Annotated in this window: 50 protein-coding genes (2 of these 50 running past the window's edge); 24 read left to right on the forward strand and 26 right to left on the reverse strand. The window is 64.9% G+C overall.

Annotated features, from left to right (window positions below; genetic code table 11):
* Together dgoD and WMC41_RS16900 are read right to left on the reverse strand one after the other, a co-directional pair.
* On the reverse strand, nucleotides 1-955 hold the 5' portion of the coding sequence (gene dgoD, locus WMC41_RS16895; protein ID WP_432344973.1) for a galactonate dehydratase. The gene continues 194 nt to the left of window position 1, outside the view; only the first 955 of its 1149 coding nucleotides appear in the window; its start codon is at nucleotides 953-955; the stop codon falls past the left edge of the window.
* 61 nt (nucleotides 956-1016) lie between these two features.
* Nucleotides 1017-1784, reverse strand: coding sequence for a FadR/GntR family transcriptional regulator (locus WMC41_RS16900; protein ID WP_432344976.1), 768 nt, complete (start codon nucleotides 1782-1784; stop codon nucleotides 1017-1019).
* A 143-nt stretch (nucleotides 1785-1927) separates the two neighbouring features.
* Here WMC41_RS16900 and WMC41_RS16905 point away from each other — a divergent pair, with 143 nt between their 5' ends.
* Entirely contained in the window at nucleotides 1928-3457 is a 1530-nt protein-coding gene (locus WMC41_RS16905) for a UxaA family hydrolase (RefSeq protein ID WP_432344979.1), read from the forward strand.
* Between the two features lie 3 nt (nucleotides 3458-3460).
* On the opposite strand, the gene WMC41_RS16910 is transcribed toward WMC41_RS16905, so the two are convergent.
* Both WMC41_RS16910 and WMC41_RS16915 read right to left on the reverse strand, forming a co-directional pair.
* Complete coding sequence (locus WMC41_RS16910; protein WP_432344982.1) at nucleotides 3461-3811, reverse strand: VOC family protein; 351 nt, start codon at nucleotides 3809-3811, stop codon at nucleotides 3461-3463.
* A 10-nt stretch (nucleotides 3812-3821) separates the two neighbouring features.
* Nucleotides 3822-4859 carry a GntR family transcriptional regulator gene (locus WMC41_RS16915; RefSeq protein ID WP_432344985.1) on the reverse strand — a complete coding sequence of 346 codons (1038 nt, stop codon included), beginning with the start codon at nucleotides 4857-4859 and terminating at the stop codon, nucleotides 3822-3824.
* Nucleotides 4860-5062: 203 nt separating this feature from the next.
* Between WMC41_RS16915 and ilvD the strand changes: the two genes are divergently transcribed.
* Nucleotides 5063-6898 carry a dihydroxy-acid dehydratase gene (ilvD, locus tag WMC41_RS16920; protein ID WP_272806550.1) on the forward strand — a complete coding sequence of 612 codons (1836 nt, stop codon included), beginning with the start codon at nucleotides 5063-5065 and terminating at the stop codon, nucleotides 6896-6898.
* Nucleotides 6899-6941: 43 nt separating this feature from the next.
* Here ilvD and WMC41_RS16925 read toward each other — a convergent pair whose 3' ends face one another.
* Nucleotides 6942-7346: a GFA family protein gene (locus WMC41_RS16925; RefSeq protein ID WP_432344989.1), complete on the reverse strand. Its 405-nt coding sequence runs from the start codon at nucleotides 7344-7346 to the stop codon at nucleotides 6942-6944.
* 86 nt (nucleotides 7347-7432) lie between these two features.
* On the opposite strand from WMC41_RS16925, the gene WMC41_RS16930 reads away from it, so the two are divergent.
* The 14 genes from WMC41_RS16930 (at nucleotide 7433) to WMC41_RS16995 (ending at nucleotide 29443) form a co-directional block, all read left to right on the forward strand.
* Nucleotides 7433-7894, forward strand: a complete 462-nt coding sequence (locus WMC41_RS16930) for a MarR family winged helix-turn-helix transcriptional regulator (protein ID WP_244768262.1) — start codon at nucleotides 7433-7435, stop codon at nucleotides 7892-7894.
* An 81-nt stretch (nucleotides 7895-7975) separates the two neighbouring features.
* Entirely contained in the window at nucleotides 7976-8710 is a 735-nt protein-coding gene (locus WMC41_RS16935) for a DUF899 domain-containing protein (RefSeq protein WP_272806552.1), read from the forward strand.
* 44 nt (nucleotides 8711-8754) lie between these two features.
* The gene (locus WMC41_RS16940) at nucleotides 8755-9528 is read left to right on the forward strand and encodes a VOC family protein (RefSeq protein WP_432344993.1); all 774 of its coding nucleotides are present in this window, start codon (nucleotides 8755-8757) and stop codon (nucleotides 9526-9528) included.
* Nucleotides 9529-9657: 129 nt separating this feature from the next.
* On the forward strand, nucleotides 9658-12975 hold the full coding sequence (locus WMC41_RS16945; RefSeq protein WP_432344996.1) for a DUF2126 domain-containing protein: 3318 nt from the start codon (nucleotides 9658-9660) through the stop codon (nucleotides 12973-12975).
* A 21-nt stretch (nucleotides 12976-12996) separates the two neighbouring features.
* Nucleotides 12997-15393, forward strand: coding sequence for a circularly permuted type 2 ATP-grasp protein (locus WMC41_RS16950; protein ID WP_280531078.1), 2397 nt, complete (start codon nucleotides 12997-12999; stop codon nucleotides 15391-15393).
* Between the two features lie 22 nt (nucleotides 15394-15415).
* Nucleotides 15416-16303 (forward strand): transglutaminase family protein, encoded by an 888-nt coding sequence (locus WMC41_RS16955; protein WP_432344999.1) that lies wholly within the window; start codon nucleotides 15416-15418, stop codon nucleotides 16301-16303.
* A 141-nt stretch (nucleotides 16304-16444) separates the two neighbouring features.
* Nucleotides 16445-17656, forward strand: coding sequence for a vWA domain-containing protein (locus WMC41_RS16960; protein ID WP_432345002.1), 1212 nt, complete (start codon nucleotides 16445-16447; stop codon nucleotides 17654-17656).
* A gap of 203 nt (nucleotides 17657-17859) precedes the next feature.
* Nucleotides 17860-20319 (forward strand): glycogen/starch/alpha-glucan phosphorylase, encoded by a 2460-nt coding sequence (locus WMC41_RS16965; RefSeq protein WP_244768256.1) that lies wholly within the window; start codon nucleotides 17860-17862, stop codon nucleotides 20317-20319.
* Nucleotides 20319-22532, forward strand: a complete 2214-nt coding sequence (gene glgB / locus WMC41_RS16970) for a 1,4-alpha-glucan branching protein GlgB (protein WP_432345004.1) — start codon at nucleotides 20319-20321, stop codon at nucleotides 22530-22532. Before WMC41_RS16965 ends, glgB begins: the two co-directional genes overlap by 1 nt.
* Nucleotides 22533-22554: 22 nt before the next feature.
* Nucleotides 22555-23817 (forward strand): glucose-1-phosphate adenylyltransferase, encoded by a 1263-nt coding sequence (glgC, locus tag WMC41_RS16975; protein ID WP_432345006.1) that lies wholly within the window; start codon nucleotides 22555-22557, stop codon nucleotides 23815-23817.
* A gap of 8 nt (nucleotides 23818-23825) precedes the next feature.
* On the forward strand, nucleotides 23826-25274 hold the full coding sequence (gene glgA / locus WMC41_RS16980) for a glycogen synthase GlgA (RefSeq protein ID WP_432345008.1): 1449 nt from the start codon (nucleotides 23826-23828) through the stop codon (nucleotides 25272-25274).
* Between the two features lie 13 nt (nucleotides 25275-25287).
* Nucleotides 25288-26919 (forward strand): alpha-D-glucose phosphate-specific phosphoglucomutase, encoded by a 1632-nt coding sequence (locus WMC41_RS16985; protein WP_432345010.1) that lies wholly within the window; start codon nucleotides 25288-25290, stop codon nucleotides 26917-26919.
* Between the two features lie 7 nt (nucleotides 26920-26926).
* Entirely contained in the window at nucleotides 26927-28894 is a 1968-nt protein-coding gene (glgX, locus tag WMC41_RS16990; protein ID WP_432345012.1) for a glycogen debranching protein GlgX, read from the forward strand.
* 63 nt (nucleotides 28895-28957) lie between these two features.
* Nucleotides 28958-29443: a MaoC family dehydratase gene (locus WMC41_RS16995; RefSeq protein ID WP_244768250.1), complete on the forward strand. Its 486-nt coding sequence runs from the start codon at nucleotides 28958-28960 to the stop codon at nucleotides 29441-29443.
* 160 nt (nucleotides 29444-29603) lie between these two features.
* On the opposite strand, the gene WMC41_RS17000 is transcribed toward WMC41_RS16995, so the two are convergent.
* The 5 genes from WMC41_RS17000 to WMC41_RS17020 are packed head-to-tail and all read right to left on the reverse strand — an operon-like array spanning nucleotide 29604 to nucleotide 35145.
* Nucleotides 29604-30152, reverse strand: coding sequence for a sarcosine oxidase subunit gamma (locus WMC41_RS17000; RefSeq protein ID WP_432345015.1), 549 nt, complete (start codon nucleotides 30150-30152; stop codon nucleotides 29604-29606).
* Nucleotides 30145-33138, reverse strand: a complete 2994-nt coding sequence (locus WMC41_RS17005) for a sarcosine oxidase subunit alpha (RefSeq protein WP_432345018.1) — start codon at nucleotides 33136-33138, stop codon at nucleotides 30145-30147. The genes WMC41_RS17000 and WMC41_RS17005 overlap by 8 nt, the downstream gene beginning before the upstream one ends.
* Nucleotides 33135-33479, reverse strand: a complete 345-nt coding sequence (locus WMC41_RS17010) for a sarcosine oxidase subunit delta (protein ID WP_244768247.1) — start codon at nucleotides 33477-33479, stop codon at nucleotides 33135-33137. The genes WMC41_RS17005 and WMC41_RS17010 overlap by 4 nt, the downstream gene beginning before the upstream one ends.
* Nucleotides 33480-33493: 14 nt before the next feature.
* Nucleotides 33494-33892, reverse strand: a complete 399-nt coding sequence (locus WMC41_RS17015) for a hypothetical protein (protein WP_244768246.1) — start codon at nucleotides 33890-33892, stop codon at nucleotides 33494-33496.
* Nucleotides 33892-35145 carry a sarcosine oxidase subunit beta family protein gene (locus WMC41_RS17020; protein WP_432345022.1) on the reverse strand — a complete coding sequence of 418 codons (1254 nt, stop codon included), beginning with the start codon at nucleotides 35143-35145 and terminating at the stop codon, nucleotides 33892-33894. The genes WMC41_RS17015 and WMC41_RS17020 overlap by 1 nt, the downstream gene beginning before the upstream one ends.
* A gap of 329 nt (nucleotides 35146-35474) precedes the next feature.
* Between WMC41_RS17020 and rpsU the strand changes: the two genes are divergently transcribed.
* A complete protein-coding gene (gene rpsU / locus WMC41_RS17025) occupies nucleotides 35475-35702 on the forward strand; it encodes a 30S ribosomal protein S21 (RefSeq protein WP_119256642.1) in 228 nt (75 codons plus the stop codon).
* 320 nt (nucleotides 35703-36022) lie between these two features.
* The gene (locus WMC41_RS17030) at nucleotides 36023-36916 is read left to right on the forward strand and encodes a tetratricopeptide repeat protein (protein WP_432345025.1); all 894 of its coding nucleotides are present in this window, start codon (nucleotides 36023-36025) and stop codon (nucleotides 36914-36916) included.
* Nucleotides 36917-36986: 70 nt separating this feature from the next.
* On the opposite strand, the gene WMC41_RS17035 is transcribed toward WMC41_RS17030, so the two are convergent.
* The 6 genes from WMC41_RS17035 to WMC41_RS17060 all read right to left on the reverse strand — a co-directional run bounded on the left by WMC41_RS17035 (nucleotide 36987) and on the right by WMC41_RS17060 (nucleotide 43764).
* Nucleotides 36987-38384, reverse strand: coding sequence for an NAD(P)(+) transhydrogenase (Re/Si-specific) subunit beta (locus WMC41_RS17035; RefSeq protein WP_432345028.1), 1398 nt, complete (start codon nucleotides 38382-38384; stop codon nucleotides 36987-36989).
* A gap of 10 nt (nucleotides 38385-38394) precedes the next feature.
* Nucleotides 38395-38805 carry an NAD(P) transhydrogenase subunit alpha gene (locus WMC41_RS17040; protein WP_272806564.1) on the reverse strand — a complete coding sequence of 137 codons (411 nt, stop codon included), beginning with the start codon at nucleotides 38803-38805 and terminating at the stop codon, nucleotides 38395-38397.
* Nucleotides 38805-39959, reverse strand: coding sequence for a Re/Si-specific NAD(P)(+) transhydrogenase subunit alpha (locus WMC41_RS17045; RefSeq protein ID WP_432345031.1), 1155 nt, complete (start codon nucleotides 39957-39959; stop codon nucleotides 38805-38807). The genes WMC41_RS17040 and WMC41_RS17045 overlap by 1 nt, the downstream gene beginning before the upstream one ends.
* An 86-nt stretch (nucleotides 39960-40045) precedes the next feature.
* Nucleotides 40046-40270: an aa3-type cytochrome c oxidase subunit IV gene (locus WMC41_RS17050; RefSeq protein ID WP_244768242.1), complete on the reverse strand. Its 225-nt coding sequence runs from the start codon at nucleotides 40268-40270 to the stop codon at nucleotides 40046-40048.
* Between the two features lie 228 nt (nucleotides 40271-40498).
* Nucleotides 40499-41272: an N-acyl amino acid synthase FeeM domain-containing protein gene (locus WMC41_RS17055; protein ID WP_244768241.1), complete on the reverse strand. Its 774-nt coding sequence runs from the start codon at nucleotides 41270-41272 to the stop codon at nucleotides 40499-40501.
* Between the two features lie 182 nt (nucleotides 41273-41454).
* Nucleotides 41455-43764 carry a putative bifunctional diguanylate cyclase/phosphodiesterase gene (locus tag WMC41_RS17060; RefSeq protein WP_288079780.1) on the reverse strand — a complete coding sequence of 770 codons (2310 nt, stop codon included), beginning with the start codon at nucleotides 43762-43764 and terminating at the stop codon, nucleotides 41455-41457.
* 454 nt (nucleotides 43765-44218) lie between these two features.
* On the opposite strand from WMC41_RS17060, the gene WMC41_RS17065 reads away from it, so the two are divergent.
* On the forward strand, nucleotides 44219-44998 hold the full coding sequence (locus WMC41_RS17065) for a gamma-glutamyl-gamma-aminobutyrate hydrolase family protein (RefSeq protein ID WP_432345035.1): 780 nt from the start codon (nucleotides 44219-44221) through the stop codon (nucleotides 44996-44998).
* Nucleotides 44999-45002: 4 nt separating this feature from the next.
* On the opposite strand, the gene WMC41_RS17070 is transcribed toward WMC41_RS17065, so the two are convergent.
* The 4 genes from WMC41_RS17070 to WMC41_RS17085 form a co-directional block, all read right to left on the reverse strand.
* Nucleotides 45003-45410 (reverse strand): hypothetical protein, encoded by a 408-nt coding sequence (locus tag WMC41_RS17070; protein ID WP_244768238.1) that lies wholly within the window; start codon nucleotides 45408-45410, stop codon nucleotides 45003-45005.
* Between the two features lie 61 nt (nucleotides 45411-45471).
* A complete protein-coding gene (locus tag WMC41_RS17075; RefSeq protein ID WP_432345038.1) occupies nucleotides 45472-46461 on the reverse strand; it encodes a 2-hydroxyacid dehydrogenase in 990 nt (329 codons plus the stop codon).
* Nucleotides 46462-46489: 28 nt separating this feature from the next.
* Entirely contained in the window at nucleotides 46490-47518 is a 1029-nt protein-coding gene (locus tag WMC41_RS17080) for a LacI family DNA-binding transcriptional regulator (protein ID WP_244768237.1), read from the reverse strand.
* A gap of 58 nt (nucleotides 47519-47576) precedes the next feature.
* Nucleotides 47577-48104, reverse strand: coding sequence for a MarR family winged helix-turn-helix transcriptional regulator (locus WMC41_RS17085; protein ID WP_244768236.1), 528 nt, complete (start codon nucleotides 48102-48104; stop codon nucleotides 47577-47579).
* Nucleotides 48105-48209: 105 nt separating this feature from the next.
* Here WMC41_RS17085 and WMC41_RS17090 point away from each other — a divergent pair, with 105 nt between their 5' ends.
* From WMC41_RS17090 to WMC41_RS17105, 4 genes are all read left to right on the forward strand, one after another.
* Nucleotides 48210-49001 (forward strand): creatininase family protein, encoded by a 792-nt coding sequence (locus WMC41_RS17090; RefSeq protein ID WP_432345042.1) that lies wholly within the window; start codon nucleotides 48210-48212, stop codon nucleotides 48999-49001.
* Nucleotides 49002-49136: 135 nt separating this feature from the next.
* The gene (locus tag WMC41_RS17095) at nucleotides 49137-50261 is read left to right on the forward strand and encodes a CobW family GTP-binding protein (RefSeq protein ID WP_288079777.1); all 1125 of its coding nucleotides are present in this window, start codon (nucleotides 49137-49139) and stop codon (nucleotides 50259-50261) included.
* A 58-nt stretch (nucleotides 50262-50319) separates the two neighbouring features.
* Nucleotides 50320-51309 carry a WD40 repeat domain-containing protein gene (locus WMC41_RS17100; protein ID WP_432345045.1) on the forward strand — a complete coding sequence of 330 codons (990 nt, stop codon included), beginning with the start codon at nucleotides 50320-50322 and terminating at the stop codon, nucleotides 51307-51309.
* Between the two features lie 194 nt (nucleotides 51310-51503).
* The gene (locus WMC41_RS17105; RefSeq protein ID WP_244768232.1) at nucleotides 51504-52238 is read left to right on the forward strand and encodes a class I SAM-dependent methyltransferase; all 735 of its coding nucleotides are present in this window, start codon (nucleotides 51504-51506) and stop codon (nucleotides 52236-52238) included.
* 78 nt (nucleotides 52239-52316) lie between these two features.
* Here the strand turns inward: WMC41_RS17105 and WMC41_RS17110 are convergent, their stop codons facing one another.
* Nucleotides 52317-52601: a hypothetical protein gene (locus tag WMC41_RS17110; protein WP_272806572.1), complete on the reverse strand. Its 285-nt coding sequence runs from the start codon at nucleotides 52599-52601 to the stop codon at nucleotides 52317-52319.
* Between the two features lie 249 nt (nucleotides 52602-52850).
* Here WMC41_RS17110 and WMC41_RS17115 point away from each other — a divergent pair, with 249 nt between their 5' ends.
* Entirely contained in the window at nucleotides 52851-54017 is a 1167-nt protein-coding gene (locus tag WMC41_RS17115; RefSeq protein ID WP_432345049.1) for a hypothetical protein, read from the forward strand.
* A gap of 77 nt (nucleotides 54018-54094) precedes the next feature.
* Here the strand turns inward: WMC41_RS17115 and WMC41_RS17120 are convergent, their stop codons facing one another.
* The 5 genes from WMC41_RS17120 to WMC41_RS17140 all read right to left on the reverse strand — a co-directional run.
* Complete coding sequence (locus WMC41_RS17120; protein WP_272806574.1) at nucleotides 54095-54541, reverse strand: glyoxalase superfamily protein; 447 nt, start codon at nucleotides 54539-54541, stop codon at nucleotides 54095-54097.
* Between the two features lie 270 nt (nucleotides 54542-54811).
* Complete coding sequence (locus WMC41_RS17125; RefSeq protein ID WP_432345052.1) at nucleotides 54812-55837, reverse strand: serine hydrolase domain-containing protein; 1026 nt, start codon at nucleotides 55835-55837, stop codon at nucleotides 54812-54814.
* 114 nt (nucleotides 55838-55951) lie between these two features.
* A complete protein-coding gene (locus WMC41_RS17130; RefSeq protein WP_432345054.1) occupies nucleotides 55952-56638 on the reverse strand; it encodes an OmpW/AlkL family protein in 687 nt (228 codons plus the stop codon).
* Between the two features lie 182 nt (nucleotides 56639-56820).
* Nucleotides 56821-57618, reverse strand: a complete 798-nt coding sequence (locus WMC41_RS17135) for an IS3 family transposase (RefSeq protein WP_432343311.1) — start codon at nucleotides 57616-57618, stop codon at nucleotides 56821-56823.
* Nucleotides 57615-57671: the 3' portion of a transposase gene (locus WMC41_RS17140; RefSeq protein ID WP_432343309.1), read on the reverse strand. It continues 306 nt past the right edge of the window; 57 of the gene's 363 nt are visible here — the last part of the coding sequence; its start codon lies beyond the right edge, outside the window; its stop codon occupies nucleotides 57615-57617. The genes WMC41_RS17135 and WMC41_RS17140 overlap by 4 nt, the downstream gene beginning before the upstream one ends.

Here is a 57671-nt window from a genome sequence, read left to right on the forward strand (position 1 = left end):
TGTTGTAGTGGATGCCGAGGCTCTGCTCCTGGATGAAGGCATTGTGCGACACCGCGTCCACCTGCAGGCAGGCCGCAAGCGCGATCGGACCCAGCGGGCAATGCGGCGCCAGCGCCACGTCATAGGCCTCCGCCATCGCCGCGATCTTGCGGCATTCCGTGATGCCGCCCGCATGCGAAAGGTCCGGCTGGAGAATGTCGACATAACCGTCCGACAGCACCGACTTGAAGTCCCAGCGCGAATAGAGCCGCTCGCCGAGCGCGATCGGCGTCGCGCAATGGTTGGCGATCTCCTTCAACGCCTCGCGGTTCTCCGACAGCACCGGCTCCTCGATGAACATCAGGTTGTAGGGCTGGAGCTCCTTCGCCAGGACCTTGGCCATCGGCCGGTGCACGCGGCCGTGGAAGTCGACGCCGATGCCGACATGCGGGCCGATCGCCTCGCGGATGACGGCGACGGTCTCCACCGCCTTCTCCACCTTGTCCCAGCTGTCGACGATCTGCATCTCCTCGCAGCCGTTGAGCTTGATCGCCTTGAAGCCGCGGGAAACGACTTCGCGGGCATTGTTGGCGACGTCGGAGGGCCGGTCGCCGCCGATCCAGGAATAGACCTTGATCCTGTCGCGCACCTGGCCGCCGAGCAGGGCATGGACGGGCTGGCCATAGGCCTTGCCCTTGATGTCCCAGAGCGCCTGGTCGATGCCGGCGAGCGCCGACATGTGCACGGCGCCGCCGCGATAGAAGCCGGCGCGGTACATAACCTGCCAATGATCCTCGATCAAAAGCGGATCCTTGCCGACGAGATAGTCCGCAAGCTCGTGCACGGCCGCCTCCACCGTCAGCGCGCGGCCCTCCACCACCGGCTCGCCCCAGCCGACGATGCACTCGTCCGTCTCAACCTTCAGAAACAGCCAGCGCGGCGGAACAATATAGGTCGTGAGCTTCGTGATCTTCATGGAGTCTCCATCCCTCGTCAGTTCGTCTTCAAGCCACGGGATCTTGCGCCCGCGTCGTTCGTCATGGCGTGCCGGTGCGACTCATCAGGCCGGAAAGATCGCGCGCGGCGAGATCGAGGATGCGGCGCGAGCAGGCTTCCGCCCGCGCGCCATCCCGCAGGCGCAGCGCATCGACCAGAGCCCGGTGCACGCCGAGCGCTTCATCACGCTTGTCCGCCGCCTGGTTGGAGGCGTGCAGCGCATAGGAAAGGGCTGCATGGATGATCGAGGAAAGCTGATGGAAGACCTGGTTGTGGCTGGCCTTCAGCAAGGTCTCGTGGAAGCGCGTGTCGGCGGCGGTGAAGGCCTCGAGGTCGCCCTCGGCATCGCCCATGTCGTCGCAGGCGCGTTCGAGATCGGCGATCTCCTGCGCCGTCGCGCGCGCGGCGGCAAGGAAGGCAGCGGCGGGCTCGACGGTGCGGCGCGCTTCGAGGATGGAGCCGAGAAGGTCGGCCGACAGCACGTCCGGCCCCATCCATTCGAGGATCTGCGCATCGAGCACGTTCCATTCCGAGCGATCGCAGACGAGCGTGCCGACCCGCGGCCGGCCGCGCACGAGCCCCTTGGTCTCCAGCACCTTCAGCGATTCGCGGATGACCGTGCGGCTGACGCCGTAGGCAGCGCACAGATCGCTTTCGCGCGGCAGCACCGCACCGGGCGCAAAACGCCCGCTGCAGATGTCGCCGCCGATCGCCGCGGTCACATTGTGACGCACCCGCGGTCGGCGCGACAACGGCCGATGCGCCTGCCTTGTTGCCTTGTCCGCCACGCTTCCTCCCCTGCTTCGCATAAATGATCATACAATTACTGATCAATCATACGACAAATTGATGGCGAGAGCCATGGCCACCCTTCACGAGGCGCAGGCCAATTCACAATATTGACTTTTGCAGACAAAGTGCACAATGCGCCGGTCCCAACGAAGGAGCCGCCATGCTCGCCGACCTCCCCCCCGTGCTCGTCCTCAACGCGAAAGACAATGTCGGGGTCGTTCCCGCCAATGTCGATGCCGGCCGCCTGCTGGTGAATGGCATCGCCGCCGAAGAGCGCATTCCGCGCGGGCACAAGGTGGCGATCGCGCCCATCGCGGAAAACGAGCCGGTGCGGAAATACGGCCAGATCATCGGCTATGCGACGCGGGCGATCCGCCCCGGCGAGCATGTCCACCTGCAGAACCTCGCCATTCTCGACGTGGCGCTGCAACACGAATTCTGCGTCGACAACGCCCCGCCGGAGATGGTGCCGGAGGCCGAGCGCCGCACCTTCGAGGGCTACGACCGCGGCAACGGCCGCATCGGCACCCGCAACTATATCGGCATCCTCTCCACCGTGAACTGTTCCGCCACGGTCTCGCGCTATGTCGCGGAGCATTATGCCCGCAGGTTCCGCAAGACCGGCCACGAGAATATCGACGGCGTGGTGGCGCTGACCTATGGCGGGGGCTGCGCGCTGAACCTGAAATCCGAGGGCGGGCGCATCCTCACCCGCACCTTCAAGGGCTATGCCCGCAACCCGAATTTCGGCGGCATCCTGATGATTGGCCTCGGCTGCGAGACCTTTCAGTACGGCCCGCTCGTCGAGGAGGCCGGGCTGGAGGAAGGAAAGACCTTCCGCACCATGATGATCCAGAACCATGGCGGCACGCGCAAGACCATCGAGGCGGCCTGCGCGATGATCGACGACATGCTGCCGGATGTCGGCCGCATCCGCCGCACGCCGCAACCGCTGTCGGGCATCAAGCTGGCGCTGGAATGCGGCGGCTCGGACGGCTATTCCGGCATTTCCGCCAATCCCGCCCTCGGCATCGCCTCGGACCTTCTGGTGCAGGAAGGCGCAACGACGGTGCTGTCCGAAACGCCGGAAATCTACGGCGCCGAACATCTCCTCACCCGCCGCGCCGCCCGGCCGGAGGTCGCGGAAAAGCTGCTCGCCCGCATTGACTGGTGGCGGGACTATACCGCGAGGAACGATGCCGAACTCAACAACAACCCCTCGCACGGCAACAAGGCCGGGGGGCTCACGACGATCCTGGAAAAATCGCTCGGCGCGGTCGCCAAGGGCGGCTCCATGCCGCTCAACGCCGTCTATGAATATGCCGAAGAGGTGACGGAGCCCGGCTTCGTCTTCATGGACACGCCCGGCTACGACCCGGCCGCCGTGACCGGCCAGATTGCCGGCGGCTGCAACCTTGTCGCCTTCACCACCGGCCGCGGCTCGGTCTCCGGCTACAAGCCGGCGCCCTGCATCAAGATCGCCACCAACACGCCGATGTACGAGCACATCAAGGAGGACATGGACATCAACTGCGGCACGATCGTCGACGGCACCGAGACGATCGAGGAGGCCGGCCGGCGCATCTTCGACTTCGTCATCGAAACCGCCTCCGGCCGGAAGACGGCGAGCGAGGCCTTCGACTACGGCGACAACGAGTTCGTGCCCTGGCAGGTCGGCGCCATCACCTGAGCGTCAGACATGCATGAGGATGTTGACGAGCGTCCCCGCGGGATCGCGCACGAAGAAGCGCCGCACGCCCCAAGGCTCGTCCACCGGTCCGTATTCGACACGATAGCCGCCCCTCACCACGGCGGCGTGGACTGCCTCCACATCATCCACCTCGATCGACAGGCCCGGCACCGGTGTTCCCCCGCCGCCTTGCGAGGCGAAACTCACCTGCAATGGCATGGTGCCATCCGTGCCGTAGGTGGCGATCCACCCATGGTCCATCAGCAGATCCAGCCCCAATATGTCCTTGTAAAAGCTGGCGACAGCGACCGGATCGGCCGTCTCGACATTCGCGACGATGCGCTTGACCTTCATCGTTTCCTCCTCAGCGGGCGACGGGCATCGCATAGGCCGGCATGTCCGGCCGGTGCGCCGCGCGCAGCTCCGCGACGCGGCCGATCACCTTGGGCAGCGAAACCGTGATGTGATGACGAAGGGTTTCGGCCGCGCGTGCCCGGTCGTCCACGTCGAGCGCGCGGAACACCGCCAGGTGCTCGGCAATGAAGGGCTCGTCGGCGGGCATGCGGTGCGAAACGCCGATAATGTGCTTGCTTACATTCAGCATGAAGCGGGCGCGGCGCAGCGCGATCAGCAGTTCGCGGTTCGGGCAGTAGCCGAGGCAGGTGATGTGCAGGTCGGTTTCAAGGCCGTCCATCGCCTCGACGGAGAGAGCCGGATAGGCGGCCAGCGCCTCTTCCAGCCGTAGCGTCATGGCATGGCGCTCGGCCGGCGGGATGAAGGGCGCGGCCTGGCTCAGCGCCAGCGGCTCCAGCGCGACGCGGATATCGTGCAGGTCGCGCATGCGCTGTTCGTCGAGCGGCACCAGCGTCCAGCGCATGCGCTCGTCCTTTTCCACGATGCCGAGCGCTTCCAGGCGCGTCAGCGCATCGCGCGCCACCTGCCGGCCGACGCCGCGCGCACGCGCCAGTTCCACCTCGTTGATCCGGTGGCGGCCGAAGACGGAGAGATGCACCATCTCCCGCTCCAGGCTCTCGTAGATCGCCTCCCAGGCCGGCGCCTTGCGCAGGGCCGGCGCCTCCTCGTCGAGGCCGAGCATCTCGGCCGTCAGCACCACCCGCTTCGGCCCGCCGCGCCCCTGCCCCACCAGGAAACCGCGCCCGTCGAAACGCCGGATCTGCCCCGCCGCCTCGAGCAGCGCGAAAGCCTGGCGGACCGGCGTGCGGGTGGAGGAGAAGAGGGTTGCGACCGGCCCTTCCAGGAGCAGGGCGCCTTTCGGCAGCCGTCCGGAGGCGATCGCCTCCGCCAGCACCTCGCGGATGCGCAGATAGAGCGGGCTCTTGTCGAGCCCCCCTTCGGCGCTTTCCGCGCCCGTTTCCGCCAAAGCCTGGCCTGTGCCGATCATGGCGCGGACCTTCGCATGAATGCACCGTGCCGACAACGGTCATGTCCGCCGCGGACCGCGGCAAGGAAATTGCGTCGCACCGGCAAAAAATCTCCATTCCTTTCGTGACGCGCGGGGTGTTTTGCGCTAGGGAACCCTGCTGAGGCTCGCAATGCGGCCCGAAAAAGCCCATATGTCAGCCGCGTCCACTCGAGGAATTGACCATGCCCGCATATCGCTCCCGAACCACCACCCACGGCCGAAACATGGCCGGTGCCCGCGGCCTCTGGCGCGCGACCGGCATGAAGGACACGGACTTCGGCAAGCCGATCATCGCGGTGGTGAACTCCTTCACCCAGTTCGTGCCCGGCCATGTGCACCTGAAGGACCTCGGCCAGCTCGTCGCCCGCGAGATCGAGAAGGCCGGCGGCGTCGCCAAGGAATTCAACACGATCGCCGTCGACGACGGCATCGCCATGGGCCATGACGGCATGCTCTATTCGCTGCCGAGCCGCGAGATCATCGCCGACTCGGTCGAGTACATGGTCAATGCGCACTGCGCCGACGCCATGGTCTGCATCTCGAACTGCGACAAGATCACGCCCGGCATGCTGAACGCCGCCATGCGCCTCAACATCCCCGCCGTCTTCGTTTCCGGTGGCCCGATGGAAGCCGGCAAGGTCGTCCTCCACGGCAAGACCCATGCGCTCGACCTCGTCGACGCCATGGTCGCCGCCGCCGACGACAAGATCTCCGACGAGGACGTCAAGGTCATCGAGCGCTCCGCCTGCCCGACCTGCGGCTCCTGCTCCGGCATGTTCACCGCCAATTCGATGAACTGTCTGACCGAAGCCCTCGGCCTGTCGCTGCCGGGCAATGGCTCCACGCTCGCGACCCATGCCGACCGCAGGCGCCTCTTCGTCGAGGCCGGCCACCTCATCGTCGATCTCGCCCGCCGCTACTACGAGCAGGAAGACGACAGCATCCTGCCGCGCTCGGTCGCCAACAAGAAGGCCTTCGAGAACGCCATGTCGCTCGACATCGCCATGGGCGGCTCGACCAACACGGTGCTGCATATCCTTGCGGCCGCCTATGAGGGCGGCATCGATTTCGATCTCGACGACATCGACGAACTGTCGCGCCGGGTGCCCTGCCTCTCCAAGGTCGCGCCGGCCAAGGCCGACGTGCACATGGAGGACGTGCACCGCGCCGGCGGCATCATGCGCATCCTCGGCGAGCTCGACCGCGGCGGCCTCATCCACCGCGACACGCCGACCGTGCATGCCGAAACGCTGGGCGACGCCATCGACCGCTGGGACATCACCCGCACCAGCAGCGAGACCGTGCGCACCTTCTTCCGCGCCGCGCCCGGCGGCATCCCAACCCAGGTCGCCTTCAGCCAGGAAGCACGCTGGGACGAGCTGGACACCGACGGCGAGAAAGGCGTCATCCGCTCCGTCGAGCATCCGTTCTCGAAGGATGGCGGCCTGGCCGTGCTCTCCGGCAACATCGCGCTCGACGGCTGCATCGTGAAGACGGCCGGCGTCGATGAATCGATCCTGAAGTTCTCCGGCCCCGCCGTCGTCTTCGAAAGCCAGGATGCGGCGGTGAAGGGCATTCTCGGCGGCGAGGTGAAGGCCGGCGACGTGGTCGTCATCCGCTACGAAGGCCCGAAGGGCGGCCCGGGCATGCAGGAAATGCTCTATCCGACGAGCTACCTGAAGTCGAAGGGCCTCGGCAAGGCCTGCGCGCTGATCACCGACGGGCGTTTTTCCGGCGGCACGTCCGGCCTTTCCATCGGCCATGCCTCGCCCGAAGCGGCGCAGGGCGGCGCGATCGGCCTCGTGCGTCAGGGCGACCTCATCGAGATCGACATCCCCAACCGCACGATCAACCTCGCCGTCCCGGAAGCGGAGCTCGCAGCGCGCCGCGCCGAGCAGGACAAACTCGGCTGGAAGCCGGCCGCCCCGCGCAGGCGCAACGTCACGACGGCACTGAAGGCCTATGCCGCCTTCGCCGCCAGTGCCGACAAGGGCGCCGTGCGCATCCTGCCGGAGTAAGAAGTTCGCCGGGCGCTGGACGTATCCGGCGCCCGGCCGATTCTCAAAGGTGGCGCGTCTCGGCCGGCGTGTTCCACCAGGCGTTGTTCCGCCCGTCAAAATACTGGACCGGCAGTTCCGCCAGTTCGCCCTGCTCGATGTCGTCCAGGCAGGCGACGTTTATCGAGACATAGGCCCCGCCGATCGCCTCGATATAGCCATGCCCGAAGGGCGAGACGCCGCAGGTCTTGCAGAAGCGGTGGCGCCCGCTCATCGTGCCGAACTGGTAGTCGCCAAGATCCGCCTCCTCGCATTGCAGGCGGAAGGCGTCCGGCTTGATCTGCGCGCCCCAATAGCGCTTCTTCGAGCAGATCGAGCAATTGCACCGACCCGTGCCGGCGGAGAGATCGATATCGGCCTCGTAGCGGATCTTTCCGCAGTGGCAGCTTCCCTTGTAGGTCCTCAACATGATGCTCTCCTCGCTTGCGCCAATGGCGTCTAAATGACAATATGCTGTCAAAGTCACTTTTCGCAGAATGACAGCATGTTGTCAATATGAGCTCCGACCGCACCCCCGCCGGCAATGCCTTCGCCGCCTTCGCCATCTCGGTCCTGCGCCTTGCCGGGCATTTGCAAACCGCTGGCGATGCGCTGGCCAAACCGGCCGGCCAGACGAGCGCCCGCTGGCAGGTGCTTGCCGCCGCCGACCATGCGCCGATGTCCGTCGCCGATGCCGGACGGGCGCTTGGCATGACACGGCAGGGCGTGCAGCGCGTCGCCGATCTCCTCGAAAGGGACGGTCTGATCGTCTATGCCGAAAACCCTGCCCACCAGCGCGCCAAGCTGATGGTTCTGACGGATGGCGGCAAGGCGGTGCTTGCCGCCATCCGGGCACGCCAGGCGGTGTGGGCGGATGCACTCGGCGAGGCGCTCGGCGAAAAGGGGCTGCTCCAGGCAACCGAAACCGTCATCGCCGCGTTACAGGCTGTCGAGAAACAGTCCATCCCGGAGCGGTGAAGGCGGCACGCGCTTTGACATGGGCAAGAAATGTTGATACCAACTCATTTGTCGAAAGCCCGCGAAAGAGGAGTTCCGAGCATGAGACCGAACCACGAGGTCGTATCCCGAAAGGAATGGCTGACTGCCCGCAAAGCGCTGCTGGCGCTTGAAAAGGAGGAGACGAAGCTGCGCGACAAGGTGCGCGCCGAACGCCTCGCGCTGCCCTGGGTCAAAGTCGACAAGACCTATACCTTCGACACGCCCGATGGCGAGAAGACGTTGGCCGACCTGTTCGATGGCCGCAGCCAGCTCATCGTCTACCACTTCATGTATGGTCCCGACTGGGATGCCGGATGCCCCGGCTGCTCCTTCATGGCGGACCATGTCGATGGCATGCTGCCGCATCTCAACAACCACGACGTCACGATGATCGCCGTCTCCCGCGCTCCGCTGGAGAAGCTTGAGGCCTACAGGAAGCGCATGGGCTGGAAATTCCCCTGGGTATCCGCCTATGGCAGCGATTTCAATTTCGACTATCATGTCTCCTTCACGAAGGAGGAGCTGGCAAGCGGCAAGGTCATCTACAATTACCGCGAGACGGACGCGGCCGATGCACATGACGAGCTTCCCGGCCTCAGCGCCTTCTTCAAGGACGGGGACGGCACCGTCTACCACACCTATTCCGACTATGCCCGCGGCGGCGAGGAGGCGCTCGGCACGCTCATGATCCTCGACCGTGCACCGAAGGGCCGCAACGAGACCGGCACGCTCAGCTTCGTCAAGCGCAAGGACGAATATGCAGGGGCGCAGAAGACATCATCCTGCTGCGACTGAACCCGCCGACCGAGAGAAGGCCAACCGAAAGAAGGGACCACCGCATGCACAAGGACTATGGCACGTTCTGCTGGTACGAGCTGATGACGCCGGATGTTCCGGCCGCCGAACGGTTCTACGCGTCGGTCGTCGGCTGGTCGATGCGCGATTCCGGCATGGAGGGCATGGACTACATCCTCGCCTATGCCGGCGAAAGCCAGGTGGCCGGCCTGATGACGCTGCCGGCGGAAGCAGAAGGCATGCCGCCGATGTGGATGGGCTACATCTTCACCGACCGGATCGAGGAGACGCTGCGGGACATCGAGGCCAATGGCGGGAAAATCTGTCGCCAGCCGCAGGACATCCCCGGCATCGGCCGCTTCGCCGCCGCGAGCGACCCGCACGGCGCCGTCTTCTCGCTCTTCTCCACCGAGGATGAAGGCCCCGACCGGCCCGCGATGATGACACCCGGCCACATCGGCTGGAACGAGCTGATGGCCGGCGATCTCGACAGCGCGTGGGACTTTTATGCCAGAACCTTCCGCTGGACGAAGGATACGGCCGTCGACATGTCAGACGCCGGCCTGGGCACCTACCAGACATTCGCCGTGCGCGGCGGCGACGCGATCGGCGGCATGATGACCAATCCTCCCGGCTCGCCCATGCCCTTCTGGGGCTATTATTTCGTCGTCAAAGGCCTCGATGCTGCCGGAAAGCGCGTGACGGACGGCGGCGGCCAGATCGTCATGGGCCCGATGGAGGTGCCCGGCGGCGCCTGGATCCTCAATTGCGTCGACCCTCAGGGCGCCTTTTTCTCGCTGGTCGCCATGGCGCGTTGATCGACGCAAGGCCGGGGTGCGCAGGTCCGCGCGCACCCCGTGCCATTCCCGCTTGCAATCTCTCTTCGCATTGCACAAACTCCCGTCGATGGCGGCAGAAGACCGTCACCGAGGGGAACAAGAGAGCGCATGTCGATCAAGGCCGGTATCTACCACCTCACCCATTACAAATACGACAACCCGGTCCGTCTCGGACCCCAGATCATCCGGCTGAAGCCGGCGGCGCATTCCAAGACCAAGGTCATCAGCCATTCGCTGAAGGTCTCGCCGGAAAACCACTTCGTGAACCTCCAGCAGGATCCCTACGGCAACTACCTCGCCCGCTACGTCTTCCCCGATCCGGTCACGGAACTGAAGATCGAGGTCGATCTCGTCGCCGACATGACGGTCTACAATCCGTTCGACTTCTTCGTGGAGGAGGAGGCGGAACACTGGCCCTTCGACTATCCGGAGGACCTGCGGGAAGACCTGAAGATCTACCGAACGCCCGAGCCGATGGGGCCTGCGCTGCAGGCCTTCATGGCGGGCGTCGACCGCTCGCGCCAGCGCACGGTGGACATGGTCGTCGGCCTCAACGCGCGCCTCCAGCAGCAGGTGGGCTACGTCATCCGCATGGAGCCGGGCGTGCAGACGCCGGAGGAGACGCTGACGACCGCAAGGGGCTCCTGCCGTGATTCGAGCTGGCTGCTCGTGCAGATCCTGCGCAATCTCGGCTTTGCCGCCCGCTTCGTCTCCGGCTATCTCATCCAGCTGACCCCGGACCTGAAGGCGCTCGACGGCCCCTCCGGCACCGAGGTCGATTTCACGGACCTGCATGCCTGGTGCGAGGTCTATATTCCCGGCGCCGGCTGGATCGGCCTCGACCCGACCTCGGGCCTTTTGACCGGCGAAAGCCACATCCCCCTCGCCGCGACCCCGCACTACCGCAACGCCGCCCCCATTTCCGGCGGCTATTTCGGCGTGGCGAACACCGAGTTCGACTTCGCCATGACGGTGGATCGCGTCGCCGAGCATCCGCGCATCACCAAACCCTTTTCCGACGAGAGCTGGGAGGCGCTGAACGCGCTCGGCCACGAGGTGGATTCGGTCCTCGCCGCAAACGACGTCCGCCTCACCATGGGCGGCGAGCCGACCTTCGTCTCCATCGACGATTTCGAATCCGACGAATGGAACACCGCCGCCGTCGGCCCGACCAAGCGGGAGAAGGCCGACCAGCTGATCCGTCGCCTGCGGGAGCGCTTCGCCCCCGGCGGCTTCCTGCATTACGGCCAGGGCAAATGGTATCCCGGCGAGAGCCTGCCGCGCTGGACCTTCTCGCTCTACTGGCGGCGCGACGGCAAGCCGATCTGGCAGAACCCGGAGCTGATCGCCGAGGAAGGTGGCGATTCGGGCGTCGGGGAAGCCGATGCAAAGGCCGTGCTCATCGGCATCGCCGAGGAGCTCGGCATCGAGCCGGACATGGTGCAGCCGGCCTATGAAGACCCCGCCGAATGGATCATCAAGGAAGGCAATCTTCCCGAAAATGTCGATCCGTCGAACTCGAAGCTCGAAGATCCGGAAGAGCGCAGCCGCATCGCCCGCGTCTTCGAACGCGGCCTCACCACGCCGACCGGCCATATCCTGCCGGTCCAGGCGTGGAACGCCCGCGCGGGCGACCGGCGCTGGATCAGCGAAAGATGGCGCACGCGCCGCGGCAAGATCTTTCTCGTGCCCGGCGACAGCCCCGTCGGCTACCGCCTGCCGCTCGGCGCCCTGCCCTATCTTTCGCCCTCCAGCTACCCCTACATCAACCCGGCCGACCCTTCCGAAGACAAACCGCCGCTGCCGGATTATTCCAAACCCGGCCGCACGATGGCCGCGGCCTCGTTCCAGGCAAGCGAGGCCGGGCAGGACCGCATCGAGCAGGTCCGCAGCGAAATCGTCGGCGCGGTGCGCACGGCGATGAGCGTCGAGGCGCGCGACGGCCGGCTCTCGATCTTCATGCCGCCCGTCGAGCGGCTCGAGGACTATCTCGATCTCGTGACCGCCGCCGAGCGGGCTGCCGACCGGCTCGGCCTGCCCGTCCATATCGAAGGCTACGCCCCGCCGCAGGATGAGCGCCTCAACGTCATTCGCGTCGCGCCCGATCCCGGCGTCATCGAGGTCAACATCCATCCCGCCTCCGGCTGGCAGGACTGCGTCGACATCACCAGCGCCGTCTACGAGGAGGCGCGCCAGTCCCGCCTCGGCGCCGACAAATTCATGATCGACGGCCGCCACACCGGCACCGGCGGCGGCAACCATGTGGTCGTCGGCGGCAGGAACCCGAACAACAGCCCGTTCCTGCGCCGCCCGGACCTCCTGAAGAGCCTCGTGCTGCACTGGCAGCGCCATCCCTCGCTCTCCTACCTGTTCTCGGGCCTCTTCATCGGCCCGACCAGCCAGGCCCCGCGCATCGACGAGGCCCGGCACGATTCGCTCTATGAGCTGGAGATCGCGCTCGCGCAGGTGCCTGCGCCGGGCGAGGGCGTTCCCCCGCTGCCCTGGCTCGTCGACAGGTTGTTCCGCAACCTCCTGACCGACGTCACGGGCAACACGCATCGCTCGGAGATCTGCATCGACAAGCTGTTCTCGCCGGACGGACCGACCGGCCGGCTCGGCCTCGTCGAATTCCGCGGCTTCGAAATGCCGCCGAACGCCCGCATGAGCCTTGCCCAGCAATTGCTGATCCGCGCGCTCATCGCCAGGTTCTGGCTGAACCCGGCCAAGGGGAGCTTCGTGCGCTGGGGCACCACGCTGCACGACCGCTTCATGCTGCCGCATTACGTCTGGCAGGATTTTCTCGACGTCATCGCCGACCTCAAGGCGAATGGCTTCGACCTCAGGCCCGAATGGTTTTCCGCCCAGCTCGAATTCCGCTTCCCCTTCTGCGGCGAGGTCGAGTACGAAGGCGCGAACCTTGAGGTGCGCCAGGCGCTGGAACCCTGGCATGTCATGGGCGAGCAGGGCGCGATCGGCGGCACCGTGCGCTATGTCGATTCGTCCGTCGAACGGCTGCAGGTAAAGCTGGAGACCACCAATCCGGAGCGCTACACCGTTGCCTGCAACGGCCGGCCCTTGCCGCTGAAGCAGACCGGCACGAAGGGCGTTTCCGTCGCGGGCGTGCGCTACAAGGCCTGGCAGCCGGCCTCGGGCCTGCATCCGGTGCTGCCCGTCAACACACCGCTTACTTTCGACATTTATGATACATGGTCGCGGCGGGCGATCGGGGGATGCATTTACCACGTTGCCCATCCGGGTGGACGCAACTATGACACCTTCCCGGTCAACGGCAACGAGGCCGAGGCGCGCCGGCTGGCGCGGTTCGAGCCCTGGGGGCACAGGACGGGCGGCTATACGCTGTGGCCGGAAACACCGTCGGCGGATTTCCCGCTGACGCTGGATCTGCGCCGGCCGCCCGGCATCTGACCTCCGTTAGGAGTGAATGGATTGAAAACCACGAGTGCGGAGGCGGAACGCAGGACGGCCGAGGCGGCGCGCATCTATGCCCCGTTTCCTGGCGTGGCCGACGAGATGGTCGGCACCGAGGGCGTGGTCCGCCCCGTCTGGCGGCATTTCCTGAACGCGCTCGGACGCATGGACGAGGCCGACCTTGCCGGCCGTTTCGCCCGTGCCGACCGCTACCTGCGCGATGCCGGCGTCTTCTACCGCGCCTATGGCAAGGAGGCGGGCAGCGACCGTGCCTGGCCGCTCTCGCACATTCCGGTGCTGATCGACGAAGCCGAGTGGGAAACCCTCTCGCGCGGCCTCATCCAGCGCGCCGAGCTGCTGGAAGCCGTCGTCGCCGACATCTATGGCAAGAACGAGCTCGTCGCGAACGGCCTGCTGCCTCCCGCGCTTGTCGCCTCCAACAGCGAGTTCCTGCGCCCGCTCGTCGGCGTGCATCCCGCCGGCCGGCATTTCCTGCATTTCGTCTCCTTCGAGATCGGCCGCGGGCCCGACGGCAACTGGTGGGTGCTTTCCGACCGCACGCAGGCCCCCTCCGGCGCCGGCTTCGCGCTGGAGAACCGCGTGGCGACGACCCGCGCCTTCTCCGACGTCTATGCGGAAACCCATGTCCACCGCCTCGCCGGTTTCTTCGGCGCCTTCCGCACCACGCTGCAGGCCAACAAATCGGCCGAGGACCGCATCGCCGTCCTGACGCCGGGCCTTGCCAACGAGACCTATTTCGAACACGCCTACATCGCCCGCTATCTCGGTTTCATGCTGCTGGAGGGCGAGGACCTGACGGTCGTCGGCGGCAGGGTCATGGTGCGCACCGTCGCGGGCCTCAAGCCCATCGGCGTGCTGTGGCGACGGCTCGACGCCGCCTTCGCCGATCCGCTGGAACTGAACCAGAACTCGCATATCGGCACGCCCGGCATGGTCGAGGCGCTGCGCGCCGGCTCCGTCACCTTCGTCAACGCGCTCGGCGCCGGCATCGTCGAGACCCGTGCCTTCCTCGCCTTCCTGCCGAACATCTGTCGCCAGCTGCTCGGCGAGGACCAACTCCTGCCGTCCGTGGCCACCTGGTGGTGCGGCCAGAAGGACGAGCGGGAACACGTCGCGGCCCATATCGAGCGCATGGTCATCGGCCCCGCCTATTCGACCCGCCCCTTCTTCGACGACAACGAACAGTCCGTGCTCGGCTCGACGCTGCGCGACACTGCCAAGCAATCGATTGCCGAGTGGCTGGCGAGCGATGGCGCAAAGCTGGTCGGCCAGGAGGCCGTCACGCTCTCCACCACGCCCGCCTTCGTCGACGGCAAGCTCGTGCCGCGGCCGATGTCGCTGCGCGTCTTCGCCGCCCGCACGCGCGACGGCTGGCAGATCATGCCCGGCGGCTTCGCTCGCATCGGCGCCGGCGACAATGTGGCGGCCATCGCCATGCAGAAAGGCGGCTCGGCCGCCGATGTCTGGATCGTCAGCCAGAAGCCCGTCGAGCGCACCTCGCTGCTGCCCGCCGAAGAGGTCTTCATCCGCAACATGCCCGGCAGCCTGCCGAGCCGCGCGGCCGACAACCTCTTCTGGCTCGGCCGCTACATCGAGCGGGCGGAAGGGGCCTTGCGCATCCTGCGCGCCTGGCACGGCCGCTACGCCGAATATGCCAATCCCGAGCAGCCGCTGCTGAAGGACGTCACCGACTATCTGGAAGCGCTCGACATCGACACGTCGGAGGCCGTGCCGACGAGCCTCATCCGCAACATCGACAGCGCAGTCTTCTCCGCCAGCAATATCCGCGACCGCTTCTCGCCGGATGGCTGGCTGGCGCTGAACGACCTGTCGAAGACAGCCCGCCGTTTCCATGTCAATGTCCAGGCCGGCGACGACGCGACGCGCGCCATGACCGTCCTGTTGCGCAAGCTCGCGGGCTTCGCCGGTCTCGTGCACGAAAACATGTACCGCTTCACCGGCTGGCGTTTCCTCTCCATCGGCCGCTATCTCGAACGCGGCCTGCACATGACGCGCCTGCTCGGCCACATGTCCGGCGAGGATGCGCCCGATGGCGCGCTCGACATGCTGCTGGAGATCGGCGACAGCGTCATGACCCACCGCCGCCGCTATAATGTCGCGACCGCGCGCCTCACCGTCACGGACCTCCTCGCGCTCGACCCGCTCAACCCGCGCTCGATCCTCTACCAGCTGAACGAGATCAAGAACGAAGTCGAGCAGCTGCCGAACGCCTATGCCAACGGCCAGATGTCGCCCTTCTACCGCGAGGCGATGCGGCTGCATGCGGGGCTCGCGGTGATGACGCCGGAAACGATGACGGACGCGGTCTACAAGCGCTTCGAGACGGAACTCGAGAAGCTGTCCGACATTCTTGCGCAAACCTATCTGAGCTGAGCGAGGGGGAGGCGCCGAAACCATGCTCTACGACGTCAACCTCCATATCAGCTACCTCTACGACACGCCGGTTTCCGGCGGGCGGCATATCGTGCGCGTGCTGCCGCTGTCGATCGGCGGGCGCCAGCGGCTGATTGCCGGCACGGTCGGCGTCACGCCGGGTCCCGGTGAGCGGGTCGACCACACCGACTTCTTCGAAAACCCGATGAGCGCCATCCTCTTCCGCAACGCGCATGAGCGGCTCGACATCCGCATGCAGGCGCGCGTGCATGTCGACATGCCGGAGCCGGCCGCCGACTTCTCCCCGCGCGTCGCGGACCTGCCGGAGGATATCGCGAACTACTGGTCGCTCGATGCCGGCTCGCCGCACCACTATACAGGGCCGAGCCCGCGGCTAAAGGATTGCCCTGAAATCACCGAATACGCCCGGTCCATCGTCAAGCCGGACATGACGATCCGGGCCATCGCGACGGCCATCTGCGCGCGCATCCACAAGGACTTCACCTACGACCCGAAGGCCACCAATGTCGACACGACCCCGCGCGAGGCCTTCAAGCTGAAACGCGGCGTCTGCCAGGATTTCAGCCATGTGATGATCGTGGCGCTGCGCAGCCTCGGCATCCCCGCCGGCTATGTCAGCGGATTCCTTCGCACCATTCCGCCGCCGGGCAAGGAACGGCTGGAGGGGGCGGACGCCATGCATGCCTGGGTGCGCTACTGGTGCGGCCGGGTGAACGGCTGGATGGAACTCGACCCGACCAACAACATCCCCGCCGGCACCGACCATATCGTCGTCGCCTGTGGCCGCGACTATGCCGACGTCGCCCCCGTCATCGGCGTCCTGAAGGGCTACGGCCAGCACAAGACGAACCAGGCCGTCGACGTCATCCCGGTGCGCCAGACGGCATGAAATCCCGTTTGGAAACAGTCGGAAAGGCCGGATTTTCGGGGTCCGCGCAATTTTACGAAAACTATACCACGCGCCCGAACCGTTAAATAACACTTCGCTGCTAGCGTCGCCCCACATTATGAAGATGGTGGGTGAACTCTCATGACGAAGAACACGGAAAGAAAGACCTGGATCTCCCGCCTCCGGCGTGACCGCGGCGGCAATTTCGGCATGATGACGGCGCTCGTCTTCCCGGTCATGCTGGCAGCCGGCGGTGTCGCCATGGACCTGACCAGCATGGTGCTGGCGAAGGCCGAACTGCAGGACGCGACCGATGCGGCGGCACTTGCCGCCGCCTCCGCCATGGCCAATGACGGCATGCTGGCCTCGGACGCCAAGCTCCTGGCCTTGTCGTTCATCAAAACGCAAATGGCGGGCGGCGCCGCCGTGGACGGTAGCGAAAAGGATCCGTCCGGGGACGATGACGCTGCCGATATCGGCGCCAACAGCGAAGTGCTCATAACCGAAGAAGCGACAGCGGGAACCGGCAAGTCCTTCAAGATCGAAGTGACGTCCAGCCGAAAGATTTACTTCACACCCTTTACCCGGCTGCTCGGCCAGGAATCAGCGACGCTGACGACAAAGAGCTTCGCCGAGAGCGCGACCGAATCCAAGAACGCGCTTTCGATGTATCTCGTCCTGGACAAATCCGGCTCGATGCTCGCGAACACCACGGAGAAGAACACCTCCGTCAACAGCTGCTATCAATATGACGACACTGGACGGTTGATAAAGAACAACCCGATCAGCCCCTGCTACATCAAGAAGATCGAAGCATTGAAGCTGGCGGCGGCAAGCCTCTTCACCCAGCTCAATGCTGCCGACCCGAATACGAAGTTCGTGCGAACAGGAACGGTGTCGTACAATATTGAAATGTCGACGGCCTACAACCTCGCCTGGGGCACGACGGCATCGCTCACCCAGGTCAACGCCCTCTCCGCCGGCGGCGGGACGAGTTCCAGCGACGCCATGGCCGCAGCCTACAACAAGCTCAACGCATCGACTGAAAACACCGAGCACAAGAAGAAAAACGGCCAGGTACCGACCAAGTACATCATCCTGATGACGGATGGTAACAACAACTACACCGCCGATGACACCACGACGAAGCAAACCTGCACCAAGGCGAAAGCCGCCGGAATGGTCGTTTATGGCGTGGCCTTCATGGCGCCGACCCGCGGCCAGCAGCTGCTGCAGGCCTGCGTGAGCTCGCCGGAGAACTACTTCGCCGCAGAGCGCATGGACGAGCTGGTCGCTGCGTTCAAGGCCATCGGCGAACGCGCATCGGCAGTTGTGTCCCGCTTGACCCGTTAAGCACAAAAGCCCTCCCGACAACGAACCCGCTGTGCCGGCACAGCGGGTTTTTTAGCATATTCAACGTGTTTCAGGCATGTCGAAAATGCATGCGGCCCTTCTTGAAAAGCATGTTGCAAGCGCTTCGGATAGATGCATAAATTGATTTAAACGCGACTTTCGCGAGAACAGACGCACAGAATGCGAGGGGGCAAAGTTCGCCGATGATGAACCGGGTTACCAACAACGATCTCGCCCCGGCCCTCCGATCGTCGGATCGCGAACAGCTCGCGACGGAACTCCTGGAGCGCCTCAAATACCGTATCGGCAAGGACCCGAAAGTCGCCAAGCCGCATGACTGGCTGACGGCGGCCATCCTCGTCGCGCGTGACCGCATCACCGACAAGTGGATGGATTCCACCCGCCGGACCTATTCGACGGGTGCGAAGCGGGTCTACTACCTCTCGCTCGAATTCCTCATCGGCCGCCTGATGCGCGACGCCATGACGAATATCGGCATCATGGACGAGATGCGCCACGCGCTCGCCTCGCTCGGCGTCGATCTCGACATCATCGCCGAGCTGGAGCCGGATGCCGCCCTCGGCAATGGCGGCCTCGGGCGCCTTGCCGCCTGTTTCATGGAGAGCATGGCGACCGTCGATGTGCCGGCCTATGGCTACGGCATCCGCTACGTGCACGGTCTCTTCCGCCAGCAGATGGCGGACGGCTGGCAGGTGGAACTGCCGGAAACCTGGCTCGCCCACGGCAATCCCTGGGAATTCGAGCGGCGCGAGAGCTCCTACGAGATCGGCTTCGGTGGCTCCGTCGAGACGATCAATATCGGCGAGGACAAGCAGCGCTTCGTCTGGAAGCCGGCCGAGCGCGTCATCGCGACGGCCTATGACACGCCGGCCGTCGGCTGGCGGGCCAAGCGCGTCAACACGCTGCGCCTGTGGGCCGCCAACCCGATCGATCCGATCCTGCTCGACGCCTTCAATGCCGGCGACCATATCGGCGCGCTGCGCGAGAGCAACAAGGCGGAAAGCCTGACGCGCGTCCTCTATCCGGCCGACGCCACCTCCGCCGGCCAGGAGCTTCGCCTCAGGCAGGAGTTCTTCTTCTGCTCCGCCTCGCTGCAGGACATCCTGCGCCGTCACCTGCAGCAATATCCGGATTTCTCCTCGCTGCCGGATGCCGTGGCGATCCAGCTCAACGATACGCACCCGGCCATTTCCGTAGCCGAACTGGTGCGCCTGCTCACCGACGTGCACGGCATCGCGTTCGACGTCGCCTGGGACATCGCCCACCGCACCTTCTCCTACACCAACCACACGCTGCTGCCGGAAGCGCTGGAAAGCTGGCCCGTGCCTCTGCTCGAGCGGCTGCTGCCGCGCCACATGCAGATCGTCTACGCGATCAACGCCAAGATCCTCGTCGAGGCGCGCAAGGAGAAGGGTTTCGAGGACCAGCGCATCCGCAACATCTCGCTGATCGAGGAATCGGGCGAGCGGCGCGTGCGCATGGGCAACCTCGCCTTCGTCGGCTCGCACTCGATCAACGGCGTCTCGGCGCTGCATACCGAATTGATGAAGGAAACGGTCTTCGCCGACCTGCACAATCTCTATCCGGACCGCATCAACAACAAGACCAACGGCATTACGCCGCGCCGCTGGCTGATGCAGTGCAATCCGGGTCTCTTCAACCTGATCCGCGAAGCGATCGGCGATGCCTTCATGGACGACGCCGAAGCGCTGAAGGCACTCGACGCCTTTGCCGACAACCGGGATTTCCAGGAGCGTTTCGCCGCGATCAAGCGGGAGAACAAGAACCGCCTCGCCAATCTCGTCGGCAGCCGCATGGGCGTCAGGATCGACCCCGCCGCGATGTTCGACATCCAGATCAAGCGCATCCACGAATACAAGCGCCAGCTGCTCAACATCATCGAGGCCGTGGCGCTCTACGACCAGATCCGCTCGCATCCCGAACTCGACTGGGTCCCCCGCGTAAAACTCTTCGCGGGCAAGGCGGCACCGAGCTACCACAATGCCAAGCTGATCATCAAGCTCGCCAACGACGTGGCCAAGGTGATCAACAACGATCCGGCCGTGCGCGGCCTGCTCAAGGTCGTCTTCGTGCCGAACTACAATGTCTCGCTCGCCGAGATCATGGTGCCTGCCGCCGACCTCTCGGAACAGATTTCCACCGCCGGCATGGAAGCGTCCGGAACCGGCAACATGAAGTTCGCGTTGAACGGGGCGCTGACGATCGGCACGCTCGACGGGGCCAATGTCGAGATGCGCGACCATGTGGGCGAGGAGAACATCGTGATCTTCGGCATGACGGCGGAGGAAGTGGCGAAGGTCAGGGCCGAAGGGCACAATCCGCGCGCCATCATCGAGCAGTCGAAGGAGCTGTCGCAGGCGCTCGCCGCGATCTCCTCGGGCGTCTTCTCGCCCGATGACCGCAACCGTTTCGCCGGTCTCGTCGACGGTCTCTACAATCACGACTGGTTCATGGTGGCGGCCGATTTCGACGCCTACGCCAAGGCCCAGCGCGATGTCGACGCCATATGGACCGACAAGGCATCCTGGTACTCCAAGACCATCCGCAACACGGCCCGCATGGGCTGGTTCTCGTCCGACCGCACCATCCGCCAATACGCCAAGGAAATCTGGAGAGCTTGATGACCGCATCGCCAAAAACAGGCACGACGGGTGGGCCGTCAGAGCTTCTGGCGAAGGCGGACATCGACGCGATCTTGGAGAGCCGGCACTGGGACCCGTTCGCCGTGCTCGGCCTGCATGCGGCCGGCGAGGGCTATGTCGCCCGCTGCTTCCTGCCCGGCGCGGCTGAGGTGACCGCCGAGACACTCTCCGGCAAGGAGATCGGCGAGCTGACGCAGGTCGATCCGGCCGGCATCTTCGCCGGCGAGGTCTCCGTCAAGAAGCTCCAGCCGATCCGCTACCGCGCCAGAAATGACGGCGGCGAGTGGGTGGTGATCGACCCCTATTCCTTCGGCCCGGTGCTCGGCCCGATGGACGACTACTACATCCGCGAGGGTTCGCACCTTCGCCTCTTCGACAAGCTCGGCGCCCATCCGATGACGCTCGACGGCATCGAGGGGTTCCACTTCGCCGTCTGGGCGCCGAATGCCAAGCGGGTCTCCATCGTCGGCAATTTCAACAATTGGGACGGCCGGCTGAATGCGATGCGGCTGCGCCGCGACACCGGCATCTGGGAAATCTTCCTGCCCGGCATCACCATCGGCCATGCCTACAAATACGAGATCGTCGGCATCAACGGCGAGGTCCTGCCGCTGAAGGCCGACCCCTTTGCCCGCCGCTCGGAGCTGCGCCCCGCCAACGCCTCCATGACGACAGGGCCGATCGACCAGACCTGGGAAGACGCGGCGCACCTTGCGCACTGGGCCGCAGCCGACGCCCGCCGCCAGCCGATCTCGATCTACGAGGTGCATGCCGGCTCCTGGCAGAAGAACGACAATGGCGACTTCCTCACCTGGGACGAGCTGGCGAGCCGTCTGATCCCCTATTGCGTCGACATGGGCTTCACCCATATCGAGTTCCTGCCGATCACCGAATACCCCTTCGACCCCTCCTGGGGCTACCAGACGACCGGCCTCTATTCGCCGACCGCCCGCTTCGGCGAGCCGGAAGGTTTTGCCCGCTTCGTCAACGGCTGCCACAAGGTGGGCATCGGCGTCATCCTCGACTGGGTGCCGGCGCATTTTCCGATCGATGCGCACGGCCTGCGCCATTTCGACGGCACCGCGCTCTACGAGCACGAGGATCCGCGGCAAGGCTTTCACCCGGACTGGAACACCGCGATCTACAATTTCGGCCGCGCCGAGGTTCTGGCCTACCTCATCAACAACGCGCTCTACTGGGCGGAGAAGTTCCATCTCGACGGCCTGCGCGTCGACGCGGTCGCCTCGATGCTCTATCTCGACTATTCGCGCAAGCACGGCGAGTGGGTGCCGAACGAATATGGCGGCAACGAGAACCTGGAGGCCGTGCGCTTCCTGCAATCGATGAACAGCCATGTCTATGCCGCCCATCCCGGCATCCTGACCATCGCGGAGGAATCGACCTCCTGGCCGAAGGTTTCGGCGCCGGTGCATGACGGCGGCCTCGGCTTCGGCTTCAAGTGGAACATGGGCTTCATGCACGACACGCTGCAATACCTGTCGCGCGAGCCGGTGCACCGCAAGTTCCACCACAACGACATGACCTTCGGCCTCATCTATGCCTTCACGGAGAACTTCGTTCTGCCGCTCAGCCATGACGAGGTCGTGCATGGCAAGGGCTCGCTGATCGCCAAGATGGCGGGCGACGACTGGCAGAAATTCGCGAACCTGCGCGCCTATTACGGCTTCATGTGGGGCTATCCCGGCAAGAAGCTGCTCTTCATGGGCCAGGAATTCGCGCAATGGCAGGAATGGAGCGAGGCGCGCGCCCTCGACTGGAACCTGCTCGAATATCCGCTGCACGAGGGCATGCGCCGGCTGGTGCGGGATCTCAACGGCACCTACCGCCGCAAGGCGGCGCTGCATGCGCGCGACTGCGAGGGCGACGGCTTCGAATGGCTGATCGCCGACGACCGGGAGAATTCTGTCTTCGCCTGGCTGCGCAAGGCACCGGGCGAGAAGCCGATCGCCGTCGTCACCAACTTCACCCCCGTCTACCGCGAGAACTACGGCGTCCCGCTGCCGGTGGAGGGCCGCTGGCGGGAAATCCTCAACACCGACGCCGAGATCTACGGCGGCAGCGGCAAGGGCAATGGCGGCGCGGTGCAGGCCAAGAAAAACGCAAATGGAAGAATAGCAGCCACGATCACCCTGCCGCCCCTGGCGACGCTGATGCTCGAGCTGGACGCATAATTTCGACTGTCGGGAGGACACTATGGAGCAAAAGCGGATTCAACCCCTCGCCCGTGACGCGATGGCCTATGTTCTGGCGGGGGGCCGCGGCAGCCGCCTCAAGGAACTGACCGACCGGCGCGCCAAGCCCGCCGTCTATTTCGGCGGCAAGGCGCGCATCATCGATTTCGCCCTCTCCAATGCGCTGAATTCCGGCATCCGCCGCATCGGCGTCGCCACCCAGTACAAGGCGCATTCGCTGATCCGCCACCTGCAGCGCGGCTGGAACTTCTTCCGGCCCGAGCGCAACGAGAGCTTCGACATCCTGCCCGCCAGCCAGCGCGTGTCCGAAACGCAGTGGTACGAGGGCACCGCCGACGCCGTCTACCAGAACATCGACATCATCGAGGACTACGGCGTCGAATACATGGTCATCCTCGCCGGCGACCATATCTACAAGATGGACTACGAGCTGATGCTCCAGCAGCACCTCGATTCCGGCGCGCAGGTCACCATCGGCTGCCTGGAAGTGCCGCGCATGGAGGCGACCGGCTTCGGCGTCATGCATGTCGACGACAAGGACCAGATCATCGCCTTCGTGGAAAAGCCGGCCGACCCGCCGGCCATTCCCGGCAATCCCGACATGGCGCTCGCCTCCATGGGCATCTATGTCTTCCACACCAAGTTCCTGATGGACCTCCTGCGCCGCGATGCCGCCGACCCGACGTCGAGCCGCGACTTCGGCAAGGACATCATCCCCTATATCGTCGAGCACGGCAAAGCCGTCGCCCATCGCTTCACCGCCTCCTGCGTGCGTTCGGATTTCGAGCGCGAGGCCTACTGGCGCGACGTCGGCACGGTCGATGCCTATTGGCAGGCCAATATCGACCTCACCGACATCACCCCGGAACTCGACATCTACGACGGGTCCTGGCCGATCTGGACCTTCGCCGAGATCAAGCCGCCGGCAAAGTTCGTGCATGACGACGAGAACCGCCGCGGCTCGGCGATCTCCTCGCTCGTCTCGGGCGATTGCATCATCTCCGGCTCGACGCTGCACCGCAGCCTCCTCTTCACCGGCGTGCGCGCCAACTCCTATTCCCGCCTCGAAGGCGCCGTCGTGCTGCCCAACGTCCTGATCGGCCGCCATGCGAACCTCCGGAACGTCGTCATCGACCGGGGCGTCGTCATTCCGGAAGGCCTCGTCGTCGGCGAGGATCCGGTGCTCGATGCCAAGCGCTTCCGCCGGTCGGAGGGCGGCGTCTGCCTCATCACCCAACCCATGATCGACAAGCTGGAGCTCTAGTCGTCCTCATGAACATCCTTTCGGTGGCATCCGAAGTATTCCCGCTGATCAAGACGGGAGGCCTCGCCGACGTCGCCGGCGCATTGCCGATCGCACTCGCCGGGCATGGAATGCACATGCGCACGCTCATGCCCGGTTATCCCGCGGTCATGCAGCGGCTGGGAAGCGTCGAGGTGGTCGCCACCTTCGACGACCTTCTCGGCGAACCCGCACGCATCCTCGCCACCCGGCACGAGGACCTCGACATCCTCGTGCTCGATGCGCCCGGCTTCTTCGACCGGCCGGGCGGGCCCTATACGGATGCCACGGGCAAGGATTTCATCGACAACTGGCAGCGCTTTGCCGCGCTGTCCTTCGCGGGCGCCGAAATCGCCCGCGGCCTGCTGGCGGACTGGCGGCCGGACATCGTGCATGCCCATGACTGGCAGGCGGCGATGACCGCGGTCTACATGCGCTATACCGGCCTGCAGCACATTCCCACCGTGGTCACCGTGCACAACCTCGCCTTCCAGGGCCAGTTCGGTGCCGACATCTTCCCGGCCCTCGGCCTGCCGCCGGAAGCCTTCACCGTCGACGGGCTCGAATATTACGGCGACGTCGGCTTCCTCAAGGGCGGGCTGCGCACCGCCTGGTCGATCACCACGGTCAGCCCGACCTATGCCCATGAGATCATGACAGCGGACTACGGCATGGGTCTCGAGGGCCTGATCAATGCCCGCGCCAGCGACCTCGTCGGCATCGTCAACGGCATCGACACCGCCGTCTGGAACCCCGAGACAGACACGAACATCGCCCGCCCCTATGCCGCCGGCTCGCTGAAGCAGCGCGCGGTCAACCGGCGGGCGCTCGCCGAGCGCTTCAATCTCGAACAGGACGACGGCCCGGTCTTCTGCGTCATCAGCCGCCTCACCTGGCAGAAGGGCATCGACCTCATCGCCGAGGTCGCCGACTGGATCGTCGACCAGGGCGGCAAGCTCGCCGTGCTCGGCTCCGGCGACCAGGGCCTGGAAGGCGCGCTGCTCGCCGCGGCCTCCCGCCATCGCGGCCGGATCGGCATCGTCATCGGCTACAACGAGCCGCTGTCGCATCTCATGCAGGCCGGCGCCGACGCCATCCTCATCCCTTCCCGCTTCGAGCCCTGCGGCCTCACCCAGCTCTATGGCCTGCGCTACGGCTGCATCCCCATCGTCGCGCGCACCGGCGGCCTCGCAGACACCGTCATCGACGCCAACGAGGCCGCCCTTTCCGCCCGCGTCGCCACGGGCTTCCAGTTCACGCCGATCAATGCCGAGGGCCTGCGCCAGGCGCTGCGCCGCGTCTTCAAGGCCTGGCGCGAGCCGAAAATCTGGGCCCGTATCCAGAACCAAGGCATGAAGTCGGACGTTTCCTGGGAAAACAGCGCCGCGCGCTATGCCGACCTCTATTCCAGCCTGCTTTCGCGAGCCAACCCTTCCTGACGAGTATGAGCCGATGACCATCAAGACCGTATCGACCACGCCCTATTCCGACCAGAAACCCGGCACCTCGGGCCTGCGCAAGAAGGTCCCCGTCTTCCAGCAGACGAACTATGCGGAGAACTTCATCCAGTCGATCTTCGATTCCCTGGAGGGGTTTGCCGGCGAGACCCTGGTGATCGGCGGTGACGGCCGCTACTACAACCGCGAGGTCATCCAGCTCGCCATCAAGATGGCGGCGGCCAATGGCTTCGGCCGCATGCTCGTCGGCCGTGGCGGCATCCTTTCGACGCCCGCCGCCTCCAACGTCATCCGCAAGTACAAGGCCTTCGGCGGCATCGTGCTGTCGGCCAGCCACAATCCCGGCGGCCCAACCGAGGACTTTGGCATCAAGTACAATATCGGCAATGGCGGCCCGGCGCCCGAAAAGATCACCGATGCGATCTTCGCCCGCACGAAATCCATCGACAGCTACAAGATCGCCGACGTCGCGGACGTGAACCTCGATCTTGAAGGCACGCACGAGATCGAGGGCATGACCATCACCGTCATCGATCCCGTCTCCGACTATGCCGAGCTGATGGAGCAGCTTTTCGACTTCGCCGCCATCCGCGCCCTGCTTTCCGGCGGTTTCCGCATCGTCTTCGACGCGATGAGCGCCGTCACCGGGCCCTATGCCAAGGAGATCCTGGAAAACCGCCTCGGCGCCACCAAGGGCTCGGTGCTGAACTTCATGCCGCTGCCGGATTTCGGCGGCCACCATCCGGACCCCAACCTCGTGCACGCCCGCGCCCTCTACGAGACGATGATGGCCGACGATGCGCCGGATTTCGGCGCGGCCTCCGACGGCGACGGCGACCGCAACCTCATCATCGGCAAGGGCATCTTCGTCACCCCCTCCGACAGCCTCGCGCTGCTCGCCGCCAATGCCCATCTCGCCCCCGGCTATGCCAAGGGCCTTGCCGGCATCGCCCGCTCCATGCCGACCTCCGGCGCGGCCGACCGCGTCGCGGAAAAGCTCGGCATCGGCATCTACGAAACACCGACCGGCTGGAAGTTCTTCGGCAACCTGCTCGACGCCGGCCTTGCGACGATCTGCGGCGAGGAAAGCGCCGGCACCGGCTCCAACCATGTGCGCGAGAAGGACGGCCTCTGGGCCGTGCTGCTCTGGCTCAACATCCTCGCGGTGCGCAAGGAGAGCGTTCTCGACATCGTGAAGCAGCACTGGGCGAGCTATGGGCGCAACTACTATTCCCGCCACGACTACGAGGAAGTCGATACCGAGGCCGCCAACGGCCTCATGGCGAACCTTCGCGACCAGCTCGCTACGCTGCCCGGCAAGACCTTCGGCGCCCTCACCGTCGCGACGGCCGACGATTTCGCCTACAACGACCCGGTCGACCAGTCCGTCAGCAAGAACCAGGGCATCCGCATCCTCTTCGAAGGCGGCTCGCGCGTCGTCTTCCGCCTCTCCGGCACCGGCACGTCGGGCGCGACGCTGCGCGTCTATATCGAGCGCTTCGAACCCGACGCCGCGCGCCACGACGTCGACACGCAGGAGGCCCTTGCCGACCTTATCGCCGTTGCCGACACGATCGCCGGCATCAGGAGCCGCACCGGCCGCGATGCGCCGACCGTGATCACCTGAGATGGCGATGACCGCCCCCTCCTTCGCGCCGGGCGCCACGCTCTCCGGGGACGGGGTGGAGTTCGCGGTCTATTCGCACGACGCCGCCCGCGTCGAGCTTTGCCTGTTCGACAATGACGGCGACAGGGAGCTCGCCCGCCTGGCCATGGGACGGGACGAGAACGGCTTCCACCGCGTCTTCGTGGAAGGCGCGACCGCCGGCACGCGCTACGGCTTTCGCGCCGACGGCCTCTATTCGCCCGACCACGGCCTGTGGTTCGACCCGTCGAAACTGCTCGTCGACCCCTATGCCAGGGAGATCGACCGCCGCTTCGTCCATGACGGCCGGCTCGCCCGCTTCGGCGTGGAGACGGCGCAGATCGTGCCGAAGGCCATCGTCACGCGCGACCGGCCCGTCAGCGTGGCGCCGCCGCTCTTCCGCCCCGGCGGTTTCATCTACGAAATCGCGGTGCGGGCCTTCACCATGCTGCACCCCGACGTGCCAGAGAGGATGCGCGGCACCGTGGGCGCGCTCGCCCATCCCACCGTGCTCGCCCATCTCAAGCGGCTCGGCGTCGACGCCGTCGAGTTGATGCCGATCACCGCCTGGATCGACGAGCGCCACCTGCCGCCGCTCGGCCTTTCCAACAGCTGGGGCTACAACCCGATCGCCCTGATGGCGCTCGACCCGTGCCTCGTGCCCGGCGGCATGCGGGAGCTCGCCGACACGGTCGCGGCGCTTCGCGCCGAAAACATCGGCGTCATCCTCGACCTCGTCTTCAACCATTCCGGCGAGAGCGACCGCCATGGCGCCACGCTCTCCATGCGCGGCCTCGACAATCTCACCTATTACCGCCATGTGGAGGGCCGCCCCGGCGAGCTGATCAACGACACCGGCTGCGGCAACACCATTGCCGGCGAGCATCCGGTCGTGCGCCAGCTCGTGCTCGACAGCCTGCGCCATTTCGTACGCCATGCCGGCGTCGATGGTTTCCGCTTCGACCTCGCGACGATCCTCGGGCGCGAGGCGGACGGCTTTTCCGCCCATGCCGCGCTGCTCTCCGATATCTGCGCCGACCCGCTCCTGAAGAATCGCGTGCTGATCGCCGAACCCTGGGACATCGGCCCCGGCGGCTACCAGCTCGGCAATTTCCCGGCGCCGTTCCTCGAATGGAACGACCGCTACCGCGACGACACCCGCATGTTCTGGCGCGGCGACAGCCATCGGCTGGGATCCTTCGTCACCGCCTTTGCCGGCTCCTCGGACATTTTCTCCCGCCATGGCGGCGACATGACGCGTTCGGTCAATTTCCTCGCCGCCCATGACGGCTTCACCCTGATGGACCTCGTCTCGCATGCGGTGAAGCACAACGAGGCGAACGGCGAGGACAACCGCGACGGCCACAACGAGAACCACTCCTGGAACAACGGCGCCGAGGGGGAAACGACGGACGGCGCGGTGCTTTCCGCCCGCCGGGCGGATACGAAGGCGCTGCTGGCCAGCCTCTTCCTGTCGCGGGGCACGATCATGCTGACGGCGGGCGACGAGGGCGGACGCAGCCAGAAGGGCAACAACAACGCCTATTGCCAGGACAACGCCATCACCTGGATGCATTGGGACAAGCTGGACGAAGGGCTGATCGAACACACCGCCATGCTCTCGGCGATCCGCAAGCGCTTTGCCGCGCTCGGCGAAACGCCCTTCCTCAGCGGCGCCGGCGATGTCGAATGGCTGACACTCGCGGGCGTGCCGATGACGGCCGGCGACTGGGAAGCGCCGTTCGCCGGAACCCTGCTTGCCATCCTCAAGACGCCCGATCTACAGCAGCAGCGGATCGTTCATCTCGCGATCGCCATCAACCGGACGCACGGCGAGCAGGCGCTCGCCCTGCCGCCGCCGGAGGGGCGCGGCTGGACGAGCCTGCTTTCCGCCAACCGTCCCGCGACCAGCCTTCTTCATCCGCGCAGCGTCGAGATTTTTGTCGAAAAGCATTGATCTTCACAGCCCGGACAAACCGGGTCTTTAAGGATGTCGCGAATCGAGCGGCGGGAAAGCCTCATGCCAAGCAATATTCACCTGAAAGACATCGCCGCCCTCGTCGGCACGGAGCTCGGCCTGTCGCGCTGGTTCACCGTCGACCAGACGATGATCGACCGTTTCGCCGATGCGACCGAGGACCATCAGTTCATCCACACCGACCCTGTCCTTGCCGCAGAAACCCCCTTCGGCGGCACGATCGCCCACGGTTTCCTGACGCTCTCGCTGCTGTCGGCGATGAACTACGATTGTGTACCGCGCATCATCGAACAAACCATGGGCATCAACTACGGCTTTGAAAAAGTCCGCTTCATGACCCCGGTAAAAAGCGGGGCGCGCGTGCGCGGCCGCTTCGTGCTCGCCGAGGCCCGCTTTCGCGGCGCCGGCATGCTGACCATCCGCTACGACGTCTCGGTCGAGATCGAGGACGAGCGCAAGCCGGCGCTCACGGCCGACTGGATCACTATCATCCAGTTCGATCCGAAGGATCGGCCGGAAGACGTTTAAAGCGCCCCTCATCCGGCCTGCCGGCCACCTTCTCCCCGTAAACGGGGCGAAGGGAATATGCCGCACCGTTTTCCCCAATCACTCCCGTTCGTGGGGCACGTCCCCTCTCCCCGCTTGCGGGGAGAGGGCTAGGGTGAGGGGCGAACCCGTATCTCGGGCGTCAGAGCCCCGCATCCTCCGCGCCTTCCACCAGAAGGCCGAAGGCGTAGGGCGAGAACGAGCGCCAGCATTCCACGCGATAGTCTTCCTCACCCGAACGGAAGAGCACCACCTCGATCTTGCCGAGCACCGTGCGCGCGGCGGCGCCGACCGGGAAGATCGCATTGCCGAGATCGAGCGGGCAGGCGCTGGCGATCGCCCCGGCCGCGTCCGGGCCGGAGACGAGGATCGCCGTGTTGCGGTGCGAGACATCCGTCGCCGAATGCAGCGCGGAAACGCCTGATGCGATCCCCATGAGATCCGCCCCGTTCTCGTCGATCAACAGCCATTCGTCCGGGCCGAGCCAGAGCGCATGACGGCCGCTGACGGAGGCCGAGGTCTTGGGCCGCCTTGGCAGTTCGAGGCCGAAGGCCAGCGAGAGCGTGCCGATGGCATCGTCGCCGGCACGCAGCGACAGGCGGGTTGCGGGAGCGGCGGGCGTGACGCGCGCACCGGCCGAGCCGCCATGGTGACGGCCAAGCGGCGCCTTGCGAAGAGCGTGATCAGCCATTGAGGCGTCCTCCTTCCTTGTCGATGAAGACCATGTCGCTGACCTCGACCGCGATGGTGCGGTCGGGCATCGGCACGTAGAGCGTCTGGCCTATGCGCGACTGGCCGCCGGCGACGAGCGCCATGGCGATCGACCGGCCGCAGTTTTCCGACCAGTAGGACGAGGTCACATGGCCGAGCATCTTCATCGGCTTCGGCTCGTTCGGATCGGCGACGATCTGCGCGCCCTCCTCCAGAACCACCTTCGGATCCTTCGTCAGAAGGCCGACGAGCTGCTTGCGGCCTTCCTTGACGAGATCCGGCCGCTTCAGGCCGCGGATGCCGACGAAGTCCGTCTTCTTCTTGGAGACGGCCCAGCTCAGGCTGGCGTCGTGCGGCGTGACGGTGCCGTCCGTATCCTGGCCGACGATGATGTAGCCCTTTTCGGCGCGCAGCACGTGCATGGTCTCCGTGCCGTAGGCGCAGGCGCCGAGCGGTTCTGCACGAGCCCAGATGGCTTCCCAGACGGCCTCGCCGTAATCGGCCGGCACGTTGACTTCGTAGCCCGCTTCCCCTGTGAAAGACATGCGGAACAGCCGGGTCGGCACGCCGCAGATCTTCCCTTCACGCACGCTCATATGCGGGAAGGCTTCGTTGGAGATGTCGATGCCCTCCACGAGGGGTTCCAGAATTTCGCGCGCCTTCGGGCCCTGCACGGCGATGACCGCCCACTGTTCGGTGGTGGAGGTGAGCCAGACCTTCAGGTGCGGGAATTCCGTCTGGAGATAGTCTTCCATGTGGTGCATGACGCGCGGCGCGCCGCCCGTCGTGGTGGTAACGTGGAAGCGGTCTTCCGCCAGACGCCCGACGACGCCGTCGTCATAGACGAAACCGTCCTCGCGCAGCATGATGCCGTAGCGGCAGCGGCCGGGCTTCAGCGTGTCCCAGGCGTTGGTGTACATGAGGTTCATGAACGTGCCGGCATCCGGGCCGACGACCTCGATCTTGCCGAGCGTCGAGGCGTCGAACAGGCCGGCGGTATTGCGCACCGTGCGGCATTCGCGGTTGACCGCATCGTGCATGGTCTCGCCGGAACGCGGATAGTACCAGGCGCGCTTCCAGTTGCCGACATCCTCGAAGACCGCGCCATGCGCCTCTTCCCAGGCATGCATCGGCGTCTTGCGGGCCGGGTCGAAGAGATCGCCGCGCGAATGGCTGATCAGCGCGCCGAAGGTGACGGGGGTATAGGGCGCGCGGAATGTGGTGAGGCCGATCTTCGGGATCTCGCGGTTGAGGACTTCCGAGGCGATGGCAAGGCCGTGGATGTTGGACAGCTTGCCCTGGTCCGTCGCCATGCCGTTGGTGGTGAAGCGCTTGATGTGCTCGATCGAGTGCATGCCCTCGCGCACGGCAAGGCGGATGTCCTTGGCGCAGACGTCGTTCTGGAAGTCGACGAAGGCCTTGACGGTCGTGTCGATGCCGGCCCCCTCGCCGCTGCCTGCCATGCCGCCGGTCCAGTCGAAGGCGTTCTCGCCGGAAAGCTCGACCTTGCCGCCGCCCTCGTTGCCGGTGGCGCGGGCCATCAGCTCGCCGGCTGCCAGCGATTCCTCGATGGTCGCCTGCAAGCCGTCCGTGCCGTTGCACGAACCGACCGAGAGGCAATCCTGCGCATAGGTGCCCGGCAGGAAGCGGCCGGAGGCGGCGTCATAGGCCACCTTGCCGCGCGACTGCGAGAAGAGGTGGACCGAGGGCGTCCAGCCGGCGGACATCAGGAGCGCATCGACCGGGATCGCGCGAGCCGAGCCGCCGCTATTGCGGGCAACGGACATGGAGGAGACGCGCAGCTTGCCCTTGGTATCGACCACCGAGTGCCCGGTCAGCACCTCGATGCCGAGCTTGCGGGCCTCGGCGAGCACGGCCTCGCCGGGCTTGTCGCGATTGTCGACGATGGCGGCAATGGTGACGCCGGCCCGCTTCAGGTCGAAGGCGGCCTCATAGGCCGAGTCGTTTGCCGTATAGACACCGACCTTGCGACCGACCGCGACGCCGAAATGGTTGAGATAGGTGCGCGCGGCGGAGGCGAGCATGATGCCCGGCCGGTCGTTGTTGGCGAACACCATATGACGCTCGATCGAGCCGGTGGCGAGGATGACGCGCTTGGCGCGCACCTGCCAAAGACGCTCGCGCGGCAGCTTCCTGTCGGGACGCGTCAGATGATCGGTGACGCGCTCGACGAGGGCGACGAAATTGTGATTGTAGTAGCCGAAGGCCGTGGTGCGTGTGAGGACGGTGACGTTCTCCATCGCCCTCAGCTTGGCGGCCGTCGCCTGCGCCCAGTCGTAGCCGTTCTGGCCGTCGATCTTCACCGACGTATCATAATGCAACGCGCCGCCGACTTCCGGCTGCTCGTCGCAGAGGATGACACGGGCGCCCGCTTCCGCGGCGGCAAGCGCTGCGGAAAGACCGGCCACGCCGGCGCCGGCGATGAGCACGTCGCAATAGGCATAGCGGTTGGCATAATGGTCCGGATCCTCCTCCGTCGGCGCGACGCCGAGGCCGGCGGCACGGCGGATGAAGGGCTCGTAGACCTTCTCCCAGGCCGCCTTCGGCCACATGAAGGTCTTGTAGTAGAAGCCCGCGGCGAAGAAGGGCGACAGGAGGTTGTTCACCCCGCCGACGTCGAAGGCGAGCGAGGGCCAGCGGTTCTGCGATTCCACCTTCATGCCGTCGAAGACTTCCTGCACCGGCGCGCGCACGTTCGGCTGGCGGCGGGCGGCATCGCGCGAGACATCGACCAGCGCGTTCGGCTCTTCCGGTCCGGCAGAGAGAATGCCGCGCGGGCGATGATACTTGAACGAGCGGCCAACGAGGTGCACGCCGTTAGCGAGCAGCGCGGAGGCGACGGTATCGCCTTCCAGCGCGTCGAACGTCTTTCCGTCGAAGGTGAAACGCGCCGTCCTGGCAGGCGTCAGGCGGCCCTGACCGGCAATGCGATTGGCGCCGCTCATTTCGCGATTCCTTCCACGGCTTCATAGGTTTCGACGGTTTTTTCGGTGGCGGTCGGCTCACCGGAAAGGTTCGGCTTCGGTTCGCCGGCCTTGTAGCTCATGACGAACTTGTCGCTCACCGTGTCGCGCGCCGCGTTGAAGAAGCGGCCGCAGCCATGGATATGGCGCCAGCGTTCGAAGATCAGGCCCTTCGGGTTGTCGCGCAGGAAGAAGTAGTCCTGGAACTCCTCATCCGTGATATCGGCGATGTTCGCGGGCCGGGCGATGTGCGCGTCGCCGCCGTGGCGGAATTCGAGCTCCGAGCGCTCTTCCTCGCAGTAGGGGCAGTAGATCAGCAGCATTTTATCCTACCTGTTTAAAGCTCTGGTCCCGACACGAACGTGCCCGGAGCCTGATCGCAAAGTCGCTGGCCCATCGTGACGAAGGGAGCAATCCGCCTCACGAGTTGCTCGGCATTGTCGTAAGGGGCCAGAATGTCTGTCATTCCGAAATTGACCATGCTCATCGCAAAGACGTTCACATCGAGATTGAAGGCGCGGTTCATGTCCGTCTCGTCGGGAAGGAAATAGACCGCCCGACCGCCGAACACCTTCGCACATCCCAGCATCCCGCTCTTCGCGACGAAGGGCCAATCCGTCTCGCCCGCAGCCTTCTGGATCTTCTGAAAGCGAAAGTCTCCCGGCATCGGAAGAATGTCGCCAGCCGGCAGGATGCCGGCCGTCACAAGAAAGCCTGCAAGCAGCGCGCCGTTCATCAGTGGGCCACGGCCGCCGCCGCCGCCTCGTCGATGAGGCGCCCGGTGCGGAAGCGGTCCAGCGTCAGGCCGGCCGCCAGCTTGTGCGGCTCGCCCCTGGCGATGAGATGGGCGAAGAGATGCGCCGAACCCGGCGTCGCCTTGAAGCCGCCGGTCCCCCAGCCGCAATTGACGAAGAAGTTCTTCACCGGCGTCACGCCCTGGATCGCCGAACGATCCGGCGTGTTGTCGGTGATGCCGCCCCACTGGCGCATCATCTTGACGCGGCGGAACATCGGGAAGAGTTCGCAGATCGCGTCGAGCGTATGCGTGATGATTTGCAGGCCGCCGGTCTGGGAATAGGAGTTGTACTGGTCCGTGCCCGCGCCGATGACGAGTTCGCCCTTGTCCGACTGCGAGATATAGGCATGCACCGAGTTGGACATGACCACGCAGGGGAAGATCGGCTTCATCGGCTCGGAGACCAGCGCCTGCAGCGGCACGGAATGCAGCGGCAGCTTGACGTCGGCCATGGCCATGATGACCGAGTTGTGGCCGGAGGCCGACACCGCGATCTTCTTCGCGCCGATGAAGCCCTTGGAGGTCTCGACGCCCGTCACCGCGCCGTCCGGCCCGCGGCGGATGCCCTTGACCTCGCAGTTCTGGATGACATGAACGCCCCGGTCAGAGGCAGCGCGCGCATACCCCCAGGCCACGGCGTCGTGGCGGGCGGTGCCGCCGCGGCGCTGCAGGGCCGCGCCGTTGATCGGGTAGCGGGCGGAGGCGGAGATATCGAGAACCGGCACGAAATCCTTCGCCTGCTGCGGCGTCAGCCATTCATTGTCGATGCCGTAGAGCCGGTTGGCATGGACGTGGCGCTGGAAGGACTGCTTGTCATGCACATTGTGCGACAGCATCATCACGCCGCGCGGCGAGTACATGACATTGTAGTTGAGGTCCTGGCTCAAGCCCTCCCAGAGCTTCAGCGAGTGCTCGTAGATATCCATGCTCTCGTCATAGAGATAGTTCGAGCGGATGATGGTCGTGTTGCGGCCGGTATTGCCACCGCCGAGCCAGCCCTTCTCGATCACCGCGACATTGGTGATGCCGTGCTCCTTGGCGAGGTAATAGGCCGCGCCGAGGCCATGGCCGCCGCCGCCGACGATGATCACGTCATATTCCTTGCGCGGCTCGGGCGAGGTCCATTGCGCCTCCCACCCCTTGTGGCCGCGCATCGCCTCGCGGGCGACGGCGAAAACCGAATATTTGCGCATATCCAAGTCCTCAAAGTCTCGCCGGTCCGGCCGGCTGTTTCCTGCCCCGATAGAAAGCAAATCCTGGCGCGGCGCGCCGTATCCTTTGCGACGCATTCAGGCGTACCTTGTACCACATGCGACATGCGCGTCATCGAAGGTTTTGCGATGGTTTCAGGAAGGCCTGTCGCAAATATCCGCAGCTTCCCGGCGCTTCAGACTGGACTTCACCGCTGCGATCTGGTATCCGACACGCCAATCGTCAGCCTTCTGGGCTGCGCGAACGTCATCTATTTGCCTGACGACCCATAGAATCGCCGGGCGGCAACAAACAAAGGAACGGGATTCTCGTGCAGGTACTTGTCCGCGACAACAACGTTGATCAGGCTCTCCGCGCTCTCAAGAAGAAGATGCAGCGCGAGGGTATTTTCCGTGAAATGAAGATGCGCGACTATTATGAAAAGCCGTCGCAGAAGCGTGCGCGTGAAAAGGCCGAAGCCGTTCGTCGCGTCCGCAAGCTGGCCCGCAAGCGCGCCCAGCGCGAAGGCCTCATCGGCGGTCGTCCCGGCGCCCGTTGATCGGCCGTCTTTTCGACGTTTTCGGATGCAAGACCGGGCGGGGGCGAACATTTCGCCGCCGCCTTTTTTGACGTGACCGGTCGTTTCTTCACGGATGTGAAAGACTTCCCGTGCAATTCCGGGCGCTATTGCTACGCCCCTTCGCCGGAATTGCCGGTTCGCTACGCTGGAATTCCACCGCGATTCCTAGCGTAACGGGCAGATCGAGAGGACCACAGCGTCCTTTGCGCGCCATAAATGACGCGCGGGCTGTGGAGGCGTAGTGTTTTCATCGCGTATGAGGCGCGATAGAAGCCCACTTTGAGGATTCGCACTTGGACATGGCTGCATCTACCGGGTTCCCGACCGCTCGTTTCTCCTCCGCATCCGTCCGCCTGCGCCGTCCGCTGATGGCCGCCGTCGCCACCGCGTCGCTCGCGCTCCTCATGGCAGGCTGCCAGTCGACGACATCGACGGACGTGTTGAAGGTGGAGCGCGCGCAAGGCTCGGAAGAGAACATCTCCTCGCTCTCGGCCGTCATCGCCGCCAATCCGCAGGATCCCGCGGGCTACAATGTGCGCGGTTCTGCCTATGGCCGCGCCGGCCAGTACCGCCGCGCGGTCGACGACTTCAACCGCGCGATCGAGCTCAACCCGCGCTTCTACCAGGCCTATGCCAACCGCGCGCTCGTTCAGCGCAGCCTGGGCGATCAGGCGCAGGCGGCGAGCGACTACAACACGGCGCTGCAGCTCAGCCCGAACTATGACGTCGCCTATATCGGCCGCGGCAACCTCTATCGCCAGGCCGGCCGCCTCGATGAGGCCTTCCGCGACTTCAACCGCGCCATCCAGCTCGACACGACCGATCCGCGCGCCTATCACAACCGCGGCCTGATCTACCAGGCACGCCGCCAGCACGACAAGGCGATCGAGGACTTCTCCAAGGCCATCTCGCTCTCGCCGAACTCTGCGGAACCCTATAACGGCCGCGGCATTTCCTATGCCGCGCAGGGCGACGACGACAACGCGTTCCAGGATTTCAATACGGCGATCAACCTCGACGGCAAGCTTGCCGAGTCCTGGGCGAACCAAGCCCTGATCTACGAGCGCCGCGGCGACATGGCGCGCGCCGCGAAGTCCTATTCGCATGCGCTGAAGCTCGACCCGAACTACAAGCCCGCCAAGGACGGCCTTGCCCGCACCCGCGGCGTCGCCAGCGCCGCCAAGCCGGCCTGATCCGGCAGGGATCCTTCCAACAAAAAGCCCGCGATCATCTCGCGGGCTTTTTCGTTCCGGGCTTTGCCGATCAGTGGTTCATCGCCTTGACGATGTCTTCGGTCATCTTCTTGGCGTCGCCGAGCAGCATCATCGTGCCGTCCTTGTAGAACAGCGTGTTGTCGATGCCCGCATAGCCGGAGCCGAGCGAGCGCTTGACGAAGAGGCAGGTCTTGGCCTTGTCGACATCGAGGATCGGCATGCCGTAGATCGGCGAGGACTTGTCGTCGCGCGCGGCCGGGTTGGTCACGTCGTTGGCGCCGATGACATAGGCGACGTCCGCCTGCGCGAACTCCGAGTTGATGTCCTCAAGCTCGAAGACCTCGTCATAGGGCACGTTCGCCTCGGCGAGCAGCACGTTCATGTGGCCCGGCATGCGGCCGGCGACCGGATGGATCGCGTATTTCACCTCGACGCCCTGCTTCTTCAGCGTATCGGCAAGCTCGCGCAGCGCGTGCTGGGCCTGTGCCACCGCCATGCCGTAGCCCGGCACGATGATGACCTTGGAGGCGTTCGCCATCAGGAAGGCCGCGTCGTCGGCAGAGCCCTGCTTGACTGTGCGCTGCACGCCGTCGTCGGCAGCAGCGGCCGTCTCGCCGCCGAAGCCGCCGAGGATGACGGAGACGAACGAGCGGTTCATGCCCTTGCACATGATGTAGGAGAGGATCGCGCCCGAGGAGCCGACCAGCGCGCCGGTGATGATCAGCGCGAGGTTGCCGAGCGTGAAGCCGATGCCGGCCGCAGCCCATCCCGAATAGGAGTTGAGCATGGAGACGACGACCGGCATGTCCGCTCCGCCGATCGGCACGATGAGCAGCACGCCGAGCGCCAGTGCCAGCACGACGATCAGCCAGAAGTCGACATGGCTTTCCGACAGCGTCAGGCCGACGATGAAGAAGACGATCGCGGCGAGCAGCACGATGTTGATGACATGCCTATAGGGCAGCATGATCGGCTTGCCGGACATGCGCCCGTCGAGCTTCAGGAAGGCGATGATCGACCCGGTGAAGGTGATCGCGCCGATGGCGGCACCAAGCGCCATTTCGACGAGCGCCTGGCCATGGATTTCACCCACCGCGCCGATGCCGAAGGAGACGGGCGAGTAGAGCGCGGCGGCGGCGACCAGCACGGCGGCAAGGCCGACGAGCGAGTGGAAGCCGGCGACGAGCTGCGGCATGGAGGTCATCGGGATGGAGCGGGCGATCCACGCACCCGCGCCGCCGCCGATGGCAAGGCCGAGCACGATGAGCACGAGGCCGCCGAAGGATGGCGTCGCCAGCAGCAGCGTCGTACCGATGGCAATACCCATGCCGATCATGCCGAGCATGTTGCCGCGACGGCTGGTCGTCGGATGCGACAGGCCGCGCAGCGCCATGATGAAGAGCACGCCGGAGACGAGATAGAGGAAGGCTGCGAAGTTAGCGTTCATCGGGCCGGCCTCACTTGTCTTTTTTCTTGTACATCGCCAGCATGCGCTGGGTGACGAGGAAACCGCCGAAGATGTTGACGGAGGCGAGGATCAGCGCGACGAAGCCGAAGCCGGTCGCAACGCCCGAAAGCGAGATGCCGACGGCCAAGAGCGCGCCAACGACGATGACCGAGGAGATCGCGTTGGTGACGGCCATCAGCGGCGTGTGCAGGGCCGGCGTCACCGACCAGACGACATAGTAGCCGACGAAGATCGACAGCACGAAGATCGCCAGGCGGAAGACGAAGGGATCGATCGCCCCGCCGGAAACGCCGTGCGCCGCCGCAGCGGCCGCATCCGGCACATATTCGGACGCGGCGCGGACGGCTTCCACGGCGCGTTCGAGATCGGTGATCGCCTTGTCGAGAAGTTCGTTCGCCATCACTTGCCCTCCCCTTGCTGAACGGAGCCGCCGAAGTTCGGGTGCACGACGGCACCGCCGTTGGTCAGCATCGTCGCCTTGACCAGCTCGTCCTCGACATTGACCAAAACCGACTTCGTCTCCTTGTCGACCATGGTCTCCAGGAAGGTGAGAAGGTTCTTGGCGTAGAGCGCCGAAGCGGAGGCCGCGATGCGGCCGGGCACGTTGAGATAGCCGATGACCTTGACGCCCTCGACCTCGGCAACCTTGCCGGCCTCGGCGCCTTCGATATTGCCGCCGCGCTCGACCGCGAGGTCGACGGCGACGGAACCGGTGCGCATGGCCGCCAGCATCTGGCGCGTCACGAGCCGTGGCGCCGGGCGGCCGGGGATGAGCGCCGTCGTGATGACGATGTCCTGCTTGGCGATGTGGTCGGCGACGAGCGCGGCCTGTTTCGCCTGATATTCCTTGGACATTTCCTTGGCATAGCCGCCGGCGGTCTCGGCGGCCTTGAACTCGTCGTCCTCGACGGCGATGAACTTCGCGCCGAGCGAGGCGACCTGTTCCTTGGCCGCGGGGCGCACGTCCGTCGCGGAGACGGCCGCGCCGAGGCGGCGGGCGGTCGCGATGGCCTGCAGGCCGGCGACACCGGCACCCATGACGAAGACCTTGGCGGCCGGAACGGTGCCGGCGGCGGTCATCATCATCGGCATGGCGCGGTCGAATTCATGAGCGGCGTCGATGACGGCCTGATAACCGGCAAGGTTGGCCTGCGAGGACAGGATGTCCATCGACTGGGCACGGGTTATGCGCGGCATCAATTCCATGGCGAAGGTGGTGAGACCGGCATTGGCCATCTCGGCGATGGCCGCTTCGTTGCCGTAGGGGTCCATCGTGGCGATGACGATGGCGCCGGGCTTGTAGGTCGCGATCTCGGCGGCGGTGGGCCGGCGGACCTTCAGGACGGCGTCGGCGGCATTCGCTTCGCCGGGGCCGACGATGCGGGCGCCGGCGGCCTCGTAGTCCGCATCCAGGATGCGCGAGGCAAGGCCTGCACCGGCCTCCACCAGCACATCGAGCCCGAGGCCCTTCATTTTCTTGACCGTTTCGACGGAACCCGCGACGCGGCCTTCGGCCGGGTCACTTTCCCTTGCTACAAAAACACACTGACTCAAACCGTGGTCCTCCCCCCGAGACTGGCCGTGTTGGATCACGGCGCCGGGTGGCGCCGCATGACAAACCGCGGATGCGGTTGTTCAGGTCAACGCAGCAGGAAGTAGCCGACGACGTTGAGAATGATGAGGAGCAGAAGGCTCGAGAAGAAACCGGCGCTCGTGAAGAAGCCGGCGGCCATGGCGACCAGCAGCGCGACGCAGAACAGCGTGCCGTATTTGGCACCGGCGATGAAGAGGTCGTAGGTCTTCTCGTGCTCCGGGTAATCCATCGCAGCGCCCGTTTCGACCGGTCCGGAATGATGTTCAGCCATAGTCTACCTTCTCCTAAGCGCCCGCACCCGTCAGCCGAAAAGCCCACGACGAGCGCCAAAACAGATTCCCTCAAGCGTGAAGACACGCGTCTTTCTGGCCATACACAATGGATCGGCAAAGCGCAACGGCAAGGCGGGCGGCGCGTTTCGACCTGTATCGTTTCCGAAACAGAACGGGCCGGTTTCATACGAAACCGGCCCGGCATGCGACATCAGAACGCGGGCGCCTCACCCGGCATAGGCATTGCCGGAAAGCTCGATCCGCCCGCCGCCGAAATGCGCGCGGCGCGCCGTCGGGCGCACGGTTAGCGGGCTGAACGGCAGGTCGTCGCCGCGCGCGAACATCATGCGGCGCTCGTAGGGCTCCGACTTGAAGAACGGGAAGCGCTGGTAGAGCGAGGGCAGCGTCTCCTTGACGTTGGTCGCCAACAGCATCAGGTCGATAATGAACTTGCCCTGGTTGCTCTTCGGCGAGGCGACGAAATCGGCATCGAAGACGCGCTTGTAGAAGGCCGAATGCGCGGGCTTGACCATCTGCACGCAGCGATCCGTCTGGAAGTAGTCCGTCGCCATCGTGGCGATGCGCAGCGTCAGATACGGAATGGCCGGCATCTCGCTCCAGATCTCCGGGTCGGCGGCAAGGCGCACCGGATCGATCAGAGACATGCCCGCATCGAGGAAGGCATTGATCTCGTCCGGGAAGACCTTTCCCGACGAGGTGACGCGGTGCTCGGGCGTCACATGGTGCAGGCGCACCGTGGAGATCAGCCGCTCCTCGTAATAGATGCCGAAGACATAGGCATGGCTGTCGAAATCCACCTCGTCGATGAGGACCGCCTGTTCATCGAGATGCATGACGGCGCCGGCCTTGTAGGCCTTGTAGCGGATGCGGGCGACGTCTTCCATGTCCTCGCCCGTCTCCACGCGGCGATACTCGATCCTGTCGAGCAGTCCCAGAAGCTTGTCCGAAAAGCGGTTGGTCGCCGTCTCTACGCTGGCCATTGTCCCCGTACCCCGATTGAAAAACACCGGCAGCCACCGCGCTGCCGTCACTACAATCGTCGATATAAGACAATTTGTGTAAAATACCATTCATTAACCTTAATATATGGTTAACACTAATTTTGAATAAGCTGATATATCGTGTCGAATTCACACGTTACGAGATTGGGCGGTGGGAAGGGTCAGGCGACGCGGCGGCCGCGGCGGCGGGATTCGCCGGACTTGCGGGCAAGGGTCTCGTAGAGATCGCGCAGTGCATCCGGCGACATGGGTGCCGCAAAGACATAGCCCTGCACGAGATCGGCACACTGGTACTTGTTGATGAGGGCGAGCTGCTCGCGCGTCTCGACGCCCTCGACGACGATGCGCAGGCCGAGCTCGCGGGACAGGTTGACCGTGCCGCGCAGGAGCTTGAAGCGGCGCGCGTCCTCGCCGATGTTGCGCACGAAGGAGCGGTCGATCTTGATGACATCGAGCGGCAGCTGGTCGAGATAGCTGAGGCTGGAATAGCCGGTGCCGAAATCGTCGATGGCGATGGTGATGCCGCGGGCGCGCAGCTCCTGCAGGATCGCCTGCACCTTGACCGGCTCTTCCATGAGGCAGCTTTCGGTGACTTCCAGATGCAGCCGGTGCGGCGCGAGCCCGGCCGCCTCCAGCGCCTCGGTGACGAGATCGATGATGCCGGTGCCGCGCAGGTCCTGCACGGAAAGGTTCACCGATACGCCCATATGCGCCGGCCAGCCCGCGCAGTCGGCGCAGGCGCGCATGATCATGAAGCGCGTGATCTCGGAGACGATGCCCATCTCCTCGGCGAGCTGGATGAAGACATTCGGCGGCACCGGGCCACGCTCGACATGCGTCCAGCGCGATAGCGCCTCGCAGCACTCGATGCGCGAACCGTCCGGCACGAACATCGGCTGGTAGGCGACGGAGAGCGTGTTGCTGGCGAGTGCCTCGCGCAGGTCGTCCTTGAGCTTCTGACGATCCATGTAGCGCGCGTCCATCTCCTGCTCGAAGACGGTGACGCTGCCCTTGGCGCGCGATTTCGTCTCGAAGAGCGCAAGGTCGGCGCGAATCTGCATTTCCTCCAGCCGGAAATCGTCGCTCGGCACCATCACGGCACCGGCACTGAAGGAGACGAGGAACGTCATGCCGTCGAATTCGTAGGTGCCGCGCAGTTGTTCGTGGAAGCGGCGCATGCGTGTTTCGAGGTCGCGGCGGTTCGTTTCGTTGGGGAAGAAGAGGATGAACTCGTCGCCCATCAGATGGCCGACGAACACCTTGTCGCCGGCAAGCCGGCGCAGGCGCTCGGCAATGGCGCAGAGCAGCCGGTCGCCGGTGACGTGGCCCTTCATGTCGTTGACATGCTTGAAGTCGTCGATATCGAGCACCATGAAGCCGACCGTGCCCGGCTTCTTGCGCTCGCCCAGCGCCTCCTGCACGAGATCGGCGAAATAGGTGCGGTTCGGCAGGCCGGTGAGGCTGTCGTAGCGTACCATGTGCAGGATCTTGTTTTCCGCCCGAACACGTCCGGTCACATCTTCGAAAATAAGGACGGCGCCGCCGTTCTCGCGCGGCGAGGCGGTGAATTCCAGATAAAGCCCGTCCGTGACCTGCACCAGCGCACGGGACCGCTCGCCCTTCAGGAGTTCGTCGAGCTGGCGCAGGATCATCTTGCTCTGCTCGGCGTTGAGGAAGGTATTGCGCACGCCGAACCTGAGCACCACGTCGAGATGGCAATCCTTCAGCCGCTCCTGGTTGCCGAGATGCAGGAGTTCGCAGGCCCGGCGGTTGGCGACGAGGATCCGGTGGTCGGCGTCCAGCATGAACAGGCCGTGCGGCATGTTGTTCAGCGCCGTGTCGAAACGGTCGGCGATGATGGAGACCTCGCGGGTCGCCAGCACGTTCTTGTAGAGGAATTCGCGCACGCCGTTCGCCATCATGCGCGTCGTCATCACAAAGGGCAGGATGAGCACCGCAAGCACCGCATGGTAGAAATCCTGCAGGCCCAGGAAGCCCACGACCATTGGGAAACAGGCGGAAAAGGTCATGTAGTCGACCGCCCGCTTCGAGCCGCAATTGCGCCCGACGACGGAAACCATGGTGGCGAGCGTCACCGCGATACAGGCGAGTTCCGCAAAGCTGTCGCGGCTGAAGAGCAGGCTGTAGCCGCAGGCCGTGCCGAGCGCCAGCGTCGTGCCGACGGCGCCGAGATTGTACCAGTTCTCCCAATAGCGGATGCCGTCCATGTCGAGCGCCGCATGGTCCACCCGGTCGAAATGGCGCATGCCGACGGCGCGCAGCGACCAGATGGCGACGACGAGGCCGCTCCAGATCAGGAAGAAGGGGTCGGCGGTCTTGGCGTAAACGAAGGAGAACGTGATGACATGGGAGATCATGCCCACGAAAAGGGTCTGGCGGTTTCCGTACAGCGAGCTGACGAACGATAGGTACACATCAGCCGGCAGTGTGTTTTGACCCTTATCCTTCATGGATTCGGCACTCCCTATACCAAGAGAGGGTTACCGACCAAAATTTAATGAATGATTTCGGGAAATTACCCAATAACAAGGGTAGTGCCCGGCATCATTGCACGCCCGTTCAACCCATGGAAGGTACATTCAACCCAATATTGCAATATTGCCGATTTTCGCGCAGCAAACTCAACCTGACATGAGTCATGTGTATAATTTCCTGTCTCCGGCACGACACAGTATTACGCAGCAGCGGGGCGAGAAAAATTTAGCGTGCAATCGCTGTTTGCAAGCCTTTGGTTAACGGAGCGTGGCTGGCGGACCTCGAATCCTGTCGAATCTCGATGGAGCCGCAAGCCTCCTGTCCCCTGGAAACAGGGCATCCGTCGTCATTTCGCCGAAATGGGGGAATTGACTGATGCTGGATTTGATAGCAAATCCTCATTTGGTATTTCTTTTTCCGGAGCCCACCATGTCGAAACCCGTCGTCGCCATTCCCGCCGATATCAGGGAAATCGAAGGCAACGTCTGGCAGGCCACCCCGAACCAGTATGTGCGCGCCGCCGTCAAGGGTGCGGACGTTACGGTGTTCCTCGTACCGGCGCTCGAAACGGACACCGATTTCGACGGCATTCTCGACCGGGTGGACGGGCTCCTCGTCAGCGGCTCGCGCACCAATGTGCATCCCTCGCTCTACGGCAAGGAAGCGACCGAGGCGGAAGGCCCTTATGACACCGCGCGCGATGCCACCAGCCTGCCGCTGATCAGCCGCGCTCTGGAACGCGGCATTCCGCTGCTCGCCATCTGCCGCGGCATCCAGGAGTTGAACGTCGTGCTCGGCGGTACGCTCGCCAACGAGATCCAGGAACAGCCCGGCATGTGGGATCACCGCAAGCCGGACACGCCCGTGCTCGACGTCGCCTATGGCATCCGCCAGACGGTCATCGTCAAGGAAGGCAGCTGCCTTGCCGCCGTCGTCGGCGCCGGCGAGGTGCAGGTCAATTCGCTGCACCGGCAGGCGATCTCCGACATCGCGCCGCGCCTTGCCGTCGAAGCCGTCGCCGAGGACGGCACGATCGAGGCCGTCTCCGTCATCGGCGCCAAGGCCTTTGCGGTCGGCGTGCAGTGGCATCCGGAATATTGGGTCGGCTCCGACCAGCCGTCGAACAGGCTTTTCGCGGCCTTCGGCCAGGCCGTGCGCGACTATGCCGCCTCCAAACAGGCGACCGCGCACCGGACCGCTGCCGAATGATCGCTCAGTCGGCAGAAATCATCGTGATCATGGCGTCGGCGGGCTCGACGGCCTCGTAGGCAAGGCCGTCGCCGTCGACGACGGTCAGGATGGGCTCGCCCTGCGCATCGGCGACGACCACCGTGCCGTCGCCATTGTTGACCCAGGTCCGCGCCGCGGAGAGGCGCGGCCAGACCGCATCGCAGTCGATGTTGGCGGCAAAGCGTTCACTGCGGCTCGAGATGCGGCCGCCGCGCTCGGCAAGGCAGGCGGTGTTCGCCACGACGTTGGAAATGGTATAGCTGTGCGTTCCCGCCGGCGCGGGAATGGACCGCGTCGTCACCGGGTCCACAGCCGGCGTCCGGTCCGCGGCAACGCTCCAGAGCCCCAGCGACAACACGCCGGCCACGGCGGCAAGCATCAGCGTCTTCATGGGGCTCTCCTTCGCATGCGACTCGATGGCGAAAGCATGCGCCCGCAAACTTGCCGAAAGGTTAACGAAGGCTTTCCGGACCGTTCCCCGCTTTTCGCGTGAAGGGCGTTTCGGGCACCGGCGTCACGGCCGCGCCGCGCTCGAACCAGGCGAAGAGATTGTCCGCCACAAGGTCGGCCATGGCATCGCGTGTTGCCACTGAAGCCGAGGCGACATGCGGCAGCAGCGAGACGTTCGGCAGGTCGAGCAGCGCCGGCGGCACGTTCGGCTCGTCATAGAACACGTCGAGCCCGGCCGCCGCGATCACACCGTCCTTGAGCGCCGCCGCGAGCGCCGCTTCGTCGACCGTCCAGCCGCGTCCGACGTTGATCAGCACGCCGTTCGGCCCCAGCGCCCGAAGGATGTCCGCATCGATCGTCCGGTGCGTCTCGGCCGTCTTCGGCACGATGGCGATGAGGATGTCCACCGCGCCCGCCAGTTCCGCCAGAGACGGATAATAGGCAAAGGGCACGCCCTCGCGCGGACGTCGCGTGTGGTAGGTGATCTCGATGCCGAAACCCTTCAGCCGTTCGGCGATGGCCATGCCGATGCGCCCGAGGCCGTAGATGCCGGCCTTGCGGCCGCGCAGGCTGAGCGGCGTCAGCGGGAACGCACCCTCGCGCGCCCAGCGGCCCTCGCGCAGCCAGGCCTCGGCCTGCGGGAAGCGGCGCACCGTGTTGAGCAGCAGGCCGATCGTCGTATCGGCCACCTCGTCGTTCAGCACATCCGGCGTGTTGGTGACGGTTATGCCGCGTGCCGCGGCGGCAGCGACATCCACACCATCATAGCCAACGCCGAAGCTCGCGATGATCTCCAGCGCGGGCAGATGTTCGATCATCGCCGCGCCGAGCCCGCCGGAGACGGCAATGCCGGAAATGCCTGCCGCCTCGGACCGCGCAAGCAGCGCCGGATCCGCCCGCTCGATGCGCACCACATCGAAGGCATCCTTCAGCCGGTCGAGCACCCGCTCGCGGATCGTGCCCGGCACGAGAATGCGCGTCTTGACCACCATGGCGAAATCTCCGTTTGCCCGATTTGCCTCAGCCTTCCGGATGGGGCTTCAGCGGCCCCGTGGACTGGCGAATGCGCATTTCCGGCTTGATAAGGTGAATGCCGTCCGGCTCGTGGCTGCCCGAAAGCTTGTCGAGCAGCGCGCGGGCGGCATTGCGCCCGACCTCGGACTGGCCGTTCCAGACGGTGGTGAGCGCGGGCGTCGCGATCGCCGCCTCCTCCAGGTCGTCGTAACCCGTGACGGAGACATCGCGGCCGGGCACGAGGCCGGCGCGGGCGATGCCGTTCATCAGGCCGATCGCCACGAGGTCGTTCCAACAGACCGCCGCGGTCGGCTTTTGCGGCAGGGAGAGGAAATGCACCGCCGCCTCGAAGCCGCCCTGCTTCGTGCGTGGACCGGGAATGCGCAGGCCGGGATCCATCTCGATATTGGCCTTGCGCAGCGCGTTGACATAGCCCTGGTAGCGGTCGCGGCCGGTCGACGTCTGGTCCGTGCCGCCCACCATGGCGATGGTGCGGTGGCCGAGACCGATCAGGTGATTGGTGGCGAGCGAGATGCCGTAGCTGTCGTCGCCGCGGAAGATCGGCACGTCCAGCCCCTCGATCGAGCGCGCGATCAGGATCGCCGGCATGCCGTTGTCCTCGGCAAGCTGGATATCCTCCGGCGGCGTGCCGATGGCCGGCGACATGATGACCCCGTCCCCGCCGAGCTGCAGCAGCGTCTCGACGAAATTGCGCTGCTTTTCGACCGAATCGTAGTGGTTGGAGAGGATGAAGGTCTGCCGGTCGCGATCGAGCTCGCTCTCGATGGCTTTCAGGATCTCCGCATAGAACGGGTTCATGATGTCGTGCACGACGACGCCGATGATGCCCGACCGGGAGGTGCGCAGGCTGGCGGCGCGGCGATTGTAGATATAGCCGAGCGCGCGGGCCTGTTCCTTGATCCTGTCGCGGGTGGAGGCTGCAACCAGCGGGCTGTCCCTGAGCGCAAGCGATACCGTCGCCGTGGAAACGCCGAGCGTCTCCGCGATGGTGGAAAGCTTGATTTTCTGTGCCACGACCCCTCCCCGACGAACGCCAAGCAACGCGGCGTTTAAAACCGTTTATTTAAACAGTTTAAATCTCGTCGGCAACTGCCTTTTCGCTATCGCGCGGCGCATCCGGCAGGCCGCCATGCAGGTTTTCGTCCACGGCGCGAAGCAGCTTGAGCAATTGGCGCACGTCCTTCTCGCTCAAACCTTCCGCCGCCTGCTGCTCGCTGAGCCGGCCCGCCTCGGTGATATGACCGATGGAAGCCTCGCCGGCGGGCGTAAGGTGCACGACGGTCAGGCGGCCGTCCGTCTCGTCCGGCCGGCGCTCCACGAAACCCTGCGCCTCGAGGCGCCCGATCGTGCGCGTCATGGTCGGCGCCTTGACGCCGAGCCGGGCGGCGAGCGCCCCTGCGGTCAGGCCTCCCTCCTCGGCAAGCGCCAGGATCACCCCGTCCTGGCCGGCATAGAGGCCGGTGGCGAGAAGATTGCGCGAAAGCACCGTGCGCATGGAGCGGGCCGCATTGACGACGGCGGCGGCAAGACCTGCGCCCGAGACATCCGCGTGCCCCTTCTTCTTCTTGCCCTTCTTGCCGTCCTTGTGCTTCTTGCCCATCGATTGCCTCCGCCTCACCGTTCCCTGCGTTACCCTTGCATCGCGGGCATGGCCCTGTATGACTCATGTGACAGTCGGGCGGCAAGACGGGACGAGAGGCAGGCAATGGCGCATCCAAAGATGCGATGGAGCGAGAACGACCCGGCCTTGACGGCAGGGGACCGCGCCGACTGGATCGCCGTCCTGCCGCTCGGCGCCCATGAGGGCCACGGCCCGCACCTGCCGCTCGAAACCGACACGCTGATCGCCGAGGGCATCGTCTCCCGGCTGATGGACGTGCTGCCGGCGCACCTGCCCGTCACCATCCTGCCCACGGAGCCCGTCGGCTATTCGCCGGAACATCTCGATGTGCCGGGCACGCGTTCGCTCGGTTACGCGGAAGCGGTGGAACGCTGGCTGGGCATTGCGGGAGACCTCAAGGCGAAAGGCATCCGCAAGCTCGTCCTGCTCAACGCGCATGGCGGCAACGCGCCGCTGATGACGATTGTCGCGACCGAGGCACGCGTGCACCTCGACATGCTCGTCGTCGCCACCGCCTGGACCCGCTTCGGCCAACCGGAAGGCTGGATTAAGCCTGAGGACAAGGCGCTCGACATCCACGGCGGCGACATCGAGACCTCCGTCATGCTCGCCCTGCATCCGGAACGTGTCCGGATGGACAGGGCGGAGCGCTTCGGTTCGCGGCAGGCGGAATTCGCCGCGCGCTTTGCCCATCTGCGCGCCTATGGTCCGCATGCCTTCGGCTGGAAGATGTCCGACCTCAACCCCAAGGGTGTTGCCGGCAACGCCGCCGCGGCAACGGCGCAAAGGGGCGAGGTACTGCTCGCCCATGCCGTGCGCGGCCTCCTCGCCCTTCTTGAGGACGTCGCCGCCTTCGACGTGGAAACGCTGCGTTAAAGCGGCTCCGGCAGAAGCGCAGGGCGATTTTGCATGACGACAAAGGCCGGATCGCATTTGCGCTGGCCCGTCCGATCTCCTATATCAGACGCCAACCGGACGCCGCACGCGTCCCCGCCATCGCTCGAGGTTCCCATGACCGAAACAGCCCTTCCCAAGCCCATTCCCGTCACCGTGCTCACCGGCTATCTCGGCGCCGGCAAGACGACGCTGCTCAATCGCATCCTGACCGACAACCACGGCAAGAAATATGCCGTCATCGTCAACGAATTCGGCGAGATCGGCATCGACAACGACCTCATCGTCGAGTCCGACGAGGAAATCTACGAGATGAACAACGGCTGCATCTGCTGCACCGTGCGCGGCGACCTGATCCGCGTGGTGGAAGGCCTGATGCGCCGCCCCGGCCGGTTCGATGCCATCATCGTCGAAACGACGGGCCTTGCCGATCCGGTGCCGGTCGCCCAAACCTTCTTCATGGACGACGACGTGCGCCAGAAGACTGAGCTCGACGCCGTCGTGGCGCTGGTCGATGCAAAACACCTGCCGCTGCGCCTGAAGGACAGCCGCGAGGCGGAAGACCAGATCGCGTTTGCCGACGTCGTGCTGATCAACAAGACCGACCTCGTCAGCCCGGAAGAGCTGGCCCGGATCGAGGCGACCGTGCGCGTGATCAACCCGTCCGCCCGCATCCACCGCACCACCCGTTCGGAAATCGACCTTTCCAAGGTTCTCGACCAGGGTGCGTTCAACCTGGAGCGGGCGCTGGAAAACGACCCGCACTTCCTCGACCACGACCATCCGGACCATGTCTGCGGCCCCGATTGCGGCCACGACCATCACCATCATGGTCACGACCACGACCATGATCACCACCACCATGATCACGACCATCACCACCACGATCATGATCATGACCACCATCACCACGACCACGGCGTCTCGCCGATCCATGACGTGACGGTGCAGTCGATCTCGCTGCGCGGCGGCGAGATGAACCCGGACCGCTTCTTCCCCTGGATCCAGAAGATCACCCAGACGGACGGCCCGAACATCCTGCGTCTCAAGGGCATCATCGCCTTTGCCGGCGATGACGAGCGCTATGTCGTGCAGGGCGTGCACATGATCGTCGAGGGCGACCACCAGCGCGCCTGGAAGGACGGCGAGACGCGCGAAAGCCGGCTTGTCTTCATCGGCCGCGATCTCGACCGCGAGAAGATCGAGCGCACCTTCAAGGCCTGCGAGGCCCAGAAAGCATGATGCCGGACCGTGTGAAGCGATTTTCGGATACCGTCCTGCGCATGAAAGACAAGACCTGATGCCGACAGTCGCGCCTCTTGATCTCGACGGGCACGTCGTCGCGGCCGCCTTCCTCGGCGACGTGCCGTTCTTCGCCACCGCCTCCGGTGCCATCCACCGCCTCGACCACGGCGAGAAGGTCACCGAGGCGCATGACGGGCTGCTCGCCTGCATTCGCGACGAGGCGAACGGCACGCTGATCACCGGCGGCGAGGACGGCAAGGTGCAGCGCATCGCCGCCGACGGCACCGCGACGCTTCTGGCCGAAGTGCCGCGCAAGTGGATCTCCGTCGTTGCCGCCGGCCCGCAGGGCGCGGTCGGCTTTGCCGAGGGGCGCACGGCGCGCGTCCGCCTTGCCGACGGCACGATCAAGGAGTGCGCCGAAAGCCGCTCGGTCGAGGGCATCGCCTTCGCGCCGAAGGGCCTGCGCATCGGCGTGGCGCGCTACAACGGCGCCTCGCTGCACTGGGTGGCAATGGCCGGCCAGCCGGTCGATCTCGAATGGAAAGGCGCCCATACCGGCATCACCTTCTCGCCCGACGGCCGCTTCGTGGTCACCAGCATGCAGGAAAACGCCCTGCATGGCTGGAAGCTCGACACCAAGCCCGGCGCCGAGACGCGCCACATGCGCATGACGGGCTATCCGGCCAAGGTGAAGTCGCTGTCCTGGTCGGTGAAGGGCAAATGGCTCGCCTCGTCCGGCGCACCGGCGGCGATCGTCTGGCCGTTCTCCGCCAAGGACGGGCCGATGGGCAAGCCACCGCTGGAACTCGGCACCCGCGCCGACGTGATGGTGACCTGCGTCGCCTGTCATCCCGCGGAAGAGGTCGTCGCCATCGGCTATTCCGACGGCATGGTGCTGGCCGCCCGTTTTGCCGACAGCCGCGAAGTGCTGCTGCGCCGCCCCGGCAAGGGCGCGGTCACCTCCCTGGCCTGGAGCGGCAACGGAAAGCTCCTCGCCTTCGCCAGCGAAGCCGGCGATTGCGGCGTCATCGACCTGGCCGGCTGAGCCAGGCACCATCATCAGCTTGAAGCAAGCCTGCGCCTCTAGAGGTCCCAAGGGGATTTCCGGGGGCCGGGCAGCCATGCGCTCGCGAAACAACCTTGCTTTTTTACCGGGATCGGGCCCGACGGGCCGCGATCCCCCGCGCAGCCGTCTCCCACGCGAAGGCGGCCAATTGCGCGTACCAAAGGACGGTTCGGATGATTGAGAAATACCAATATTATGCGAGCATCTCCGGCTCGGTGGAAAGCGCGATAGAAACCATCCGCAACCTGCCCAGCGCGAAATGCTACGACATCCAGTACATCGAGCGGCAGCTGATCCCCGAACTCGGCCTGAACGACGAATATCTCGAACAGCAGCCGAACGAGCTTTCCCCCTATTTCGGCAAGGGCCTGCACCTGTGGCAGTATCCTTCCCAGCTCGCCCGCTATCTCGTCTGGCTGTCCCACAATGCCCGGCAGGTCCGCAACTTCACGGAAATCGGCTGCCGGTGGGGCGGAACGTTCATCCTGGTGAACGAATGGCTGAAGAAGATCGGCGCGCCGCTGGAGTTTTCCCTCGCCATCGATCCGATCGAGCCGACGCCGTTCATCGAAAAGTATCGGGAAATCTCCTCCACGCCCGTGCACTACATCCAGGACCTGTCGACCTCCCAGCAGGTTGGCGACTACCTGCGCTCGTTCAAGCCTGACATGGTGTTCATCGACGGCGACCATTCGCTGCACGGCGTGATGTACGACCACCTGATGGTGCGCAAGCAGGCCGGCATCATCGTGCATCACGACATATCCTCGCAGGCCTGCGCCGGCACGACGCTCTTCTGGAACTACATCAAGCAGGCCGAAAGCGAGTTCGAAGCCTGGGACTTCACCCAGCAATACGAATCGGTCGACGGCCACTTCCTCGGCATCGGCGTCCTGAAGCGCAGGTAACCGCCGCACCGAACGGTTAAAGCCCGGGAGAGCAGCGCTCTCCCGGGCCCACGGACCGCAAGGGCGGGGATGGTGCGGTCAGTGCTTGCGCTTCTTGCAGCCGCAGTCGCTGCCGCCGAGAATGCCCAGCGTATTACCGTTGAGGATGCCCGACAGGGTGCCGTTGAGCACGCCGTTCAGCACTTTGTTGTTATCGTTGTCGCTGAGGATTTCGCCGACGCCGACACTCGGGGCGATCACCACGCTGCCCGTCTTGTTGTTGTTCAGGATGCCGAGGCCGCCAAGCAGGCCACCGGCCGATGCCTGGCCGGCGCCGGCGATTGCGAAGACGGTTGCGATGGCGATGATGCGGGTCTTGTTCATGCTCTCTCTCCTTCGGTTGTGTACCTCTCTGGTACGCAATCGAAAGTAATATAAGCATCGATTTACTCAACCCGATTTCCCAATCATAGCAAAGAGTTAACCATAACGTAGACAAGTTTAACAATTCCCAACCAAAATCAATTTCAGGTAGCATAAATTGCGCTATTAAGTTTAATATCAACCATTGAGGGAATCTTTAACCATGCAACCCTAGGATTCTGTTCCAGAAACGGACAGGAACAGGATCTGATGCGCTTTCTTGGTGGCTTCCTTTGTGCGGCTGCGATGCTGGCCGGACACAACCCGGCAAAAGCCGATTCAACCGTCGATTACAAGACCGGCATGGGCTGGACGTCGAATATTTTTCAGGATCCGACCCATCTTTCGGCCGCCTTCGGCGAGGCGAAACTCGGCTTGCGCGGCAGCCTGGCGCTGGAGGGCTCCCAGTTCGCCTACGCGCTGAACATGAGTGCCCGGCGTGTGCCGAAATATCGTTTCGCGGACCAACGCACGGCCGGGATCGAATTCGGCTACGCCCATGATCTCAGCAAGTCGGCGAAGCTCACCCTGAAGGGTGGACTTGAGCACCGGCGCACGGGCGATATCTTTCTCGCCCTGCCCGGTGCGTTGATCGGCTATCGCAAGGACGATGTCTTCGCGACGGCAAGCGCCGGCCTGACGGTCGACCATTGGGGCGGCCGCAACCACCTGACCGCGACCCTCTCGAACCTTGACCGCGGCAAGGCGCATTTCACGCTTGCCGGCCTGAAGCCGACCCAGCTCGACGCCGGCTACAGCCTGTTCGACCTCACGGGCGGCCAGATCCGTCCGCTGCTCGGCGGCGAGGCGGGCGCCACGCTGCAATACAGGGCGAGCCGCATTGCCGGTTCCGAGCGCAGGACGTTCGGTCGCTTTCCGGCCGAAACGTTGCGCGGGTCGCTCGCCTATGGCCGGGCCTACGGCAACGGCATCACCCTGATGGCCGAGGCCGGCGTCGTCGGCATCGCCAGCCCCTATCTCGGCACGACCGTCGAACGCGCCCGTCCCTTCTTCAAGGGCGAGGCGGCCTGGCAATTGCCGCACAAGGCCGTGCTGAAGGCAAAACTGGCACGCGACCTCCGCCTCGTCGATATCGACGATCCGCTCGCCGAGGATGTGCGCACGGTCGGCCTTTCGCTGGAAAAGGCGGTGACGGAAAAACTGAAGCTGACGCTCGCCTACGAGCAGGCCTATAGCGACTGGCTCTACTACGACTACCGCACGCGCACGAAGTCGGTCGCCGCCACGCTGACCTATACGCTGCCCAGAGGCGCAACGATGGCGCTGGAATACAGCCATCTCGTGCGCCGCGAAAACGACAAGGCCGCCGATTTCAAGATCGACGGCCTTGCAGTGCGGTTTGCCGGTTCGTTTTAGACCATTCCCGCTTTTCTTCGAATCGCGAAAACGCTGCAATTCTTTGTCTTCACGCTTTTGCATGAAGCCGAAAGGCCTCACCATTCGAGTTCGAGATGCGGTCGGCCGTTCGAGGTCTTTTCCATGGTCCTGCCCGTTTCATCGACGGTGCAATGCACGCGCTGGCGAAAAGCGGAAAAGCTGTCGAAGGTCACCACATCGACCGGCTCGTCGAAATGCAGCACCATGCGGTAACGGCCGGGCTGACCGGTCAGCGCCTGCACGCCCAGCACCTGCGCGTCGAAAGGCTGGCCGAGATAGTGGCCGCGCACGCGCGCGCCAAGCATCCACGGATTGAACGGTGGCCGGTTGCCGGCCGCCGCGTGCAGCGTGTTCCAGTCGCGAAAGCCGTATTGGGCGGCGACGAGTTCGAGGGCGCGCGAATGGGAAAGGGCCTGGCCGTCCTCGCAAAAGCGGGCGCGCAGCCGCTTTGCTTGGTCTTTCAAGGCGTCAAGCGATGGAAGGGGCGTCGATGATGAACGCATGTCGAATCTCCAGTCGGTGCATGCGTCTTTTCGGAGGGAGCCCGCATTGCCACCGGTTCGCATGCCTGATGCTGGAAGACCGATTTTCCGAAGGAGAGACTTCACCAAAGCTTGCGCTCGCGGACGGCAGGGGCTCTCACCCTTGCCCTCGCACATAAGGCCTTGCCGGCCTTCTGTCAAATCCGCCGCCGGCTCGACCGCATCTGCGGCGCGCTGTCGGCGCTTGCCGGATGCCTTGCCTTTCACCGCCGCGCGGCGACCTGGGCCGCCTCAGCCCTCCGCGGTGCCGATGATCTTCGCCAGAAGGTCGTGCAGCTCGTCGCGGTAGCCGGAGCGCGCGGACGGCCCGCTCTCGTCGGAGGTCATGGCGACCGTCAGGCCGAGATCGGGCACGACATAGAGCATCTGGCCGCCAAAACCCCAGGCGAAATGGACCGTCCTGCCGCCGATCACGCGTTCGAACCAACCATAGCCGTAGCCGTCGTTGGAGAAGCGGGAATTGGTGCGCGACGTCCAGGACCGGCGGATCCAGTCTTCCGGCACGAGTTGCTCGCCCTTTGCCGTGCGCCCGCCATTGCGATAGAGCTCGCCGAAGGCCAGCAGCGAGCGGGTGCTCATCGCCATCTGGTTGCCGCCGAGATAGACGCCCTGCGGGTCGCGGTCCCAGGCGCCGATGCGAAAGCCCTCGACCGGCCCCAGCCAGTCGCGCGCAAGCTGCAGGGTGGATTTGCCCCCGACCTTCGTCAGGATGGCCGAAAGCAGGTGCGTGGAGCCGGTCGAATAGAGCATGCGGCCGCCCGGCTCGTCGACGAAGGGCATGGCGAGCGCGGCACGCACCCAGTTGCGGCTGGTGATCCAGCGCCCGTAATTGCCGCCGGAGGTGCGATCCAGCCCCGCCTGCATGGAGAGGAGATGGCCGATCGTGATGCGATCGAGCCGCGGATCGCGCTCCGCCGGCAGGTCGCCGGAAAGGATCGGCGCGATCGGCTGATCGACGCCTTCCAGCAGGCCCTTGTCGATCGCGATGCCGACAAGGGCGGAGATGATCGATTTGGAAGCGGACTTGATATTGGTGCTTTCGGCCGGCGTATGGCCGCCATAGCCCCGCTCGGCGACGATCTCGCCGTCCCGCGCCACGACGACGGCCCTTAGCTGCGACAGCGCGGCGGCAGCCTCCAGCGTCTCGGCGATCGTCTGCGCCGGCTGCACGACGGCCGGTTGCTGCGCATGAACGGCAGGCGGCGACGAGATGGCGAGCGCGAGCGAAAGTCCGGCGATAAGAGCGTGCGTCCTCATGCCATGGCACATAGGCGCAGGCCGGCGCGAATTCATGGCCGATCGCCGGCTTTCACGCAATGTTGAAGGCGCCCACCCTGCCGGGCGGCGGACGGGCGCTTCGGAATCCCACCGTCAGAAGCGGTAGGTGACGCCGGCACCGACGAGCCAAGGATTGAGCTTCGCCTTGCCGGTGAGCGGCGCGCCGTCGAAATCGACCTTCCATTTGGGCTCGAGGAAGATCTTCTTCACGTCGAAGTTCACGCCCCAGTGGTCGTCCAGCATATAGTCGAAGCCGACCTGCAGGGCCGCGCCCACCTTGTTCTCGATGTCGAGATTGGAGAACCTGCCCGAGCCGGACTGCTCATAGAAAAGGCTGTAGTTCACCCCGGCGCCGACATAAGGCTTGAAGGCGCCGAAATCGGTGAAGTGATATTGCAGCGTCACTGTCGGCGGCAGCAGCCAGGCCTTGCCCACCTTGCCGAGGCCCTCGATCGCGCCGTCCGCATGGACATTCGCATAGGTCGTGCCGAGAATGAGTTCGGCCGCGATGTTGTCGGTGAAGAAGTAGGAGATGTCGAGCTCCGGAATGACCGTATCCGTATAGGAGAGGTCGGAACCCGGGATACCGTTCACCGAGCCGGAATCGTTCGTGATGACGCCGAGGCCGCGCACGCGGATCTGCCAGGGGCTCTGCGCCGCGAAATCAACGGCCGCCTCGGACGGCGCCATGCGCTCCTCAAGATCGGCAGCAAACGCCTGCCCAGCCAGCAGCGCCAGACCGGCGGCAAGGGCGGCACGCCCCATCCAATTTCCCTTCATGTCGTCTCTCCATCAAACGCGACTCGTCTTTGCGAGGGCGACTATGGAGCGGCAGGGTGCGAGGCTCCTTTGAGATGGATCAAACAGCGGCAGGCGAATGGGAAGATTGGCGCGATATTCGCGCCAATCTTGACGATCATCTGGAGTGAACCCCTCGGACTGGACCAGCGAGGCGCTTCGAACTAAGCCGCCTGCTGGGCGAGTTGGGCTTCAAATTCTGCTGGCGATCTGTAGCCAAGGGCCGAGTGCAGCCGCTTGGCATTGTAGATATCCTCAATGAACCTGGGCAAGCGTTCGGCCACATCCGCGAATGTCTCGTAGCCGGCGATGTAGATGTCCTCGACTTTCAGGGTCTTCATGAAGCTCTCTGCCTGAGCATTGTGATAAGGGTTGCCGACAGCGCTCATGGATCCCTGCAGATCGGCGGCATCGAGCGCTCGTCGATAGGTCTCACTTGCGTATTGGCATCCGCGGTCCGTGTGGTGGATGCAGCCGGGTGGAGGCTTTCTGTTCTCGAGCGCCGAACGCAACGCTGCCAATGCCAGCGGCGTATCCAGGCGTTTTGACAGGCCATAGCCGACGACTTTCCGGCTGCAAGCGTCGAGAATGACGGCGAGATAGCAAAAGCCGACGGCGATGCGGATGTACGTGAAGTCGGCCACCCAGACCATGTCAGGCCGCGCCGGGATCACATTGCGATAGAGGTTCGGGTAGATCGATGAATCGTGGTTGCTATCCGTCGTGCGAACATACCGCTTGCGAGGCTTGATCCCGAGGCCATTGGCCCGCATGACGCGAGCGACACGCTTGTGGTTGACCAAGTGGCCTCTTCGCTGAAGCTCGTGCGTCACGCGCCGATACCCATAGCAGGGCAATTCATCCTGGATGTCCTCGATGATCGCAACGAGCTCGGCATCGCCGAGATTCAAAGCCCTTGCCGTGGATCGGTAGTAAAACGTGCTTCTCGGGAGGTCGATCACTTTGCACCCCCGTCTGACGGAGCAGGCCGGGGACCGCTGATGATGGAGGACTT

It is taken from the genome of Shinella yambaruensis, from assembly GCF_050859155.1.
GTDB lineage: Bacteria > Pseudomonadota > Alphaproteobacteria > Rhizobiales > Rhizobiaceae > Shinella > Shinella yambaruensis.

Coding starts and splice junctions, on each gene's coding strand:
- WMC41_RS17095 (WP_288079777.1), top strand. CDS start 49,137: ATGACCGAAACAGCCCTTCCCAAGCCCATTCCCGTCACCGTGCTCACC.
- WMC41_RS16960 (WP_432345002.1), top strand. CDS start 16,445: ATGACGAAGAACACGGAAAGAAAGACCTGGATCTCCCGCCTCCGGCGT.
- WMC41_RS17075 (WP_432345038.1), bottom strand. CDS start 46,461: ATGGTGGTCAAGACGCGCATTCTCGTGCCGGGCACGATCCGCGAGCGG.
- WMC41_RS17050 (WP_244768242.1), bottom strand. CDS start 40,270: ATGGCTGAACATCATTCCGGACCGGTCGAAACGGGCGCTGCGATGGAT.
- WMC41_RS17035 (WP_432345028.1), bottom strand. CDS start 38,384: ATGAACGCTAACTTCGCAGCCTTCCTCTATCTCGTCTCCGGCGTGCTC.
- WMC41_RS16955 (WP_432344999.1), top strand. CDS start 15,416: ATGCTCTACGACGTCAACCTCCATATCAGCTACCTCTACGACACGCCG.
- WMC41_RS17130 (WP_432345054.1), bottom strand. CDS start 56,638: ATGAAGGGAAATTGGATGGGGCGTGCCGCCCTTGCCGCCGGTCTGGCG.
- WMC41_RS17030 (WP_432345025.1), top strand. CDS start 36,023: ATGGCTGCATCTACCGGGTTCCCGACCGCTCGTTTCTCCTCCGCATCC.
- glgC (WP_432345006.1), top strand. CDS start 22,555: ATGGAGCAAAAGCGGATTCAACCCCTCGCCCGTGACGCGATGGCCTAT.
- WMC41_RS17065 (WP_432345035.1), top strand. CDS start 44,219: ATGTCGAAACCCGTCGTCGCCATTCCCGCCGATATCAGGGAAATCGAA.
- WMC41_RS16905 (WP_432344979.1), top strand. CDS start 1,928: ATGCTCGCCGACCTCCCCCCCGTGCTCGTCCTCAACGCGAAAGACAAT.
- glgX (WP_432345012.1), top strand. CDS start 26,927: ATGACCGCCCCCTCCTTCGCGCCGGGCGCCACGCTCTCCGGGGACGGG.
- WMC41_RS17055 (WP_244768241.1), bottom strand. CDS start 41,272: ATGGCCAGCGTAGAGACGGCGACCAACCGCTTTTCGGACAAGCTTCTG.
- WMC41_RS17000 (WP_432345015.1), bottom strand. CDS start 30,152: ATGGCTGATCACGCTCTTCGCAAGGCGCCGCTTGGCCGTCACCATGGC.
- WMC41_RS16935 (WP_272806552.1), top strand. CDS start 7,976: ATGAGACCGAACCACGAGGTCGTATCCCGAAAGGAATGGCTGACTGCC.
- WMC41_RS16915 (WP_432344985.1), bottom strand. CDS start 4,859: ATGATCGGCACAGGCCAGGCTTTGGCGGAAACGGGCGCGGAAAGCGCC.
- glgA (WP_432345008.1), top strand. CDS start 23,826: ATGAACATCCTTTCGGTGGCATCCGAAGTATTCCCGCTGATCAAGACG.
- WMC41_RS17010 (WP_244768247.1), bottom strand. CDS start 33,479: ATGCTGCTGATCTACTGCCCCTACTGCGAGGAAGAGCGCTCGGAGCTC.
- WMC41_RS16995 (WP_244768250.1), top strand. CDS start 28,958: ATGCCAAGCAATATTCACCTGAAAGACATCGCCGCCCTCGTCGGCACG.
- WMC41_RS17020 (WP_432345022.1), bottom strand. CDS start 35,145: ATGCGCAAATATTCGGTTTTCGCCGTCGCCCGCGAGGCGATGCGCGGC.
- WMC41_RS17015 (WP_244768246.1), bottom strand. CDS start 33,892: ATGAACGGCGCGCTGCTTGCAGGCTTTCTTGTGACGGCCGGCATCCTG.
- WMC41_RS16940 (WP_432344993.1), top strand. CDS start 8,755: ATGCACAAGGACTATGGCACGTTCTGCTGGTACGAGCTGATGACGCCG.
- WMC41_RS17105 (WP_244768232.1), top strand. CDS start 51,504: ATGATTGAGAAATACCAATATTATGCGAGCATCTCCGGCTCGGTGGAA.
- WMC41_RS17070 (WP_244768238.1), bottom strand. CDS start 45,410: ATGAAGACGCTGATGCTTGCCGCCGTGGCCGGCGTGTTGTCGCTGGGG.
- WMC41_RS17005 (WP_432345018.1), bottom strand. CDS start 33,138: ATGAGCGGCGCCAATCGCATTGCCGGTCAGGGCCGCCTGACGCCTGCC.
- WMC41_RS16930 (WP_244768262.1), top strand. CDS start 7,433: ATGAGCTCCGACCGCACCCCCGCCGGCAATGCCTTCGCCGCCTTCGCC.
- WMC41_RS16945 (WP_432344996.1), top strand. CDS start 9,658: ATGTCGATCAAGGCCGGTATCTACCACCTCACCCATTACAAATACGAC.
- WMC41_RS17060 (WP_288079780.1), bottom strand. CDS start 43,764: ATGAAGGATAAGGGTCAAAACACACTGCCGGCTGATGTGTACCTATCG.
- ilvD (WP_272806550.1), top strand. CDS start 5,063: ATGCCCGCATATCGCTCCCGAACCACCACCCACGGCCGAAACATGGCC.
- WMC41_RS17120 (WP_272806574.1), bottom strand. CDS start 54,541: ATGCGTTCATCATCGACGCCCCTTCCATCGCTTGACGCCTTGAAAGAC.
- WMC41_RS16965 (WP_244768256.1), top strand. CDS start 17,860: ATGATGAACCGGGTTACCAACAACGATCTCGCCCCGGCCCTCCGATCG.
- WMC41_RS17085 (WP_244768236.1), bottom strand. CDS start 48,104: ATGGGCAAGAAGCACAAGGACGGCAAGAAGGGCAAGAAGAAGAAGGGG.
- WMC41_RS16910 (WP_432344982.1), bottom strand. CDS start 3,811: ATGAAGGTCAAGCGCATCGTCGCGAATGTCGAGACGGCCGATCCGGTC.
- WMC41_RS17115 (WP_432345049.1), top strand. CDS start 52,851: ATGCGCTTTCTTGGTGGCTTCCTTTGTGCGGCTGCGATGCTGGCCGGA.
- WMC41_RS16925 (WP_432344989.1), bottom strand. CDS start 7,346: ATGTTGAGGACCTACAAGGGAAGCTGCCACTGCGGAAAGATCCGCTAC.
- WMC41_RS17125 (WP_432345052.1), bottom strand. CDS start 55,837: ATGAGGACGCACGCTCTTATCGCCGGACTTTCGCTCGCGCTCGCCATC.
- WMC41_RS17110 (WP_272806572.1), bottom strand. CDS start 52,601: ATGAACAAGACCCGCATCATCGCCATCGCAACCGTCTTCGCAATCGCC.
- WMC41_RS16900 (WP_432344976.1), bottom strand. CDS start 1,784: ATGCGAAGCAGGGGAGGAAGCGTGGCGGACAAGGCAACAAGGCAGGCG.
- WMC41_RS16985 (WP_432345010.1), top strand. CDS start 25,288: ATGACCATCAAGACCGTATCGACCACGCCCTATTCCGACCAGAAACCC.
- glgB (WP_432345004.1), top strand. CDS start 20,319: ATGACCGCATCGCCAAAAACAGGCACGACGGGTGGGCCGTCAGAGCTT.
- WMC41_RS17100 (WP_432345045.1), top strand. CDS start 50,320: ATGCCGACAGTCGCGCCTCTTGATCTCGACGGGCACGTCGTCGCGGCC.
- WMC41_RS17090 (WP_432345042.1), top strand. CDS start 48,210: ATGGCGCATCCAAAGATGCGATGGAGCGAGAACGACCCGGCCTTGACG.
- WMC41_RS17040 (WP_272806564.1), bottom strand. CDS start 38,805: ATGGCGAACGAACTTCTCGACAAGGCGATCACCGATCTCGAACGCGCC.